Here is a 57,671-nt window from a genome sequence, read left to right as displayed (position 1 = left end):
CTTGCGAATTCGGCAATGGCCTCGCGCTTCTCAACCTGAAATCCAATATCTATTACAGCCTCAACGGTGTCGGGGCCTTCATCTGGGAACTGATCCAGGAATCCAAATCGATCGCCGATATCCGCAGCGCGGTTCTCGCTCGCTACAATGTCGACGCCGAACGCTGCAAGGCCGACGTCGACGCATTGCTGAAAGGCTTGATGGAAAACGGGCTTGCGAGGCTTGAGCATGAGGCCCTCGTCTAGGCAGGTGTCACAAACGGCCATGGTTCCGCGGCAAAGACCTGTGACACAGAGACATCCCCGGCCGATGAAGCAGCGGCCTGGCAGGCGGAGCCTGGCCAGGATTTTGTCCTTGAGCGGCTCGGAAGCGCTTTTCCTGTGCCGCTGCCTGCTGGTGGTCGCGGCCGTCCGGCTGGGGCTGACATTGTTCTCCTACAACCGCGTCCGCGGGATGGTGACACGGCTCAACGCGCGCCAATGTGCCAGCATGGGCGAGTTGCGGCTTGTCGCCTGGGGGGTTGCAGCGGCCGCACGGTTGGTGCCGGGCGCCACATGTCTGACCCAGGCGCTTTCGGGCCAATACCTCCTGGCGCGCCAAGGCAATGCCTCGAATGTCCGCATCGGCATCGAGCGCGGCACCGGCGAGCAATTGAAGGCGCATGCCTGGCTGGTCAGCGACAACCACATCGTGCTTGGCGGATCCGTCGATGGGTTCGCCCATCTGGTCGACCACGGCAGCCGATGAGCGGCGTGGCCGGAATCCTGCTGCGACAGGGCCCCGCGCCGGCTGAAGCGGCGAGCGGCATCCAGCAGATGCTGGCGCGCATGCGCCATCGTGGCCCAGACGGAAGCTCATGGTGGCTGGACAGCGGCATCGCGCTTGGCCACGCCTGGCTGAACACGACCGACGAAGCCGGCCCCGGCCCGCTGACCATGGCCGGCGGCAAGCTGGCCATCACCGCCGACTGCCGGCTCGACAACCGCGACGAGTTGCTCGCCAGGCTCGGTATCAGGGACAGCTCAGTCGCCGATGCGGTATTGCTGATGCGGGCCTATCTGCGCTGGGGTGAAGCCTGCCCGGTGCATCTGCAGGGCGATTTCGCCTTTGCCGTCTGGGATGCCGAGCGGCAACTTTTGTTCTGCGCGAGGGACCATTTCGGGGTCAAGCCATTCTACTACCATGCCGCGGAGCGACGCTTTGCCTTTGCCTCCGAGATCGGGCCAATGCTCGACCTCGACGGGGTCGATGCGCGCCTCAGCGAGCACCGGATTTCTGGATTCCTGGCCGGGCTTGCCGATGACCCGCAATCCACGCCCTACAGTGACATCTTCGCCCTGCCGGCGCGTCACAGCCTCACCGTCAGCGCGCAACGTCTGGTGCTGCGCCGGTATTGGCAGATCGAACCATCGCAGCGAGTGCCGCGGTCTGATGCCGCGGAAGAATTCGCCCATCTGTTCTCGCAAGCGGTCCGAAATCGCATGCGGGGAAGTCCGTCGATCGGCGCGATGCTGAGCGGCGGCCTCGATTCCTCCTCGATCGCCTGCGTGGCCGGGCTGCAAAATGCGGCCGGGCGCAAGCCGAAGCTGCCGACCTTCTCACTGGTTTTCGACAGGGGCTCGTCGATGGACGAGCGCTCCTTCATCGATGCGGTGCTGGATCAGCAGAAGGCCGATCCGACGCTGATCCCTGTCGGCAATTATGCGCCTTTCGCTGAGTTCGAACGGGTACTGGAGGAGCAGGAAGGCACCTTCCTGGCGCCGGGCCTGACGCTGACCCGCGGCATCTACCGGACGGCGGGTGCCAAGGGCATCAAGGTGCTGCTCGACGGCCATGGCGGCGACGAAGTCGTTTCGCAGGGACATGGCCATCTGCACGAGCTTGCCAATGGCGGCAGATGGCTGGACCTCTGGCGCGAGGTCCGCAGCGCCTCCAACACCTATGGCGGCAGCACGCTCGGTCTCTATTTCCAGTTTCTCACCATTTACGGACCGGCCTGGCGCATCGCCAGGCTGAGGCAGCTGGGGAACCGAGCCCTGAACAGGATACGCAGGCCTGCCAAATCGCAGCGTGGCCGGAGCTGGCGCGACCTGATCAATCCGGACCTTGCCCGGCGAACGGAGCTCATCGACCGGTTCCACCGAGCCGGCTATATGCCGCCCAGCATCCAGGCCAGCGACGCGCTCAGCCACCGCTGGATCCTGTCCAACGGATATGTCCCGCATTCTTTCGAGGTTCTGGACAAGGCCGCCGCCAATTTCGGCGTCGAGCCGCGTTATCCGTTCTGGGACAAGCCGCTGGTCGAATTCTGCCTGGGGTTGCCGGGCGAGCGGAAGCTCAGTCACGGCTTTGGCCGCTACGTGTTGCGCCAGGCCATGGAGGGCATCCTGCCGGCGGCGGTCCAATGGCGGCGCGACAAGATCGATTTCACCGCCAATCTCGTCAACGGCATGGTGCGCAATCATCGCGACCTGCTGGAGCAGTTGCTGGTAGGCGATGCGGGTCGCATCGCGCCCTATGTCAACCTGCCGGAAGTAAACGCCGCCTATGCGCGGCTGCTGCGCCAGCCGGACCAGGCGGTACCGCTCGATGTCCAGTATGTCTGGCGCTCGGCGTCACTGTCGCTGTGGCTGCGGCAGGTGCAGCATGGCGGGAGCCCCGCATGATGTCTCGCCATGAGCCGTTCGGCGGCGATCTCGACCATCTTGCCCAGCGCGGCGGGATCGCGGGAGAACGACGTTACTACCGCGCCTACGGCCTGATCATCGCATCCGACGTGTCACTGCCCGAACTGGAGCCGGCGGAACCGGCGGCGGCCGACATCGAGATCGCCATCGGCCCGATCGATATGCCCAAGCCCTCGGCGGAGGCCGCGACCGTCTTCCGCTTCGAGCCCGGCCGGCAGTATCTGGCCTGGGAGGCCGTCGGCGCATTCCTGATCAGCGACGCGCGCCGCATCGATGTCCAGCCGGCGCCCGGCGTCGACGACGCCTTGCTTGCCTTCCCGCTGCTGGGGCCGGTGCTGGCGCTGCTTCTGCACCAGCGCGGCCTGCTGGTTCTGCATGCCAGCGCCATTGCGGTGACCGGCAGGGGCGCCATCTTCATGGGCGACAAGGGCGCCGGCAAATCGACGACGGCAAGCGCGTTGGTCCGGGCCGGACACGATCTGCTTACCGACGACGTCGTGGCGATCGACCTGGCAGACCCGAACCAGCCGATGATCGTTCCGGGGTTTCCGCAGATCAAGCTTGCCGCCGATGCCGCGGCGGCGATCTCGCTTGGGCAGGCGCAAGTGCGGCCGCAAGTGCATCCCGCGATCGAGAAAATGCAGCATCGCCTGCACGGCGCCTTCTCCGGCAACAAGGTGCCGGCGGTCAGGATTTACATCCTCGAGCGCGGCGAAAGGGCTGGGATCACCCCCTTGCCTCACATCGCCGCCTTGCCGGCCATCATCAAATTCTCCTACGTGACGCGGTTTGGCCGCGCCGCACTCTCCGGCGATTTCGCGGCGATGCATCTTCGCCACTGTTCAGCAATCGCTAACCATGTCGGCGTGTGCCGGCTGGACGTTCCGACGGGCATCGACAGGATCGGCGAGGCCGTGGCGCTGATCGAGAAGGAATTGGCTGGAGATGCCTAGGTCATCGGTCTTCAGCCTGTCGCTGTTTCGCGATGTCGCGGCGTTCGGTGCCGTCATTGCCCAGATCGGCGGGCGGCGAACCTGGACGGCGCTGTTGTTCCTGATCCTCGGCAGCCTGACGGAAGGCATCTCCATCCTGCTGCTGGTGCCGCTGCTGCATCTGGTCGGCCGCGCCGACCAGGATTTCGCGGTCAGGCTGCCGAACATTGATTTTGTGCACTGGCTGGTGCCAGGCGGAACGCTGCAGCTGACCACGGTGCTCTGTGCGCTGGTCGGGCTTGTTGCCGTGCAGGCAGCCTTCAACCGCTTCAAGTCGGTCTATATGGCAAGACTGCTCTTCGATTTCATCAACCGCTTGCGCATGAACCTGTTCGAGAGCATCGGCAAGGCGCGGTGGGGCGTGTTCACGCGCATGCGCGGCTCCGATCTCGACCATGCCCTGACCGGTGACATAGACCGCGTCCAGGGGGCGGCCTTTTCCCTGCTGATGCTGGTGCAGATCGCCATGCTGCTGGCGGGCTATCTCGTGATTTCCATGTTCATCTCGCCGGTCATGACGGCGTTTGCCGTTGTCATCGGCATCGTGATGTTCATAGCGCTGCAGCCGTTCCGCTCTCGGGCCACCGCGTTCGGCCGGATCCTGACGACCAATCGCCAGGATCAGTACCGCACGGTCTCGGAATTTCTCGGCGGCATCAAGGTGGCCAAGAGCCTGAATGTCGAGGCCAGCTATTTCGCGCAGCTACAGGCCACGCTCGAAAAGATGAAGGCCGACAACATCGCCTATGTCCGCAATTCTTCGATCGGCACCGCCGTGTTCCAGGTGGCGAGCGTCGTGGGCTTGAGCGTCTTCATCTACGTGGCGCTGGTCCGCTTCCACCTGTCGCTGGCCGAGATCGTCGTGCTGCTCCTGGTCTTCATGCGAATCGCGCCGCGCTTCATGGACATGCAGACGCAGGCCCAGCAGCTGCTGATCAACCTGCCCGCCTACACAGCAATGCGTAGCCTGCAGGCACGCTTCGACGCCGAGCGCGAACCGGGCCATATCGAACCCAGGGACGCCCGCAAGCTGTCGCTCGATACGGGGCTGAACATTCGTGATGTCTCCTTCGCCTATGACGACGGCACCGGCAAGGCGGTGGTGAGCGACATCACTTTCGGCCTCCCGGCCGGCAAGGTCACCGCTCTGATCGGCCCGTCCGGATCAGGCAAGAGCACGATCGCCGACATGCTGCTCGGGCTGCTCGAGCCGACCGCCGGCAAGATCCTCGTCGATGGCGTCGAGATCGATGCCGGCAATCGCCGCCGCTGGCGCGATCGGGTGGCCTATGTGCCGCAGGACGTGTTTCTGCTGCATGACACGATCGCGGCGAACCTGCGGCTTGCCGCCCCGCAGGCCGGCAACGACGAATTGTGGACGGCACTGCGCGCCGCGCACGCCGGCGAATTCGTCGAAAGGCTCGACCGGGGACTGGAGACGGTGGTCGGCGACCGCGGCGTACGCCTCTCGGGCGGCGAGCGTCAGCGCATCGCGCTGGCGCGCGCGCTGCTGCGCAAACCCTCGCTGCTCATCCTGGATGAGGCAACAAGCGCGCTCGACTGGCAGAACCAGTCGCTTATCGCCCGGTCGATCGACGGCCTGCGCGGCGCGATGACGATCCTGACCATCGCGCACCGGCCATCGATGATCGCCTTCGCCGACTGGGTGGTGGCAATGGAAGGGGGCCGTGTCATGGAAGTCGGGCAATATCAGCGGCTGAAGGCGAAGCCGGGGAGCCGGCTGTCCCGGATGCTGTCGGGAGAACAATCGGAGACTGAACCCGCCGATGTGGCCTGAGGACGGTGATGTCCCCGTGGGATCTCCTGAGGACGGTGATATCCCCGTGGGATCTAATGCAGGCCCCGACGGGCGCTGCCAAGCTTCTCGCCCTTGGGCACTTCGGTGGAGTTCTGCTTTCTCTCGGCTTCGCGCAGCCTGTCGGCTGGTGTCGGCGCGCTACTGGCGATCATGGCATAAACAACCGCGAAATAACCGGCCTGGATGACCACGGCGCAGATGATGATGCGCATCAGTGTCGTGCCAAGCGAAGCCCCACCTAGCCAGGACCAGGCAACGACGATCGCGAGCGCGAAGAGCATCCCAACGACGAATTTTGGAAGCGACATACCCAATAGCCCATAAACCGGCTCGGGTCATATCCAACGATAGCCCCACCCGAGCGCCGTCCCTTGTCATGCGGGCTTGTTGAGTCACCCGCTGCCGACCGGTTGCTTCCGGCCTTTCAACCTGTCGTCACTATGACAGGTATAATTTGCAATTCTATTAAGGCGAGCAGAAGGCGGCAAGGGCAACCGCACATATTTTTGATTGAGCTTACGCCTTCGACTCTGCCATGCTGCAACGCACACGATCGCAATTCACTCAACCTGCAGCCGCCATAAGGTGCGAGTACAATCTATAATATTAAGCAGTATTTTAGGTGAATAGTTTCGAATATAGCATCTTCCTAAAGCACTGACATGCTCCACCCCCTCGCTCCGAGAACGCGTCGCCTAGGAATCGCCTCAAAAATGTCCTGATTTTTTTATCCTTGCCCATTTATTGTCACAAATGTGCTAAAGATTTCGAAATTTGTGCAGGGCGAGCTTATTATTTAGTCAATTCATGACGCGACTATTTCAAGAGGGTTGGAAATTGTGTGTTGCGCTGCAGCATTTTTTTGGTATCGTGCGGTAAACCATTCGTTCAACGCATGGAGTTTCCGTATGAGGGATATTGCCAAGTCGGCCACGGCGGACTTTTCGCAGGCTGACACCGACTTTCCGCCGCCGATCGGCGGCCTCATCAAGCGGAGCTTCGACATCGCCGGCTCGCTGGCTGGGCTGATCGCGCTCAGCCCGCTGTTCATCATGATAGCGTTGCTCGTCAAGTTCTCCGATGGCGGGTCGATTTTCTACGGTCACCGCCGAATCGGGCGCGGCGGACGGCTGTTCTCCTGCCTCAAGTTCCGCACCATGGTGCCGAACGGCGACAAGGTGCTGGCTGCCTATCTTGCGACCAATCCAGAGGCCAATTCGGAATGGATAGCGACCCGCAAGCTGAAGAACGACCCACGCGTCACCCGCGTCGGAGCGGTCCTGCGCAAGCTCAGCCTCGATGAGTTGCCGCAGATCATCAACATCCTCCAGGGCGACATGAGCCTGGTCGGGCCTCGCCCGGTGGTCCGTGACGAACTGGAAATCTACGGCAGCGCGGCCGTCTATTATCTGAAGTCCCGGCCCGGCCTGACCGGCCTGTGGCAGGTCAGCGGCCGCAACGACGTTTCCTATGACAGCCGCGTCGCGTTCGATCGCCACTATGTCGAGAACTGGTCGCTGTTCGAGGACGTTCGCATCATCATCAGGACCGTACCGGCCGTCTGGATGTCACGCGGCTCTTATTGACCGGCCGGCCTGACCCAGGCATCTGGCGGCAAGCTCATTGGGCGATGGGGCTAAAACGGATCGGAATGTTCAGTTGAAGATAGACATGTTCGAAGCCTTTGGCAGCGGCCCATTTTCCGGCCGCTCGCGGCTCGTGGCGACGTGCCTTGCGATGTCGCTCGCTTTCCCCCAGCTGGCCGCCGCCGACGATTACCGTCTGGGTTCCCAGGACAAGCTCACCATCCGCATTGCCGAATGGCAGACCGTCGAAAGCGCGTTCCGCGACTGGTCGTCGGTCAATGGCCAATACACGGTCGGTCCGGCCGGCACGCTGTCGGTTCCTTTCGTCGGCGAACTGCCGGCGGCCGGCAAGACCACGGCGGAGATCGCCGCGGCGATCGGCGAGGCGCTGCAGCACAAGCTCGCTTTGTCGGACAAGCCCGAAGCCTCGGTCGAAATGGCACAATTCCGGCCGTTTTACATTTCGGGCGAAGTGCAGAACCCCGGCCAATTTCCCTTTGTGCCCGACCTTACGGTGCTGAAGGCGATCAGCGTCGCCGGCGGCATCAGGCGCAACGCCGACTACGGTCCCCAGCTCGGCAAGGACCTGGTCACAGCCAAGGGCAATTTCGATATCTCCGACGACCTGCGCGTGCGACTGATCGTCAAGCGCGCCCGCATCGACGCCGATATGGCTGGCAAGACGAGCTTCGAAGCGCCGAAGGAGGTCGAGGGCGATCCGCGGCTGCCGACCATCGTCAATGACGAGATGACGATCCTGACCGCCGACCAGAAGGCGCTGAAGCTGAAGCTCGAGGCGCTGGACGATCTCAAGGGTGTGCTGCAGGCCGAAATCGAATCGCTGCAGAAGAAGATCGTCAACCAGCAGAAGCAGGTCGACCTGGCGCAGCAACAGCTGACCAGCATCGGTCCGCTTGCCCAGAAGGGCCTGGTCGCCAATTCGAGACTTCTGGATTCTCAGCAGTCTGTCACCGACCTGCAGGGCAAGATCCTGGATTATGAGACGGCCATCCTCACCGCCAAGCAGGCTATCAGCAAGGCGACGCAGGACGCCATCGACGCCCAGAACACCTTGAGCTCGAAGCTTGCCGTCGACCGGCAGCAGACCGAAGCCGACCTGAACGAGGCTGCGCTGAAGGTGAATATGCAAAAAGGCCTGATAACCCAGGCCACGGATCCGGCGACGACGGCCGCCATCACCAACGACCAGCAGCCTAGCTTGCTCTATTCGCTGGTGCGCAATGTCGACGGCAAGACCAGCGAAATCGCCGCCAAGGAAGACACACCGGTGCTGCCTGGCGATGTGATCAAGATCAAGCTGGCACCGCTGGCCAGCCAGTAGGAAAGCGGAAGTTCGCGCGGCCCGTCGCGTTCGATCCATAACGCAAAGACTTTGAACCTCCGCCTGGCCTGCCGGGCGGAGGTTTTTGCTGGCAGGATTTCCCACATCGGGAAACCAGAACGGCTGTTGACGCGACACCGGGTGGAGAACTGTCTCACGTTCTTTTCCTGGAATGGCTCTGACCCGCTCCAGCTTTACCTAAAGCGCGTCGCGTCGAAACGGATTCATGCGACGCGCTTTAGGCTGTTGCTTGATGCATGCCGTTGTCGCAAAACCGAGGTCACTTTTGCGCGACATGCATTAGCGCCGGACGGAAAGCCGCTACGCACTTTTCCTGGAACGGCTCTAGCGGACCCTCATCGTTACTCGGCCGCCGCGGGACGGTGAGGCCAGGTTGCCTCTCCGCCCTTGGCATTCGCCGGCTCGATGGCCGGGGACCATCGCGTGCGGGTAACAGGCAGCCGCGCCAGCTTGAAGTAGCTGAAATACATCAGGAAGGAGCCCATGATGTAAGGGTTGAGGGTCTCGACCTCGACGAAGGAACGGATGAGCAGCAATACCATCACGCCGAAGAGAACCACCGATTCGGCTTGCCACCTCTTGAAGATCACCGCTGCGACGTGGCCATAGAGCGTGCGCAGCAAGATCAGCGATATCAGCACCGCCCCGGTGAAGCCGAGTTCGACAAGGGCCTCGACATAGGTGTTGTGGAAGTGGAAGCCGGTACGGCTGGCGATGTAGAATTCGTTCCAAAGCCGCTCGGGCTCGGCAAAACCCTGCACCCAATAGGCGGCATAGCCGACGCCGAGAATCGGCGAGCGCTGCGCGGCGTCCCAGCCCTGCTCCCACAGATAGGTCCGCCCTGTGAGCGTCGAATCCTTGCCGAAGATGCCAAGCACGAAATCCATGAGCCCGAGATTGAGGGCGACAATAGCCACCACGACGATCATGCCGGCGCCGATCAGGAAGATCACCCGGCGATAACGCCGCGACAAAAGCTTGCTCATCGCAAGAAGCGCAATAAGCGCCAGGACGGCCGGTATCGAGGCCATCGAGGTGGCGGAATGCGAGACGACCAGCACATAGGCCGACAAAAGCACGACTGGCACGGTCAGCATGAAGCTCAGCCGGCCACGCCGCAGAAAAGCAAGGAACACGACGGAGAAATAGATGCCGAGCGAGCCGACAAAACCGATCTGGTTCTTGGAGGCGAAGGCGCCGACGAAATTATAGGTGCCGTCGAGCACGTCCTCGGAATAGCCACCGACCTTCAGAGAGTAGATCAGGACGAAGAATATGCCGACCAGGGCGCCTATCGTCAGGGTGCGCACGCTGACGGTGCGCGCCGCGACATAGGCGCAGGCGATATGCGAAAAGTACTGGACCGCCGTTCTGGCGGTGACGCCGGGCGCCTGCGACCAGAACACGGAGAAGCAGACATAGGCCACGAAGAGCAGCGGCAGCCAGGCACTGGACAGTTGCCGCAGGAACCGGCGGTGGTCGACCAGGATGAGCGGAAGCCAGACGGCATAATAGGCCAGGATCAGCACCTGACCGAAAATGACGGAATAGGAGAACGCCCAGATCGAGACGGCAACGGCAAAGCTGCCATAGACCGAATTCTTCTCGGGATCGACGATCAGGGATTTGGGAATTTTCATCTAAAGGGTCCCGTCGACACGACCCGGGACCGGCAGGTCGCAAACCAGCCGGCATATCCGCAAACAAGGGCGTGCAAGAAACGGCGTCTCCATTGTGCAGTGCAATATAACCTATCGCACCCCATGCTCAATGGCAAATCCGGTCACCTTGTCTTACAGCGCGGCGATCGCCGAGAGATCACACCCCATAGTCCGGCCGGTGTTGGCCCAGACGATCCGACCGCATACCGACTTGAACTCGGCTGGCGGTACCCTCACAGTCTCGAATGGAGGCCATCACATAGATCGGCTTTCAGCCAGGATAGACAGGGAGGGGATCACATGCCGATGAATTTCGCGGGACGCTTCGCCGGCCGCGCGGCGGTGATTACCGGCGGCGCCTCGGGCATCGGCCTGGCGGTCGCGCAGAGGATCGTCGACGAAGGCGGGCGCGTCAGTGTCTGGGATCGCGATCCAGCACAGATCGAACAGGCGAAAGCCGTTATTCCCGGCCTGCATGGGGTGATGATGGACGTTGCGGATGCGGCAAGTGTGGAGGCCGCCGCACAATCGACTATCGAAGCCCTCGGCGGCGTCGACATACTGGTCACCAGCGCCGCCATCACCGGGCCGAACATGACGACCTGGTCCTATTCGGCCGAGGACTGGCAAAGGGTCATCGACATCAACCTCAACGGCGTCTTCTACTGCAACAAGGCGTTGGTGCCGCACATGCTTGAGCGCAACTATGGCCGCATCGTCAACATTGCCTCGATCGCCGGCAAGGAAGGCAATCCCAACGCTTCCGCCTACAGCACGTCGAAGGCGGCGGTGATCGGCCTGACCAAGTCGCTCGGCAAGGAGCTCGCCAAGACCAAGGTGACGGTCAATTGCGTGACGCCGGCCGCCGTACGCACAGCGATCTTCAAGCAGATGAGCCAGGAGCACATCGACTTCATGCTGTCCAAGATACCGATGGCTCGCTTCGGCGAGGTCGAGGAGGTGGCGGCGCTGATCTCATGGATCGCCTCGGAGGAATGCTCGTTCACCACGGCCGCCGTGTTTGACGTTTCGGGCGGCCGCGCCACTTATTGAGCCGTATCGAGGCAGTTCCGAGTTGGCGCGAGCCAACTACAACTCCGCGTGACGAAGCAACGATTGGAGCTGGACAGGCTTATGGTAGCTGACGTCTCAATGAACGTGCCATAACAGGGAAATGCCATGACACGACGAGAGAGCCCGGCAGGTGCGAGGCCCCCCGGCCACCGTGCCGGTGGCGTGCGATCAACGGGAGCCGCGATCATCATGTTGGAGTTTGCATCGTTTGCTTAGAGCAGATCCCGCCGCGCTGGCCGATGACGAGCTTCTGGACCGCTATCAACGCGCCGCCTTCGGCTATTTCCTGGAGAATGTGAATCCCGACAACGGGCTGGTCGCCGACACGTCGCGGCCCAATTCACCGTGCAGCATCGCCGTCGTCGGTTTCGCCCTGTCCTGCTATCCGATCGGCGTCGAACGTGGCTGGATAGCGCGCGACGCGGCTGCCAGGCTGACCCTTGCGGCGCTACGCTTCTTCCAGACCAGCACGCAAGGCAGCGGCCAGGACGTCACCGGCCACAAGGGTTTTTACTACCACTTCCTCGACATGCGGACTGGTTTGCGCGTCTGGCGCTGCGAGCTGTCGATGGTCGACACCGCCTTGCTGATCGCCGGCATGCTGGTGGCGGGCGCCTATTTTTCCGGGGACAATGACGATGAGGCCGAAATCCGCCAACTGGCCGAGGCGCTCTACAGGCGCGTCGACTGGCGATGGGCGCAAGGCAGCAGCCCGACGCTCCGCCAGGGCTGGAAGGCCAGGAGCGGCTTTCTGCACTATGGCTGGGAAGGCTACAACGAGGCGACGATCCTCTATGTGCTGTCCATGGCCTCACCGGACCGCCCGAGTTCCGACGGCAGCTACGAGGCCTGGACGGCGACCTATCAATGGGAAAACATCTACGGCCACGACGTGCTCTATGGCGGGCCGCTGTTCATGCACCAATTCTCACATGCCTGGATCGATTTCGCCGGCATCCGCGACGCTTTCATGCGCGAGAAGAATTCGGACTATTTCGAAAACAGCCGCCGCTCGACACACCTTCACCGCGATTACGCCCGGCACAATCCTTACGGCTTTGACGGCTATGGCGAGAACCTGTGGGGCCTTTCGGCAGGCGACGGACCAGGCGGCTTCCGCGCCAGCGTGGAGCGACGGCGCCACCGGTTTTCCGGTTATGCGGCGCGCGGCGCGCCTTTCGGTCCGGATGACGGCACGATCGCGCCATGGTCCTATCCGGCGTCGCTGCCTTTCGCGCCGGATATCTGCCTGGCGGCGCTACGCCACCTCGTCGATCGTTACCCGGACGTGATCGACAATTTCCGGCTGCCGAGCGGTTTCAACCCGACATTGGCCAACCGACGAAAATTCGGCCGCAATGGCTGGGTGTCGGAAGGCCATTTCGGACTGGACCAGGGTATTGCGGTGATGATGATCGAAAACCACCGTTCCGGCCTGATCTGGGAGCTCATGCGCTCCAATCCCCATATCCGTCGCGGCTTGGGCAAGGCCGGCTTCACCGGCGGGTGGCTGTCGCGGCCGGCAACCGGGGGGCGCGATGTCAGGTGAACCGACGAGAGCCGCCGCCTTCCCCGTCGACCGCAACGACGTCGAACTGATCAGGGGCGCGCATCCCCCGCACTGGAAGAACCCGATCCCGAACGGCCCCTATAATCTCGTCGTCATCGGCGCCGGGCCGGCAGGGTTGACCGCCGCGCGTGACGCGGCGAGCCTTGGAGCGAAGGTCGCGCTGATCGAGCGTGGGCTGATCGGCGGCGCCTGCGTCAATGCCGGTAGCATTCCGTCGAAGTCGATCATCCGCACGGCCAGGCTTTATGCCGACATGCGCGATGCCGAGAGTTTTGGCGGCGACCCGCCGGACCATCTTCGTGTCGATTTTCAACGGGCAATGACACGGATGCGGCAGATCCGGCAGCGGATCAGCCGTGCCGATTCCGCGGCGAGCCTGGTTTCGGAAGGAATCGATCTGTATTTCGGCGAGGCGCGATTTGCCGGACGCGATACGGTCACGGTCGCGGACAGCACGCTGCATTTCAAGAAGGCGCTGATTGCGACAGGCGCGCATCCGGCCTTCCCTGCCATTCCGGGACTGGTCGAAGCTGGTTATCTCAGCAACGAGACGATGTTCGACCTTACGCAATGCCCGCCGCGGCTCCTCGTCATCGGCGGTGGGCCGCTTGGCTGCGAGACGGCGCAGGCCTTCTGCCTGCTCGGCGCGAAAGTCATCCTGGCGCAGAGCGATCCGATGTTCCTGCCCGGCGAGGAACGCGACGCCGCGCAGATCCTTTCGGATGCGCTGGCGCGCGAGGGGGTGGAGGTGTGCCTGAACACCGAAGTGGTGGCGGTGCGCAGGGAAGGGGCAAACAAGTTCGCCGACCTGATGCGGGATGGCGACACGACGACGATTTCGGTGGACGAGATCATCACCGGCGTCGGCCGTTCACCCAATATCGCGGGTCTCGACCTCGAAGAGGCTGGCGTGGCGTATGACGCCAGCGGCATCGAGGTGGATGACTATCTGCGAACCAGCAACCCGCACATCTACGCGGCGGGCGACGTCTGCCTCGAATACAAGTTCACCCACACCGCCGAGGCAACGGCGCGCATTGTCGTGCGCAATGCCTTGTTTCGCGGCCGCGAAAAGCTCAGCGAACTCGTCGTTCCCTGGTGCACCTATACCGATCCGGAGATCGCCCATGTCGGTCTCTACCCCCTGGAGGCGCGCGGCAACGGCATTCCGGTCAAGACCTACACCGTGCTGATGCACGACGTCGCCCGTGCCGTGATGGACGGCGAGGAAGAAGGGTTCGTCAAGATCCACGTCAGGGAGGGATCCGACCGTATCCTGGGGGCGACGGTCGTCGCCAGCCATGCCGGCGAGATGATCAACACGGTGACCCTCGCCATCCGATCGGGCATGGGATTGCATGCGTTGGCCGATGTCATCCATCCTTTCCCGACACAGACGCAAGGCATCAAGATGGCGGGCGATGCCTACAGGCGGACACGGTTCACCTCCTTGCGCAGGCGGCTGGCGGCGCGCTGGCTGGCATGGTCCAGGCGATAACCCCAAGAACCACTGCGACAAGCTGATCGGTCTTTCGGCACAAGGTGCCGATCGATGTCGCTTAATGGAACTCCCAACGTACTGCCCGCCGAAGCCGCGACCGACAGCCTCTATCCGACGATCCCCGAGGCAACCGTGCGGGCGCTGGCCGGATTGCCTGGTGTGGAGCTCGTCGAAAATGCCGAAAGGAGCGACCGGATGCTGCTCGATTCGTGGCGCCTCCTTGCCAACGACCTCGGCATCCGGCCGGTCGGCCTGCCCAAGCTGGAAATCCTACACGTCCCGTGGTGAGGCGGCGGCCCGCCGAAGCTCCTCGCGCAGAGGCTCCAGATAGTTTGCGGGCGTCAGTCGTGCAGGTCCCGCGCAATCGGTGGGCCGACCGCAAATCCGGAGAACGTGACCTCGAAACCTTCACGCTGCGGCGAACAGCACATCATGCCGACATCGACCATCTTCGAGATCGGGAAATAGGCGAGCCGCACCGGCTTCCAATGACCGTCGGAAGCGTCGAGATACTGGACACGGATCGCTTCGCCGTGGCGGGTCAGGCGGATCCTGACGCCGCCCGGGCCAGCGGCGATGGCCACCAGCGACCAGTCCGAGGTGTCGTTGGTGACAACGACGGAGACATAGGCAAGGCCGTCAGTGTATTCGATGCCGGCCTTGATCCAGTGTGTTTCGCTCAGCCGGACCATCAGCCCGGCCTGGTCGTAAAGCACCTTGTAGTCGCCCTTGACGGTGACCTCGGCGGTGAAGTCGCCCTCGACCCGCCGAGACAGGAAGTGGCCGTTGTCGCGCCAGAAACCATAGAAGGTCTCGCGCCAGAAATCGGTCTCCTTGCCGGTGCGCACACGCACGCCATCACCTTCGATGGCGTGATGCGGCGGCGGGTTGAGCCAGGTCAGGTCCTGCAACGTCATCGCTTGCACCGGTTTCTGGTGAGGTGACGGCTCGCCGGCCGGTCAGCCGGCGCGCCAACTCATCCCGCGAACGTATAAGCGGTCTTTACCGTGGTATAGAACTCCATGGCGTAGCGACCCTGTTCGCGCGGGCCGAAGCTCGAGCCCTTGCGCCCGCCGAAGGGAACATGGAAGTCCACACCCGCCGTCGGCAGGTTGACCATCACCATGCCGGCTTCCGAGTTGCGCTTGAAATGCGTGGCGTGCTTGAGGCTCGTGGTGCAGATGCCCGAGGTCAGGCCGAACGGCGTGTCGTTGGCGACGGCAAGCGCCTCGTCATAGTCCTGGACGCGGATCACGCTGGCGACGGGGCCGAAAATCTCCTCGCGCGAACTGCGCATGGCATTGGTGGCCTCGGTCAGCAGCGCCGGCTTGAGATAGAAACCCGGCGTCTTGCGGTCGAGCCGCTCGCCGCCGAAGGCGAGCGTGGCGCCTTCCCGGACACCGATGGCGATATAGTCCTCGTCCTGCTTGAGCTGGGTCGCGTCGACAACCGGGCCGATCTGGGTCTGCGCGTCGAGCGCATCGCCGATCACCAGCTTTTCCATGCGCTCCTTGAGCGCGTCGACGAAACGGTCGTGGATGCCGTTGGTGACGATCAAACGCGACGAGGCCGTGCAGCGCTGGCCGGTCGAGAAGAAGGCGCCGTTCAGCGCGCAATCGACGGCGACCGCGAGATCGGCATCGTCGAGCACGACCAGCGGGTTCTTGCCGCCCATTTCGAGCTGGAACTTGCGCATGTGCTCGACACTTGCCGCGGCGACGCGCTTGCCGGTTCCCACCGAGCCGGTGAAGGAGATGGCGTTGACGTCGGGGCTGTCGAGCATTGCCTGGCCGACCACCGAGCCCTTGCCCATGACGAGGTTCAGCACGCCCTTGGGCAGGCCGGCGCGATGCAGGATGTCGACGATCGACCAAGCGCTCTCGGGAACGAGTTCGGCCGGCTTGAAGACGATGGTGTTGCCGTGAGCCAGCGCCGGAGCGATCTTCCAGGCGGGGATAGCGATGGGGAAATTCCATGGCGTGATGATGCCGACCACGCCGACCGCTTCGCGCGTGATCTCGACGCCGACGCCCGGCCGCACGCTTGGCACCACCTCTCCCGACAGGCGCAATGTTTCGCCGGCAAAGAAATCGAATATCTGGGCGGCGCGAATGGTCTCGCCAATGCCCTCGGCCAGCGTCTTGCCTTCCTCACGCGCAAGATTGCGGCCGAGTTCGTCCTTGCGCGCCATGATCTCGTCAGCCGCCTTTTTCAGCACCGCATGACGGGCCAGCGGACCGGAGCGGGACCATGCCGGAAACGCCGCCTTGGCCGCCGCTATCGCCTGGCCCGCCTGTTCGACGCCCGCCGAGGCATATTCGCCGACGACGTCGCCGGTATCCGAAGGGTTGATGTTGCGGGACCCGGCATCGCCGACCCATTCGCCATCGATGAGGTTCTTTCGTAACGCTGTCATGTCCTTGCCTTCCTGCTTGCTGGCCGCGCGGCCGCATCTGTCTGAAGTGGTATTTGCCAGACAATTGCGCTGCGGGAAAGCACGCACTGGGCTCGAAAGCCGCGACAAAAGTCCCGGGCCCGCGCTCATGCCTTCGGTGCAGCGGCGACAAGTGCCGCGTCGACAACCAATCCGGCTAACCTCGGTGGATAGCGCTCCGGGTCAAGGTTGAATTGCCCTGTACAGATATGTCCACGACCTTGATTTGCCTGATGCGGCGTGTCAAGCGTCGTGCTGATGGCAGCACCCGAGACGACGATCCAGCGTGCCGGCGCCACCGGCAACATCAAGGCCACTCGGGACGACTGGCTGAAGCTCGCGCTTGAAACCCTGATCTCGGATGGCGTCGAACGCGTCCGTGTGCTGACGCTAGGCCAGCAGCTCGACGTCTCGCGCTCGAGCTTCTATTGGTATTTCAAGAGCCGCCAGGACCTGCTCGACCATTTGCTGGACCACTGGCGACAGACCAATACCCGATTCATCGTCGAGCGCGCCCAACGCCCTTCCGCGACTGTCATTCGCGGGGTGATGAGCATTTTCGAATGCTGGGTAGACGAAAAGCTGTTCGACCCCCGGCTGGATTTCGCGATCCGGGCCTGGGCGCGCCGCTCCCCGACCATCCGGCGTGCGCTCGATGAGGCCGACGAAGGACGCGTCAATGCCATACGCGACATGTTCATGCGTCATGGCTATGAGGAGGAAGACGCGTTCGTGCGCGCTCGCGTGCTCTATTTCATGCAGATCGGCTACTATTCGCTGGAACTCAACGAGCCGATGAGCAGCCGCCTGCCGCATGTTGCCGCCTATCTGCGCAGCTTCACCGGCCGGGAGCCCTCGCCCCAGGATATCGAGGATTTCTCGCGCTACGTCGAGAAGACCGTCCCCCGCACCCGGTAGCCATCCCCTGGAAGCAAGCTGCGCATCCATGTCGGCAACATCGCCGCCGAAAATTAGCCAGCGCTGATCATGCTCAAAGCGTAAACGACCAGAACAGGCAGGCCAGCGTCGCGGCGGCAAAGACCACGAAGAACAGGCTGCGCAGCAGCACATTGCGGCGCAACTCGTTCATGACGAAATGGCAGCCGATGATCGCAGCCGCAAAAAGGAAGCGCCAGTTCAACACCGCCCACAAGACATCCCGCTGACCGAACGCCCACCTGGCGACGAGGCAGCCAAGGATGGCCGCGAACAGCACGACGACGGTCCAGAGGATCGCGTCCGCGGCGTTGGTCAGGACAATGCTGGCTGCCCTGATCGGCAGGATCATCATCAGCAGGGCGCTGAAGAAATAGACCGCTGCAAGTGGAATGAACGTGCCGGCATCGGCGATGCCGTCTAGCCGTCTCACACCGATCGCTCCATAGGGATAACCGTGCCTTGCCACCGCCAGGCCCAGCGCCACAAGCAAGGCGGTCAGCACCGCGACCAGTGCGAAGGATGTGAGGGCTTTGCTCATGATGTTCCTGTCCCGGGCGAATCAGACAGGAACTGATGTAACCGATGGTCGTAAATTGCGGGTAAGCTTTCACCCGGGATAACCGACAGGGGCGAAGCCACTTAGCTCGACGGTGCCGCTCGTCCCGGCCGCCGGTGATAAATCAGCTCCAGGCGTGCAGCGGCGGATTTTCACCGTTGAGGAAATATTTGCCGAGGATCGAATATTTCCAGCGCACCGGATCGTGCAGCGTGTGCGTGCGGGCGCTGCGCCAATGGCGATCGAGATTGTGCTCGGCCAGCGTCGAGCCCGTGCCGGCCAGTTCGCGTAGACCGAGACATCCATCGCTCCAAGGCATAGCTGGGCAACGGTATTGCGGTCGTCCTCGATTGCGCCCGCAGGCGCACGAATTCTCGATGCCGCCCGAAAAGATCGAGCGCGCTTGTCGACAGAGACCACCTCTCATTGGCTGCATTCCGATTTACATTCTAATATAATCCGACCATTTCCGGTGACCGAAGCTATGGATTTGCCATGGACCTGGACCCTTCGACCCTCAATCGGGCGCTGCCGCTCCGCGATCAGATCTACCAGAAGATCCGCAACCTGATCGTCGTCGGACAGATGAAGCCGGGGGAAGTGATCAACGAGGTGGCCATCGCGGAGGCGCTCGGCGTTTCGCGCACGCCGGTGCGGGAAGCGGTCAAGCGCATCAGTGACGAAGGTCTGGTCAAGATCCTGGCGCAGACCGGCACCTATGTCGCGCCGATCGGCCGCGCCGATCTCGAGGAAGCCTATGTCATCCGCCGGGCCCTGGAGATGGAGAGCGCCAGGCGCGCGGCCGTCAAGCTCACGCCGGAGTCCGCCGAACTGCTGGAGGACAATATGGCGGCGCACAGGCTTGCCATATCGCGCGCCAGATACGCGACCGCGATCCAGCTCGACGATGTCTTCCATCGCACTATTGCCGAAATCTGTGGCCTGCCGATGATCTGGCGGGCGGTCGACATCTCGAAGGCGCAGATGGACCGCGGCCGTTACCTCGCCATTCCAAAGCCCGGCTATGGCGAACAGACGATCGAGCAGCACGAAGCCATTCTCGACGCCCTGAAGCGACACGATGCCGAGGGCGCGGCACAGGCGATGGAAAACCACCTCGAGACGTCGTTCCGCAACACGCTCGAAGTCGCCGCCGACCTTCTCGGCTGAAAACCCGCGACCGGAAGCGATCGTCGCAGGAGGAATGGTCTTGGGCTGGCCTCGCCCGACGCGGGCGCAATTATTTGCCAAGCCCGCCCATGGAGCGTAAACTCAACCATCGGCCGCCATTTATCCGGGTGCAGCCGACAGTGAGAGGTACGTGCTCTTGCCCGTCAGGGAGAAGTGCCATGCCTCAATCCACTTTTCGCAACCATGTTTTGAATACCCTCACGCCCGAGGATTTCGCGCTTTTACGGCCATCGATGCATCACGTCGAACTGGCCATCAAAGCCCGGCTGGAGATCGCATATCAGCCGATCGAGCACGTCTATTTCCCCGAGACCGGTATCGCATCGGTGGTCGCCGCCATGACTGGAGGGCGGCAAAGCGAAGTCGGCCTGATCGGCTATGACGGCATGACGGGCATTGCGGTCGTCCTCGGCCAGGACAGGTCTCCCAATGAAACCTATATCCAGGTCGCCAGCAAAGGCTGGTCCCTGCCGGTTGAACCGCTTCGCATTGCGATTGCCGGCAGCCAGACCCTTCGCCCGTCACTGCTTCGCTACGCCCACGAATTCCTTATCCAGTCATCGCGAACGGCGCTGGTCAATGGTCATTCGAAAATCGAGGAACGGCTGGCCCGCTGGCTGCTGATGGTCAACGACCGCGCCGAAGGAAATATCATCTATCTGACGCATGAATTTCTGGCGACCATGCTCGGTTCCCGACGCCCCGGCGTTACCACGGCTCTCCAGATGCTTGAATACCGAGGGCTGGTCCACGCCAAGCGCGGCGAGATCACGATTGTCGACCGCACCGGAATGATAAAACTCACGCACGGCGCATATGGCGAGGAGGAGCAGCGTCACTTCGGCATCGCCTCCGGCTGAATGTCCGGAATCGGACATAGGCTTGAAGACCGCCGCATGTTGGTCGAAAGTCGTATTGGCTTGGATTTCAGGGAGGCATTCTTGATGACCAACACGTTTCACACCATCACGGTGGAAGGAGCGGCCGAAGCCTATGTCCTTTCCAGGGGCAAGGCCCGCTTTCTCTCCATTGCACAAGCAATCCGCGCCATCCGAACTCTTATGCCGGCATGCAAGGCCACCGATCACGAATTGGAGGAAATGCTGGCGGCGGCCTGCATCGCTCACATGGTGCCCGTCGCTTTCGACGCAGCCGAGCCGGACGGCTCGGCACCGCGTCTCCATTCGTAGGCCGGAGATGTCCGCGCTGGCGCAGAGGACTGCTTCCACGGACGTTCGCCAGGCCATTGTCCGCTACCTGATCGACAATGTCGACAGCCCCAGCGTTTCGCTATCCGGGGTTATCCGCGCCGTGAGAAAGATGTTTCCGCTTTGCGAGCTCACGGATTGGGAACTTGGCGACCACATAGCGCGAAGCGCAATCGATGCGGGATTTGCCATCGAATTCGACGCCGACGTTCCGTGACTGTTCGAGCTCGGTCCCTGATTTGTTGAATGGGCATCCGGATGCGCAACCCAAGTCAGACGTCACCGCGAAGCTGGAGACGTCACGCCAGATCAGTACATTTCAAAGTAATGCCTTGAAATCAAAGGGTTGTCCTAAACACCCCGGAGACTGTTTGGTGGAGCCAATCGGGATCGAACCGACGACCTCTTGAATGCCATTCAAGCGCTCTCCCAACTGAGCTATGGCCCCACTCCCGGCAGTCAGCCGGCGCCGTTTCCGGCGAGAGATCGGCGCGGGTTGGAAGACCGCGCCGTTAGTGCAGGCGGCTTCTAACCCCGCCTTTCCCAGATATCAAGCCTTCATCGGCGGCTTTTTCTTCACAGGCGGTGAAAGCCGGCAAAGGCTCGCGTTCGAGACCTTGTCAGACCTCGTCGTCGTCGTCGCCGACGCCGATCATGTCGGAAACGTCGTCTTCTTCTTCCTCTTCGTCGGCGAGAAAGGTGTCATCCTCGTCGTCGCCGAGGTCGACGTCATCCTCGTCGTCGCCGAGATCGGGAAGATCGTCGCTCTTGGCATCGTCTTCCGCCTCTTCGAGCGAGACGACCTCGACGCCCTCTTCGTCCTCGGCGTCCACTTCCTTCTCGGCTACTTCCTCCTCCTCCTCGACGGCGGCGATCTTGCCTTCATCGAAATAGGAACGTGGATAGCTCTTGCCGGTATAGGGCGAGACGATCGGGTCCTTGTTCAGGTCGTAGAATTTCCGGCCCGTTTCAGGGTCGATGCGTTTTGTGCCAAGTTCGGTTTTTACCACGGCCAAGCCTCGTCAATAAAAGAGTGGTCCCCTTAACCACAGTTTGCAGCGCTGTCAAAGCGAAAAGCCGGCGTCACAAACCAAGCATTGAAAGGCTTCGCGCCAAGTGACGACCGTGGGGATGACCATTTCGCCTCGCCGTGATACGAGACCGCCGCAACAAATGAAAAGCGCCGGTCAGCCGGCATCCGTCCAGGGAAATTCCATGTCTCACGCCGCCGCTGCCAAGCCGGCCACCGCCCGCAAGTCACCAGCCCTTTCCGGCACGGCCCGCGTGCCGGGCGACAAGTCGATCTCGCACCGCTCCTTCATGTTCGGAGGGCTCGCCTCCGGCGAAACCCGCATCACCGGCCTGCTCGAGGGCGAGGACGTGATGCGCACGGGGGCGGCCATGAAGGCGATGGGCGCGCATATAGAGAAGCACGGCGCCGAATGGGTGATCCGCGGTACCGGCAACGGCGCGCTGCTGCAGCCGGAAGGACCGCTCGACTTCGGCAATGCCGGCACCGGCTCGCGGCTGACCATGGGCCTTGTCGGCACCTATGACATGGAGACGACCTTCATCGGCGATGCTTCGCTATCCGGTCGGCCGATGGGGCGCGTGCTTGAACCCTTGCGCCAGATGGGCGTGCAGGTGCTCAAAGCCACGCCCGGCGACCGCATGCCGATCACGCTGCATGGCCCAAAACACGCGGCACCGATCACCTACCGCGTGCCGATGGCCTCGGCGCAGGTGAAGTCGGCGGTGCTGCTGGCCGGGCTGAACACGCCAGGCATCACCACGGTGATCGAACCGGTGATGACGCGCGACCATACCGAAAAGATGCTGAAAGGGTTTGGCGCCAACCTGTCGGTCGAGACCGACGAGCGCGGCGTGCGCCACATCTTCATCGAAGGCCAGGGCAAGCTGACCGGCCAGACCATCGCGGTGCCGGGCGACCCTTCATCGGCGGGTTTCCCGCTGGTGGCGGCGCTGATCGTGCCGGGCTCGGACATCACGATCGAAAATGTGCTGATGAACCCGACCCGCACCGGCCTGCTTCTCACGCTGCAGGAGATGGGCGGCCAGATCGACATCTTGAACCCGCGCAATGCCGGCGGCGAGGACGTCGCCGACCTGCGCGTGCGCTACTCCGAACTGAAAGGCGTCACCGTGCCTCCCGAGCGGGCGCCGTCGATGATCGACGAGTATCCGGTGCTGGCCGTTGCCGCCAGCTTCGCCGAGGGCGAGACGCTGATGCAAGGGCTGGAAGAACTGCGGGTGAAGGAGTCCGATCGGCTCTCGGCCGTGGCCACCGGATTGAAGCTCAACGGCGTCGACTGCACCGAGAGCGAAGCTTCGCTTGCCGTGCGCGGCAAGCCGGGCGGCAAGGGTCTGGGCGGTCATCCCAACGGGCGGGACACGACCGTTGAGACCCATCTCGACCACCGCATCGCCATGAGCTTTCTGGTGATGGGACTGGCGACGGAGAAGCCGGTGACGATCGACGACCAGGCGATGATCGCGACGAGCTTTCCGGAGTTCATGGGGTTGATGAAGGGACTTGGCGCGGAGATATCGTAAACCCAGAATTGTCGTCAAATTTGGCTGCCGACTCAATTGTTCTTTAAGGCCGGCCCTTCAAGGTCGAGTGAACATTGGAGAGAGCCATGAGTTTCCTAGTCTCGAGGATAATAGCTGGTGCAGTTTTGACGATTGCGAAGGCGATGTCCGTTGCCAAGGCTGTGAAAGATCGAAACTATTCATGGGTGCGCCTTGGTTTGACCGCAGCCCTATGGATCGGACTGACCATACCAAGCATGGCTTCTTCGTGCGGAGCCATTGGCTGCTCATATGGCCTGCATTGCCAGCCCGAGCTTATCTGGCCTCAAGCGCCATATTGTTGGTGATGGGTGGCTATGCGATCCTCAGCGTGTATTTTTTCGGGCATATACTGGGCTTGGTATTTTCTGTTTTTAGAACAAATTCGCAGCCTGCTCGGCACTAGCGCTAACTCGTTCGAACCGCTGGTGGCATATTGCATTGACGCCGGTTCTCGGCTTGTTGTCGTTCATGACTCAGTTCTTCACCATCGCCATCGACGGACCCGCCGGTGCCGGCAAGGGCACGCTGGCGCGGCGGCTGGCCGATCATTATCGACTCAACCTCCTCGACACCGGCCTCACCTATCGCGCGGTAGCGTATGCACTGCTGCGGCTTGGCTTGCCGCTCGACAACGTCTCGGCGGCCGAGACCGCGGCGCGCCAGGTCGACCTGGCAAAACTCGACCGGGCGGTGCTGTCGGCGCATGCGGTTGGCGAAGCGGCTTCGAAGATCGCGGTTTTCCCGACCGTGCGCCGCATCCTGGTCGAAAAGCAGCGCGACTTCGCCAGGACGCCGCCGGGCGCGGTGCTTGACGGCCGCGACATCGGCACCGTCGTATGCCCCGACGCCGACATAAAGCTCTATGTGACGGCCAGCGCCGAAGTGCGGGCACAACGCAGGCTGGCCGAAATCGAAAGCATCGGCGGCACCGCCAATTTCGCCGAAATCCTTGCCGATATCCAACGCCGCGACGAGCGCGACATGGGCCGAACCGACTCGCCACTGAAGCCGGCCGCCGACGCGCACTTGCTTGATACCAGCGAAATGGCTATAGAAGCCGCGTTTCTCGCGGCCATGTCTGTCATCGACGACGTGCTGGCCAAGAGAAACAAGGCCTGATCCGGGTTTTCATGCTGCTTCCGATTGCCGGAGGCGAAGAAAATACCCATATCGGGGACGAACCAGCCTGCTAGCATTCTTCATGCGCCGGAATTGCCGCCAAAAAAGCGGCCCAGGGCTTTTAGCCCGGAACGCCGGCAGGCCAACGCAACGCAAACCCACGGCGCCCGTCCCGCTTGAGATGCGGGGCACTCCAGGAGAAACAATGTCAACTGCAAATCCCACTCGCGATGATTTCGCGAGCCTGCTCGAAGAATCATTCACCGCCGGCCATTCCGGCGAAGGCCAGGTCGTCAAGGGCACGATCACCGCGATCGAAAAGGACATGGCCATCATCGACGTCGGCCTCAAGGTCGAAGGCCGCGTGCCGCTGAAGGAATTCGGCGTCAAGGGCAAGGACACCACTCTCAAGGTCGGTGACACCGTCGAAGTTTATGTCGAGCGCATCGAGAACGCGCTTGGCGAAGCGATGCTTTCGCGTGAGAAGGCCCGCCGCGAAGAGAGCTGGGTCCGTCTCGAAGAGAAGTTCACCAAGGGTGAGCGCGTCGAAGGCGTCATCTTCAATCAGGTCAAGGGCGGCTTCACCGTCGACCTCGACGGCGCCGTGGCCTTCCTGCCGCGCAGCCAGGTCGATATCCGCCCGATCCGCGACGTTTCCCCGCTGATGCACAACCCGCAGCCCTTCGAGATCCTCAAGATGGATCGCCGCCGCGGCAACATCGTGGTGTCGCGCCGTACCGTGCTCGAGGAGAGCCGCGCCGAACAGCGTTCGGAAATCGTGCAGAACCTCGAAGAAGGCCAGGTTGTCGAGGGTGTCGTCAAGAACATCACCGACTACGGTGCGTTCGTCGACCTCGGCGGCATCGATGGCCTGCTGCACGTCACCGACATGGCCTGGCGCCGCGTCAACCATCCGACCGAAATCCTCAACATCGGTCAGACGGTCAAGGTGCAGATCATCCGCATCAACCAGGAAACCCACCGTATCTCGCTCGGCATGAAGCAGCTCGAGAGCGACCCGTGGTCCGAGATCGGCACCAAGTTCCCGATCGGCAAGAAGATCAAGGGCACCGTCACCAACATCACCGACTACGGCGCGTTCGTCGAGCTGGAGCCGGGCATCGAGGGTCTCATCCACGTTTCGGAAATGTCGTGGACGAAGAAGAACGTGCACCCCGGCAAGATCCTGTCGACGACGCAGGAAGTCGACGTGGTGGTGCTCGAGGTCGATCCGGCCAAGCGCCGCATCTCGCTCGGTCTCAAGCAGACGCTGGAGAATCCGTGGCAGGCTTTCGCCTCCAGCCATCCGGTCGGCAGCCAGGTCGAGGGCGAGGTCAAGAACAAGACCGAGTTCGGCCTGTTCATCGGCCTCGAGGGCGACGTGGACGGCATGGTGCACCTCTCCGATCTCGACTGGACCCGTCCGGGCGAGCAGGTCATCGAAGAGTACAATCGCGGCGACATGGTCAAGGCGCAGGTGCTCGACGTCGACATCGACAAGGAGCGCATCTCGCTCGGCATCAAGCAGCTGGCCAAGGACACGGTCGGCGAAGCGGCGACGAGCGGAGAACTGCGCAAGAACGCGGTCGTCACCTGCGAAGTCATCGGCGTCAAGGATGGCGGTCTGGAAGTGCGGCTGGTCGACAGCGGCATCGAGACCTTCATCAAGCGCTCCGACCTCAGCCGCGATCGCGACGAGCAGCGCCCCGAGCGCTTCACCGTCGGCCAGAAGGTCGACGCCCGCGTCATCGCCTTCGACAAGAAGACCCGCAAGCTGCAGGTCTCGATCAAGGCGCTGGAAATCGCCGAAGAGAAGGAAGCGGTCGCCCAGTACGGCTCGACCGACTCCGGCGCTTCGCTGGGCGATATCCTGGGTGCCGCACTGAAGAAGCAGGGCAGCTAAGCTCTTCTCGCAGCCTTGAAAACAAAACCCCGCCGGATCGCTCCGGCGGGGTTTTCTTTGACGAATGCTGTCGGAGGCCGGCTACAGCATGTCGCGGCGACTAGGATTCGCCCGACCTGCTGCGACATGCATTAAGCGCGTCCGTAAAGCGGCACCAGCGTTCCGCTCATCGCCTGGTTGGTGGGCGAGGCGAGATAGGCGATTGCTTCAGCCGCCGCTTCGAGGCTGACCCATTTGGTGAAATCGGCATCCGGCATGTCGGCGCGATTTGCCGGCGTGTCGAGCGTCGAGGGGGCGACGGCATTAACCAGGATGCCATTGGCCTTGAGCTCTTCCGCCATTGCCACCGTCATGGCCGCGACCGCCGCCTTGCTGGCGGTGTAGGCGACCATCCCGGCGCCGCGCCTGGGGTCGAGCCCGGCGCGCGCGGTGACATTGACGATGCGGCCGGCAGAGCCCGACGCCAGCATCGAGCGGATGGCCGCGCGGCTGCACAGGAAGGTGGTGCGGGCGTTGGTGTCCATCATCTCGGCAAAGGATGCCGATTCGATCTTTTCCACCGGTGCCTTGGCAAAGCCGCCCGCCAGATGGATCGATCCCCACAAGGCAGGGACCTGGGAATAGAAGGCTTCGACCTTGGCGGAGTCCGACAGGTCGACATTGTGCGCCAGCTTCACATTGTCATGCGCGGTGAAGGGGAAATGTGAAGGCGCGGCGGCGTGCGCGTTCGGCACATGGCAGATCGCGCCCTGCTCCAGCAGTCTGCCGACCACCGCCCCACCGAGCGCGCCGGTTCCACCGGTCACAACGATATGCCTGCCTTCAAGTGTTTCCATCATCCTGGACCGCTCCTGTCATTTTTATGACTTTTGTCGTTGGTTTGCCGCGCCGACGCAAAGCGTCGCGCCTTTCAGCCGATCACTCAACCGATATCTCGACATGGCAGCCGTCACGTCTTTGCATGCGTCAGGACATCGTCGAATAGCGAAGCCACCCGGAAGCGGCCCACGCCCTTCAGGACTAAGCCGGCGAATGATCCGCCTCCGGACGAGGGACCAAGGCCAGCCTGGATGGTTCAAACGACCGTGATTTCGATCACGCGCGGCAGTCCTGTTGCCCGGGCGTGCTTCAGCGCCTGAGGCAAGGCGCCGATGTCGGCCAGCCTTTCGGCGCCAATGCCATAGGCTTCGGCCAGCTTGCAGAAATTGGGCGGCGCCGGCGACACGCCGACAGGTTCAACGCCGACATCGAGCATCGAGGTCTCGATCTCGCGATAGCCCCTGTTGTTCCAGACGACGAAGATGACAGGCGCTTCGGAATCCAGCGCTACGGCTATCTCCGGCAAGGTGAACTGGAAGCCGCCGTCGCCGGTCAGGCAGACCACCGGTGCATCGGGCATGGCGAGTGCCGCGCCGATCGCCGCCGGAGGGCCATAGCCCAGCGCGCCGAAGCCGGTCGCGGCATTGAACCAGCCGCCAGGCCGGTCGTGGTCGTAATAGAGATTGGCGGCGTAAATCGGCTGCGTCGAGTCGCCGACAATGATGGCCCCGGGCAAGGCGTCGCGGATCATTTCAACGGCGTGCACCTGCGCCGCATAGGCCGGGCTCAACTCGGCAAAGGCGGCCTTTCGCCCCGTCGCGGCGCGGCCATGACCATCTTCACCGGCTCTGTGGGCCGGATCGATCGCCGCAAGCAGGGCCTCGATCGCCTCGGCGCAGTCAGCCTGGATGGCGACCGTCACCGGGCGCCGCGCAAGCTGGTCGGCACCGATGTCGATACGGATCAGGTTTGAAGGCAGCACAAAGCCGCCGTCGCCATAGCCGTCATAGTCGGTCGCGCCGAATTCGGTGCCGGCGGCGATCACCAGATCGGCCTCGGCCATCAGCGCGCGAACCGCCTTCAGGCTCGGACTTGCCGGCACGCAGAGCGGATGGCGGTGCAGCAGCCCGCGCGCATTGGTCGTCTCGACGACCGGAGCGCCCAGCCTTTCGGCGAGGCGCCGTAGCGGGGCTTCCGCCTTCCTGGCGCCGCCGCCGGCAAGGATCAGCGGACGCCGCGCGGCGGCGATGAGCTTGGCCGCGTTCGCAATTGCCGCACCATTCGGTGCTGGAGGCGCCGCATTGCTGAGCAGGGCGGCGATACCGTCCGCCGGCTTGACCATGACGTCGGTCGGGATCTCGATATGCACAGGGCCGGGGCGCGAGGAGGAAAACAGGGCGAAGGCCCGCGCCAACGCACCGGGCAACTCGCTGGCCCCGGTGACGCGTACCGACATCAACGCCACCTTCTCCATCATGCCGCGCTGATCAGGCAATTCATGCAGAAAGCCGAGCCCCTTGCCGAGCGTATCGGTGGCGTTGACGCCAGAAATCACCAGCATCGGTACCGAATCAGCGCGCGCCTGGCCCATGGCGGTGATGGTGTTGGTCAGCCCCGGCCCGGTGATGACGAAGGCGACGCCCGGCCTGCCGCTGGCGCGGGCATAGCCGTCGGCCATGAAGCCGGCGCCCTGTTCGTGGCGCGGCGTGACATGGCGGATCTTCGACCTCGCCAGCCCCCGATAGAGCTCGACCGTGTGGACGCCGGGGATGCCGAACACGGTGTCGACGCCATGGGCCTCGAGTAGCGAAATCAATGCTTCGCCGATGGTGGTCATTGGTTTTCTCCCGGTTAGAGCGGATTGTTGGTTCCGCTCTGTCTCTTTGTTTTTTACGCAATTCCGAAGGGAAAGCGCTGCGCGCTTTTCCTGGAATTGCTCTAGCGGCGCGAGGCCGAGCTCGGCCTCGACAGCCTTGATGCCAATCGCCGCCAATTCGCCGGGCGAGAACATCTCGCCGGCTAGGCAGCCTTCTATCCAGAGCCCGTCGATGATCGCATTGATCGCGATGGCATGGTGGCGCAGCTCGCTTGCGTCCGGCTTGTGCTGTTCGGCGGCGAGCACTTCAGCCACAACCGCTTCCACCTCATTGCGAAAGCCAAGGTAGCCTTCGCGGTGGGCACGGGCCAGGGCAGGATCCGCACTGGCGCGGCCGATGAAGGTTGCCCAAAGCGAAAACACCCGCGCGTCGATGATCGGCGCATTGAGATTGGCGGTGACGAAGGCCGCAAGGCGCTGGCGCGGCGAGGCGCCGTCCATGACCAACGCCGCCTTCGCCTGCTCGGTCATGCGGCTGACCAGCGCCGTATAGGCTTCCTGCAGCAATTCTTCCTTGCCCGGGAAATAGTGCCCGATCAGCCCGGCGGTGACGCCGGCACGCAATGCGATGGTGCGCAGGCTAGCGCCTTGCAGGCCATGTTCCGCCACGCTGTCCAGAGTCGCTTCGATCAGATCCTGCCGCCGCCGCCCCTCGCCCTCGCGGCGGAACTTGCGGCGCGCATTCATTGGCGCAGGATCGGCCGCGTCAGGCATGTTGGCCCGCCTTCGCAGGCGATGCAGAGCGCATCCGCCTCGAAGATTTCAACCGTGCAGCCGGCGGCTTCCATCGCGGCCTTGGTCCTGGGAAAGCCCGCGACGGCAATGACGTTGAGCGGGCTGGTCGGCAGTACGTTCAGGCTGAGGCCATTGGAAGCGGCGAACTCTTCGGCATCGCCTTCGACCAGCCGGATGCCGCGCGCCTTCAGCGTCTGATAGAACGGGGCCGGTAAAAGCGGCGAATAGACCAGCGCCAGGTCGTCGGCCAGCGGGCTGATCACCGACATCAAGTGCAGGCACGCCTCTTCGCCCTGCCACAGCGGCAGATCGAAGCCGTAGACGGAAATGCCCAGCGGCGTCAGCAGATTGGAAACCTGCTGGATGCCTTCCTGGTTGGAGCGGACACCGCGCCCGATCGCCAGCGTGCGGGCATCGACCCATACACAGTCACCACCTTCGACCTGGCCAGGAGCCTCGACGCGGCCGAGGATCGGAATGCCCAGTCTTCTGTAGGTTTCCTCATGCAGCGAAGGCTCGCCGGCGCGCAACGGCTTACCCATGGACAGGATCAGCGCGCCGCGGTCGGTCATCAGCGAGGGATCGTGCGTGAACACCGAATCCGAAAGTCCATCGGCCTTGTCCTCGATCCATTCGATCTCGGCGCCTGAAGCGGCCACCAGTTCAGCAAGGACCGCGTGCTGCGAGGCTGCTTTCGCCGGGTTGAATCCCGGGCCATAGTGCCAGGCGGCCCTGTCGGCGTCGCGCATGGCGTTGGCCGCCGACCGCATCAGCACGCGCCGCAGCGGCGCCGCCATGGACTGTGATCCGAAAGCGCTCATCGATGCCCTTTTTAAGCTGAAAAAAATCGAGAAAATTTCATGAGAGGTTATTTATACACTTGCACAACAAGGCCGCAAGTGCCGTAATGAGCGGGATTGACGGGCTCGCTCTGTTGAGTCCATGCTTGAAATCTGGAGCAGGGCAGTACAGCGTATGTTGATTAGCCGGATAGACGTTCGACGAACCGCCGGCGGCCATATGGAGGTCATTTGGTGAGCGCTCTGGCAGCTGCCAAGATCTCATCCGGCGAGGCGCAGGACTGCGCCGCAGAAGCCATCCATGTCGAGAACCTGCACAAGAAATTCGGTCAACTGCATGTGCTGAAGGGCGTATCGCTGTCGGCACGCGACGGCGAGGTCATCGCCATCATCGGCGGCTCGGGCTCGGGCAAATCGACGCTGCTGCGCTGCATCAACTGCCTGGAAAATCCGACCAGCGGCATCATCCGGGTCAATGGCGAGGAGATCAAGCTCAAGGCGGACAGCCATGGCCACACCATTCCGGCCGACCGCAGGCAGATCGAACGCATCCGCTCCAAGCTCGGCATGGTGTTCCAGAACTTCAACCTGTGGAGCCACATGACGCTGATCGAAAACGTCATCGAGGTTCCCGTGCATGTACTGGGCGTCAAGCGCGACGAGGCTGTCGCCCAGGCCGAAAAGCTGCTGGCGCGCGTCGGGCTCGCTGAGAAGCGCGATGTCTATCCGGCCTATCTCTCCGGTGGCCAGCAGCAGCGCGCCGCTATCGCTCGCGCCTTGGCCATCAATCCGCGCGTCATGCTGTTCGACGAACCGACCTCGGCCCTCGATCCTGAACTGGTCGGCGAAGTGCTGAAGGTGATCGGCGATCTGGCGCGCGAAGGCCGCACCATGGTGCTGGTCACCCACGAAATGAAATTCGCCCGCGAGGTCGCGACCCACGTCGTCTACCTCTACAACGGGCTGGTCGAGGAGGAAGGACCACCGGAGCAGATCTTCGGCGCGCCCAAATCCGAAAGGCTCAAGCAGTTCATCCGCAACATCGGCTAGGGAACGGCCGGGACGGAAGAAAACCGGGAACCAACAACAAACTGGGAGTTCTGAAAATGAAGACTGTTCTGAAGACATTTGCCGCGGCGCTGCTGCTCGGCGTCGCCGCCATGAGCGTGGCCAAGGCCGATCCGGTCAAGATCGGCGTTGCCGCCGAACCCTACGCGCCCTTCACCTCGCCCGATGCCTCGGGCAAATGGGTCGGCTGGGAGATCGACTTCATCGACGCCGTTTGCGCCGAGGAAAAGCTCGATTGCGTCATCACCCCTGTCGCCTGGGACGGCATCATCCCGGCGCTGACCACCAAGAAGATCGACCTCATCGTCTCGTCGATGTCGATCACCGACGAACGCAAGAAGACCATCGACTTCTCGGACAAGTACTACAACACGCCGACCGCGATCATTGGCCCGAAGGACCAGAAGTTCGGCGCCACGCCTGACGATCTCAAGGGCAAGGTCCTCGGCGTCCAGGTGTCGACGGTGCATGCCGTCTACGCCAAGAAGCATTTCGGCCCCACGGCATCCGAGATCAAGGAATACCAGACGCAGGACGAAGCCAACAACGACCTTGCCGCCGGCCGCCTCGACGCGGTGCAGGCCGATTCCATCGCGCTCAAGGAGTTTCTCAAGACAGACCAGGGCAAGGCCTGCTGCGATCTCAAGGGCATGGTGGCCCCTGACGACGAAGTGCTCGGACCGGGCGTCGGCGCCGGCGTGCGCAAGGAAGACACCGATCTGAAAGAGAAGATCAACGCCGGCATCAAGGCGATCCGCGCCAACGGCAAATATGACGAGATCTCGAAGAAATACTTCGATTTCGACATTTACGGCGGCGCCACCCAGTCGAACTGACGACCCTCGCATGGGCTGGGAGGACGGGGCGCTGACGTCCCCGTCCCCCAGCTAGCCAGTCCACGCATGCTTGCCGCCGGCCGCTGGTGCCGGCGGATCGAGCCAGCAATCCGGGGGCGACGCTGATCGAATCCTTTCTTCCGGCCTCCGCGGCCGGCATCGTCGAACTCCTCTCGCCGGCGCCCGTCGGCTGGGGTGGGACGCTTTTGCTCGGGCTCATGCATTCGCTCGAGATCGCCGTCGGCGCCACAATCGTCGGCCTGCTGATTGGAACCTGGGGTGCCTATGGCAAGCTCTACGGCGGGCCCGTGGTGCGCGACCTGTTCGCGGTCTACACCACGGTGGTGCGCGCCGTGCCGGAACTGGTGCTGATACTGCTGCTCTATTATGCCGGCACCGACCTGATAAACCAGGTGCTGACCGCGATGGGTTACCAGCGTGTCGATATAAGCGGGCTGGTGGCCGGCATTGCCGTGCTCGGCTTCGTCCAGGGCGCCTATTCGACGGAAGTCATCCGCGGCGCGATCCTCGCCATCCCACAGGGCCAGATCGAAGCCGCTCGCGCCTTCGGCATGTCTCCCGGCCTTCTGTTGCGGCGCATCACGCTGCCGGCGATGCTGCCTTTCGCCATTCCGGGCCTCGCAAATCTGTGGCTGATCGCCACCAAGGACACCGCTCTGCTGGCCGTCGTCGGCTTCTTCGAACTGACGCTGGCGACACGACAGGCGGCGGGCGTCACCAAGGCCTATCTGGTTTTCTTCCTCGCCGCGGGCGTGCTCTATCTCTGCGTGACGCTGGTTTCGAACTTCCTGCTTGGCCGCGCCGAGAAATGGGCGCGGCGCGGCATGCCTTCCATCAAGGAGGCACGCTGATGACCAGCGAAACAGCCGTCATCGACACGGCGGCGCGCGCTTCGCTCTGGCTGCAGCCACATCGCATCGTGCTGATCCTCATCGCGTTGGGGCTCGTGGCGTCGGCCGCCTATTTCATGCGCTGGGACTGGCTGCCGCAATATTGGGAAATGGGCCTGATGGGCATCTGGCGTGCCCTGTGGATCCTGGCCGTCACCTGTACGCTCGGCTTCATGATCGCGTTGCCCGTCGGGCTGGCGCAGGCGGCCGGTTCGATCTGGGTCGCGGCACCGGCGAAAGTGTTCTGCACCATCATTCGCGGCACGCCGCTGCTTCTGCAGCTATGGCTGCTCTATTACGGGCTGGGCTCGCTGTTCCCGCAATATCCATGGATCCGCGAATCCTGGATGTGGCCTTATCTCAGGCAGGCCTGGCCGTACGGCGTGCTGGCGCTGACCTTGTCCTTTGCCGGCTATGAAGGCGAAGTGATGCGCGGCGCCTTTGCCGGCGTGCCCAAGGGGCAGCTGGAAGCCGCGCGCGCCTTCGGCATGAGCCGCTGGAAGATCTTCTGCCGCATCTGGCTGCCTCAAGCCTTCTACCGGGCGCTGCCGACGCTGACCGGCGAGACCGTGCTGCAGCTGAAATCGACGCCGCTGGTGGCGACCATCAGCGTGATCGACATCTTCGCCGTCTCGTCCAAGGTGCGGCAGGACACCTATCTCACCTACGAGCCCTTGCTGCTCCTGGCGTTGATCTATATGGCGATCACCGGCATTCTGGTCTTCGCCTTCAGCCGGATCGAGGCGCGGATTCCGGTCAAGATCGGGTAAGCGAGTAGTGAACAGGAAATAGTGGGCTGCTTGCCGGTTTTATCCTACTGACTACTCCCTATTTCCTACTCACTCAGGAGCAGCCCTGATGCAACTCAGTCTCGACCAGGCAAAAGGACTTTGCCGGATGGCGGCACTTGGCGCCGGCGCCAATGAGGAAGCGGCGCAATCGCTCACCGCCTCGATCATCGCGGCCGAGGCGGAAGGACTTGCCACCGTCGGGCTGTCGCATTTCATCGATTACCTCGAGGCGTTCGAGGCCGGGCGCATCGACGGCAATGCCGATCCGGTGATCACGCGGCCGGCGCTGGCCATCTATCTCTCGGACGCACGCCGCGGGCTGGCGCATACCGGATTCGACCGCACCATCGACGACCTCGCCAAGGCGGCAAGACTGTTCGGCGTGGCCATCTTCTCGCAGAAAAACGCCTATACGTGCGGGGCGCTCGGCTACTTCACCGGCCGGCTGGCGGCGCAGGGACTGGTGTCCTTCGCCGCCACCAACGGCCCGGCCGTCCTGGCCGGCTCGGGGTCGGTCAAGCCGGTCTATTGCACCAACCCGATGTCGTTCGCCGCGCCCGCCGCCGACGGCGCGCCGCTGGTCATCGACCAGTCGTCGAGCGCCACCGCCTTCGTCAACATCCGCAAGGCGGCGGAAGACGGCAAGAAGATACCCGAAGGCTGGGCGCTGGACGCAAGCGGCAATTCGACGACCGACCCGGCCGCCGCCATGAAGGGCGCCATGCTTGCCTTTGGCGGCCAGCGTGGCGCCAACATCGCGCTGATGGTCGAAGTGCTGGCGGCGGGCCTGTCGGGCGCCAACTGGTCGCTCGACGCACCGTGGTTCAGCGGCGGTCCCGACAGTCCGGGAACCGGCCTGTTCGTGCTTGCGGTCGAGCCGAAGCTACTCGATCCGGATTTCGAGCAGCGCATGAAAGACCAGCTCGACCGGCTGCGCCGACGCTATGGCGTGCATGTGCCCGGCCGCGCCCGGGCCGAAGCGGTCGAGAAGGCGCAGGCGCGCGGCATCACCGCGCCCAAGGCGGTGATCCAGCGCATCTCCGAATTCGCCGAGCGCTATTCGGCCTGAAGAAACTGACGAAATTTCCCGCGCGTCGGTGAACCTTCCCACGCGTCCCGACGACCAATGGCTGTCCGGGTCGGGTTTGCCCGGTCGGTGTCTTCTGTCGGATGCGTTCAGGGCTGGGGCGGGCGTACTTGCTTCACGCCACGCTGATACCGTCTCAGGTCAGGCCGCCTCGTTGGACCCTGCTTTCGGCGCGAACGTCACCCGGAAAACCCCGCTTCGGCGGGGTTTTCTGCGTCTGTCGTTCGCGGCGCCAAACATGATGAAAGTGCCATGCGCTTTCGCGGAAACCGCTTCACACTTTTTCTGGAATTGCCCAAGAGACAACGATGACGCGACGACGCGTCACCCTTTGCCTTTAGCGCAAAACGGACTATGAAACGGCTCAGCCAAGCCATCTGGAACGCGCGCCGGAGCCCGCCATGACCGAAATCCTGCAGACCCCAAAGCTCGTCGTCGTCTTTGGCGGGTCAGGCTTTGTCGGCCGTCATGTCGTGCGGGCGCTGGCCAAGCGTGGTTATCGCATCCGGGTCGCCTGCCGGCGGCCCGATCTTGCCGGCCATTTGCAGCCACTCGGCAATGTCGGTCAAATCCAGCCGGTGCAGGCCAATGTGCGCGTACGCTGGTCCGTCGACCGCGCCGTGCAAGGCGCCGATCACGTCGTCAATCTCGTCGCCGTCCTGCATGAGAGCGGCCGTCAGAAATTCTCCGCCGTGCACGAATTCGGTGCTCGCGCTGTCGCCGAGGCCGCGCGCGCCGTCGGCGCCGGGCTCACCCATATTTCGGCGCTCGGCGCCAATCTGGAGTCCGAATCGGTCTACGCACGCACCAAGGCGCTGGGTGAAAAGGCCGTTCTGGAGGCGATCGCGGACGCCGTCATTTTCCGGCCGTCGATCAATTTCGGGCCGGAGGATGCGTTCTTCAACCGCTTCGCCAACATGGCGCGTTATTCGCCGGTGCTGCCGCTGATCGGCGGCGGCCAGACCAAATTCCAGCCGGTCTATGTCGGCGATGTTGCTGAAGCTGTTGCGCGCTCGGTCGACGGCAAGATCGATGGCGGCCAGGTCTACGAGCTTGGCGGCCCCAACGTGCTCACCTTCAAGGAGTGCATGCAGGAAATGCTCACCGTGATCGAGCGCAAGCGCCTGCTGGTGCCCGTGCCGTGGTGGGTGGCCAACATCCAGGCCTCGATCCTCGGCCTGCTGCCCAACCCGATGCTGACCAAGGACCAGGTGACGCAGCTGCGTGAGCACAACATCGTTTCGGACGTAGCCGCCAAGGCCAACCGGACACTGGCGGGGCTCGGCATCCAGCCGCAATCGATCGCGACGATCCTGCCCAGCTACCTCTGGCGCTTCCGCGCCGCCGGCCAGTTCCAGCAGCGCAAGCCCGCGGTATAATCTCCAAGCGTCAGCCCTTAACGATGATGACGAGGCGTGATCCGCATCGGCAACCCGCCTTGCGGCTGCGTGGTCAGTTTCTGCACCGGCCAGGGTTTTGTTTCAGCGGTCGCGTCGAAGCGGAAGCGTGACAAAAGGATGGCGAGCGCGATGATCGCCTCCTGCATGGCGAAACTGGCACCTATGCAGACGCGCGGTCCCGCACCGAAGGGCAGATACTGGAAGCGGTCGATCTTTTCACGGTTTCCCGGGTGGAAGCGTTCGGGCAGGAAGGCGTCGGGCCGGTCCCACAACTTCCTGTGGCGGTGGACGACCCAGGGCATCACCAGCACGGCGGCGTGCTTGGGAATATAAAGATCCCTCCACATTTCCGGCACGATCGGCTCGCGGTTGATCGATGGCGCCGGTGGGTAGAGCCGAAGCGCCTCGTCGAAGGCGGCGCGTGTCAGCGGCATGACGTCGAGCCACTTCGTCGGATCGGGCTCGCGCGCCAGCACCTGGTCGATCTCCTGTTCGACGCGGTCGCGCTCCCAGGGCGATTCGGCCAGGCAATAAAGCGTCCATCCGAGCGCGCGCGCCGTGGTCTCGTGTCCGGCACCGATGAAGGTGATGATGTTGTCCTCGACTTCCGGGCGTGTCAGTCCGTCGGGGCCTTCGGCCTTGAGCAGCAGCGTCAGGAAATCCTGGGGCACGGCATCGGGGTCGCGCCTGAACCTCTCTTCGCGCATCTTGACCGTGTCGGTCACGATCTTGCGGAAATAGGCCATCGTCTTGCGGCCGCGGATGCGGGTCAGCCGTGGCAGCCAGTCGGGCGCACGCAAGAGGTCGAGCGGGTCGACCCGGCCCATGGTCTCGAACAGGCGGTCGATCTCGTTTTCGAAACTGCCCGGCTCGCCTGCGATCTCGCCGGAAAACAGCGTCTCGGCCAGGATGTCGTAGGTAAGCAGCGTCATGTCATGGGCGATATCGGACGTGCCGCCCGCCTCGTAACGGGTGACGAACTCCAGCGTGCGTTTCAGCATCGGCTGGGCAAAGCCGAAAATGTGGCGCGGTGTGAACACCGGCGCCATCGCCTTGCGCGACCGCTTCCACACCTCGCCCTCGGCGGTCAGCAGGCCATCGCGCAGGATCGGCCTCAGGATCTTCTGGCGCACCGTCGCCATCTTGTAGTTTTTGGCGTTGTCGACCAGCACATGGCGGATCAGGGCGGGATCATTGGCGATGACCAGCGGCCCGCCGGCGCCCTTGGCCGAAATCCAGGGTTCGTTGTAGGTCGGCTCGCCCCAGAGTTCGAGCGGGTTGCGATAGACGATGCGGATCATCTCCAGCGTCGAAGGCGGCGACGTGCGCGGCTTCGGGGCGGGAGGAACGAAAGGGGCGGGCTGACTATCCATGGAGTGCTCCGCTGTTCCCATCAATGTAGTGGCTGGCACACCGGGCGTCCATGTGGCCAAACGGCAGAGCGGACCATGACTTCAGGAACGCAGGGCAGACAGTCTGTTCATCCGATCGTGACCGTTCCGTCAGGGCTCCGGCCTTGTCCGCTGGAACGCTCTGCCGTAGTGACGGTCACCAACGGATACCGCCCGACAAAGGAGCCTGCCTTGAAGCACCTGTTGAACATCATCATCGGCAGCACGCGGCCCGGCCGCGCCGGCTCGGTATTTGCCGAGTGGCTGGAGACGTTCGCGCGCGAGCACGGAAAATTCGAGCCGGTGCTGACCGACATCGCCGCGTTCGGTCTGCCGGTGCTGGACGAACCCTATCATCCAAGGCTCGGCAATTATCAAAACGACCACACCAAGGTCTGGTCGAAGGCGATCGACGCCGCAGACGCCTTAGTCTTCGTGGCGCCGGAATACAATTATTTCGTGGCGCCCGCGATCGTCAACGCGATCGACTATCTCGCCCGCGAATGGAAATACAAGCCAGCCGCCATCTTCAGCTATGGCGGTGTTTCCGGCGGCCTGCGCGCGGCGCAGGCGCTGAAACCGCTGCTGACCGCGGTCGGGATCATGCCGATCCCGGAAGGTGTCGCGCTGCCGCTGTACCAGAAACTGCTCGACGAGAATGGCGCCTTCGATGCCAGCGAGCAGGTGCGGGGCGGAACCAAGACCATGCTGGACGAACTGTTGCGCTGGAGCGAGGCGTTGAAACCGATGCGCGCTGCCTGAGAGAGCCGCTCTCAGCGCGGCTTGCTCGCGCCATAAAGAGGTGGAATGGTCGGCAGATGACTGAGCCGGGGGCGGTTCGACTTGCGTTTGCTGTTTGCCTTGCTGCTTATGCTTGCGACCACCGCCGCGGCGGTGGCGGAGCGGCGCGTGGCATTGGTCATGGCCGATGACGACTACCGGCTGGTCCGGCCGCTTGCCAACGCCGTCCATGACGGCGAGGCGATGGAGACGGCGCTGAAGAAACTTGGTTTCGAGGTGGTGCTCGAAACCAACCGCGACCTCAGGCGCATGCGCCGCGCGCTCGACGATTTCCGCGAAGACGCCAAGGGCGCGGACGTAGCGCTGGTGTATTTCTCAGGCCATGGCGTCGAAATATCGGGCGACAACCGGCTGCTGCCGGTTGATGCCGACGCGTCTTCGCTCGATGCGCTGGACAAGACCAGCCTGCCGCTGGAAGAGGTGCGCGACGCGGTCGCCGCCACCGCGAAAGTCGGGCTGATCGTGCTCGATGCCTGCCGCAGCGATCCGTTCTCGGGGAGCAGCGGCACCGGTCGTGGCGCGACCTCGCTGGCCAAGGATGTCGCCGACAGCGTAAAACCGGGTCTTGGCCGCATCGGGCGGGCGGAAAACATCCTGTTCGCGTTCTCGGCCGCACCCGGCGAGACGGCCGCCGATGGCGCCGGCCAGAACTCACCCTTCACCACGGCGTTGACCAAATATCTCGGCACCGACGGGCTCGAGATTCGCTCGGTGCTGACGCTGGTGCAGCAGGAGGTCTACGACCTGTCGCGCGGCAAGCAACTACCCTATGTCGAGAGCGGCCTGCCTAAGCTGTTTTTCGCCGCTGCCGCCAAGGAACAATTGCCGGAGCGCGAAAGGCTGCTGCTGGCCATGGCCGACGTGACGCCGGAGATGCGGGGCGAGGTCGAGCGGATCGCCAGCGACGCCGACATGCCGCTGGCGCCGCTCTATGGGGCGTTGATCAGCGCCGACACCAGCCATCTGTCAGCGGAGAGCCTGAATGCCCGGCTGCGCGAAGCGGCGGACGCCTTCGTCAAGGTGCGCGCCGAGATGAAGACGCTGGCTGCCGACGATCCGCGTGTGACGGACCTGCGCCGTCAGGCCGAGGAGCAGCTGGCCCTGGGTGCCTTCGGCACCGCGCAGGCGAAGTTGGCCGAGGCGGTCGGCATCGACGAAGTGTCGCGCAAGGCGCTGAAGGTGAATTTCGTCGATCGAACGCTGTCGCAGGCCGCGACGCTGTTCCTGTCGGCGGGCACGGCGCGCGCCGACCTCGATTATGCGGCGGCCATCAAGGGTTATGAAACGGTGCTGTCGCTGTATGGCGAGGCCGGGCAGACCCCGCTCAGCCTGGAACAAGCCGACCGCCAGAGCAGCACGCTGGACGAGCTCGGTCTGCTCTATACGACGGTCGGCAATGTCGAGGCGGCCGGCCGGGCCTTCACCGCCCTGTTGGCCAACCTCGAGCAGCGGTCGCTTCGGGAAACCGATCCCAGCGTCAAACGCGATCTCGCCATCAGCCACATCAAGCTCGCCAACATAGAGATGGCGCAAGGCGACCTGCCAAACTCGCTCGAAAACTATGAGGCGGCCAGGGGCATGCTGCAGGAGCTGACCGCAAGAGTGCCGGACAAGAAAGACTGGCTCGGTGATCTTGCCACGGCCAGTGACAAGATCGGCAACGTGCTGGCGACGCAAGGCGATGTGGGTGCGGCGGCCCAGGCCTATCAACAAAGCTTGTCGATCAAGCAGAAATTGGCCGACGCCGAGCCGAACAGCGCTTATCTGCTGCGCGACCTGACCATAACCTATGACGAAATCGGCGACCTTGCCCGTACCGCCGGCCAGTTGAACAGCGCCCAGACCGCCTTTGAAGAGAGCCTGAGAATCCGGCTGGCGCTGGCCGAGAACAAACCCGACGACCTTGAGCGCCAGCGGGCTGTCTCTGTCAGCCACGAGAGGATCGGCGACGTGCTGCGTGAGCGAGGCGACGCCGCCGGTGCGCTTGTGGCCTACAACAAGAGCCAGGCGATCGCCGGGAGCCTGGTGCGCCGCGACCCTAACGATACCGACTTGAAGCGCGACCTGTCGATCAGTTACGCCAAGATCGGCAACGCGCTCAACGACCAGGAGAACTGGCCGGCAGCACTGGTCTTCTATCAGAAAGCGCTGGCCGTAGCGCGTGACCTTGCCCGGAGCGACCCCGGCAACACCGGCTGGCAGCGCGACCTGTCGGTCTGTCTGGAAAAGGTTGCCGTTGTGCTTGATGCGCAGGGCAATGTCAGCGAGGCGCTGCAAAACTACCAGGACAGTCTTGCCATTGCCGACCGGCTGGCCCAGCTCGACCCAGGCAATTCCGACTGGCAACGCGACCTGTCGATCACTCTGTCGGAAATCGGCATGCTGGAGACCAAGCAGCGCCACTTCGAGGGCTCCAAGAGGGCCTTCGAAGCCAGCCTCGGCATCCGCCAGCAACTGGCTCAGTCCGATCCGAACAATGCGGTTTGGCAATTTGATCTGGTGCAGGCTTACATCAACTATGCGTATGTGGCCAAGGATCCGAAGGCGGTGCTGACCAAGGCGCTGAACCTGACGCTGGAGCTCGACCGCACCGGCAGGCTGGCACCCAGGGACAAATCCACGATCAAATATTTGCGCGGCCTTCTCGCCAAAATCAACGCCCGAAAAGAATAGCCGGCTGCCGGCTTGGGATTTGCGCCGGAAATGCCTGCAAACCTTGGAAAAACCGCCTTTAGCGCCTATATCTAATCGATCTCAGAGGCGCGATTCGGGGCCAATTTTTCGCGCTGCAAAAACGGCATCTAGACAATAGGTTTTCATGAGCGACCAGACCGAGAACACCAACGGCGCTGAAGCCGAATACGGCGCCGATTCCATCAAGGTTTTGAAGGGGTTGGATGCTGTCCGCAAGCGGCCGGGCATGTATATCGGCGACACCGATGACGGCTCGGGCCTGCATCACATGGTCTACGAGGTGGTCGACAACGCCATCGACGAGGCGCTGGCGGGCCATGCCGACCTGGTTTCGGTGACGCTCAATCCCGATGGCTCGGTGACGGTTATCGACAATGGCCGTGGCATTCCGACCGACATTCACCCCAGCGAGGGCATTTCGGCGGCCGAAGTGATCATGACGCAGCTGCATGCCGGCGGAAAATTCGACCAGAACTCCTATAAGGTGTCTGGCGGCCTGCATGGCGTCGGCGTCTCGGTGGTCAACGCGCTATCGGCCTGGCTGAAGCTCAAGATCCGCCGCAACGGCCAGATCTTCGAAATGAGCTTCACCCATGGCGATGCCGACGCGCCGCTGAAGGCCACCGGCAGCTACGAGCAGAACAAGCGCCCGGGCACCAATGAGGGCCGCAGCGGTAGTGAGATCACCTTCTTTCCGTCCGCCGAGACCTTCACCATGGTCGAGTTCGATTTCGGCACTCTGGAGCACCGGCTGCGCGAGCTCGCCTTCCTGAACTCCGGCGTGCGCATCGTGCTGACAGACGCCCGTCATGCCGACGTCGTGAGGCATGAACTGCACTATGACGGGGGCCTCGAAGAGTTCGTCAAATATCTCGACCGGGTCAAGAAACCGCTGATCGAGAAGCCGATTTCCATCAGGGCCGAGCGTGACGGCATCACCGTCGAAGTGGCGATGTGGTGGAACGACAGCTACCACGAGAATGTGCTGGCCTTCACCAACAACATTCCGCAGCGCGATGGCGGCACACATCTGGCCGGTTTTCGCGGCGCTCTGACCCGTCAGATCACCGGTTATGGCGAATCCTCGGGCCTCACCAAGAAGGAAAAGGTCTCGCTGATCGGCGACGATTGCCGCGAAGGCCTGACGGCTGTGCTGTCGGTCAAGGTTCCCGATCCGAAATTCTCGTCGCAGACCAAGGACAAGCTGGTCTCGTCGGAAGTCCGTCCCGTGGTCGAGGGGCTGGTCAACGAAGCGCTCGGCACGTGGCTCGAAGAGCATCCGAGCGAGGGCAAGGTTGTCGTCGACAAGGTGATCCAGGCCGCGGCGGCGCGCGAAGCCGCACGCAAGGCGCGCGACATCACCCGCAAGACCTCGCTCGGCGTCACCTCGCTGCCGGGCAAGCTGGCCGACTGCCAGGAACGCGACCCGGCGAAGTCCGAAATCTTCATCGTCGAGGGCGACTCGGCCGGCGGCTCCGCCAAGGGCGGCCGCTCGCGCCAGAACCAGGCGATCCTTCCCCTGCGCGGCAAGATCCTCAATGTCGAGCGGGCCCGCTTCGACCGAATGCTCTCGTCCGACATGATCGGCACACTGATCACCGCGCTCGGCACCTCGATCGGCAAGGACGAATTCAACGCCGACAAGCTGCGTTATCACAAGATCATCCTGATGACCGACGCCGACGTCGACGGCGCCCATATCAGGACCCTGCTGCTCACCTTCTTCTTCCGGCAGATGCCGGAGCTGATCGAGCGCGGCCATCTCTACATCGCCCAGCCGCCGCTCTATAAGGTGACGCGCGGCAAGAGCTCGCAATACATCAAGAATGAGAGCGCCTTCGAAGAATTCCTGATCGTTTCAGGGTTGGAGGAAGCTTCCCTTACGCTTGGCTCTGGGGAAGTGCGGACCGGACAGGATCTGCACGGCGCCGTTGCCGATGCGCTGGCTGTGCGCCAGCTCATCAACGGCTTGCACACGCGCTACAACCGCAATGTCGTCGAGCAGGCGGCGATCGCCGGCGGGCTCAATCCCGATGTCTTCGCCGATCTCGGTCGCGCCAACGCGATGGCGGAGCGGATCGCGCAACGCCTTGACATCATTGCCGAAGACACCGAGCGCGGCTGGACCGGCCGCATGTCCACCTCGAACGAGGGCATCGGCGGCTATGTCTTCGAACGCACCGTGCGCAGCGTCAAGGAATATGCCCATCTCGACATGGCACTGATCAATTCCGCCGACGCACGCCAGCTCGACCGCTACGCCCAGCGCCTCAGCGAGGTCTACGGGGCGCCGCCAGTGCTGCGCCGCAAGGAGGTGTCCGAAACCGTGTCGGGACCGCTGGCGCTGCTCAACGCGGTCTTCGCGACCGGCCGCAAGGGACTGACCATGCAGCGCTACAAGGGTCTCGGCGAGATGAATGCCGAGCAGCTCTGGGAGACCACGCTCGACCCGAATGTGCGCTCGCTGCTGCAGGTCAAGGTCAACGACGCGACCGATGCCGACAGCCTGTTCTCGCGGCTGATGGGCGACGAGGTGGAGCCACGACGCGAATTCATCCAGGACAACGCACTGTCGGTCGCCAATCTGGACATTTGAGGTTTCGCCCAGCCTTTTCGGTACATTGGCGTAGCTCGGGCGCGCGCCAATAATGAGGACCTGCCGGAACAGAAGGCCTTCAGAGACATTGTGACAGTGTCGATCACAATTTCTTGCAGGAGGCTTTCATGGGACGCGGCATTCTACTCTGGTTGCTCGGAGTTCCGATTCCGATCATCATTCTTCTCATGCTTTTCATGCGATAGGGGGCCGCTATGCAGTCCGCCACTCTATCGGCTGTAGACGTATCAGCTTCAACGGAATCGTCCTCCACCGCCGTCAGCTGGGGACCGATCATTGCCGGCGCCTTCGCGGCCTCGACGCTGACGTTCATCCTCATGCTGCTCGGCTCGGGCCTTGGATTGAGCATGGTGTCGCCATGGTCGGGTTCCGGTGCATCGGCCACCACTTTCGCGGTATCGACCGCCATCTGGCTTATCATCGTGCAATGGCTGTCGTCGGGCGTCGGCGGCTACCTCGCGGGCCGGTTGCGCACCAAATGGGTCGGCATCCACACCGACGAGGTCTATTTCCGCGACACCGCGCACGGCTTCCTCGCCTGGGCATTGGCCACCTTGCTGGTCGTCGGCGTGCTCGGCTCGGCGCTTTCCGCCGCGATTGGTTCAGGCGTCCAGGCCGTGTCCACCGTGGCCTCGGGAGCCGCCATGGGTGCGTCGGCCGGTGCCTCGGCCAATGCCAGCGCCACCTCGGCCGACAATGCGACGTCCTATCTGGTGGATTCGCTGTTCCGCCCGGCCGATCCGGCCAAGCTCGCGACCGCCAATCCAGGCGACGAAGCGGCCGCGGCCGGGCAGGCCTCGCGCATCCTGATCGCCGGTGCTGTCGCGGGCGAGGTCCCCGCGGAAGACAAGACCTACCTTGCCCAATTGGTCGCCGCGCGCACCGGTCTTTCCGAGGCAGACGCCAAGACGCGTGTCGACACGGTGCTGGCGAAGGCGCAGGACGCGAAGGTCAAGGCAAAACAGGCGGCCGACACGGCAAGGAAGGCAAGCGCCACCTTTGCGCTCCTCGGCGCCTTGTCGCTGGTCATCGGCGCCTTCATCGCCAGTGCGGCCGCCGCGCTCGGCGGCCGGCAGCGCGATGAAGAGGAAGCGGTCTTCCTGACCAACGGTTGAAGGCAGCATCACGCCAGAATCACAGAGCCCGGCATCGACCGGGCTCTTCCTATTCGACGGTCAAGGCCGCCCGGTCAGTGATCCATGGCCTTGACGATTTCCTCGGTCATCTTCTTGGCGTCGCCGAGTAGCATCATGGTGCCGTCCTTGTAGAACAGCGTGTTGTCGATGCCGGCATAGCCGGAACCGAGCGAGCGCTTGACGAACAGGCAGGTGCGCGCCTTGTCGACGTCGAGGATCGGCATGCCGTAGATCGGACTGCTCTTGTCATCACGCGCGGACGGGTTGGTGACGTCGTTGGCGCCGATGACATAGGCGACGTCGGCCTGGGCAAACTCCGAGTTGATGTCCTCGAGCTCGAACACTTCGTCGTAAGGCACGTTGGCTTCGGCGAGCAGCACGTTCATATGGCCAGGCATACGGCCGGCGACCGGGTGGATGGCGTATTTGACGTCGACGCCGTTGGCCTTGAGCTTGTCGGCCATTTCACGCAGCGCGTGCTGCGCCTGGGCGACCGCCATGCCGTAACCGGGCACGATGATGACCTTCTGCGCGTTCATCATCAGATAGGCGGCATCGTCGGCCGAACCCTGCTTGACGGTGCGCTCAATGCCGTCGGCGGCGGCAGCCGCCGTTTCGCCGCCGAAACCGCCGAGAATGACCGAGATGAAGCTTCGGTTCATGCCCTTGCACATGATGTAGGACAGGATCGCGCCCGACGAGCCGACCAGCGCGCCGGTGATGATCAGCGCCAGATTGCCGAGCGTGAAGCCGAGTGCGGCCGCTGCCCAGCCCGAATAGGAATTCAGCATCGAGACGACGACCGGCATGTCGGCGCCGCCGATCGGGATGATCAGGAGGATGCCGAGCACCAGCGAGGCGGCGACGATAAGCCAAAAGACCAGCTTCGATTCGGTGGTGACCAAAAGCACGATCAGCACGATCAGGGCGACGCCAAGTGCGGCATTGATGAAATGACGGCCGCCGATCATGATCGGCTTGCCCGACATGCGGCCGTCGAGCTTCAGGAAGGCGATGACCGAGCCGGTGAAGGTGACGGCGCCGATGGCGACGCCCAGGCTCATCTCGATCAGGGCCTGGGCATGGATGTCGCCCATAGTGCCGATGCCGAAGCTTTCGGGCGCGTAGATGGCCGCGGCCGCGACCATGACGGCGGCGAGACCGACGAGGCTGTGGAAAGCGGCGACCAGCTGCGGCATCGAGGTCATGGCGATGCGGCGCGCGGTCACGGCGCCGACGCCGCCGCCGATGGCGAGACCGAGCACGATCAGACCGTAGCGGCCGGCCGACGGGACCAACGGGACTGCCAGCGCCAGTGTGGTGGCAATGGCGATGCCCATGCCGATCATGCCGTAGAGATTGCCCTGGCGGCTGGTGGTCGGGTGTGACAGGCCGCGCAACGCCATGATGAACAGGACGCCGGAAACCAGATAGAGGAAGGACGCGAAGTTGGCGTTCATGGCGCTCTACTTGTCCTTCTTCTTGTACATGGCCAGCATGCGCTGGGTGACGAGAAAGCCGCCGAAGATGTTGACCGAGACCAGCATCAGCGCGACGAAGCCAAAGCCGGCGGCGACGCCGGAGGCCGCTATGCCGACCGCGAGCAGCGCGCCGACGACGATGACCGAGGAAATGGCGTTGGTGACCGCCATCAGCGGCGTGTGCAGTGCGGGGGTCACCGACCAGACGACGTAGTAGCCGACGAAGATCGCCAGGATGAAGATGGCGAAACGGAAGACGAAGGGATCGATGGCACCGCCCGACAGCGCGTGCGCGGCGTCACCGGCGGCCTCAGTGCCACCCGGGGCATTGGCCAGGTTCTGCACCGCGAGCCTGACGGCGGCACTCGCCTGGTCGAGCTGGTCCAGGGCTTTCTGCAAGGTCTGATCCATCACGCGGTCCCTTTCGGCTTCGGCGAGGGTGACTTGGATGCGGCGGTCTTCCGGGTCGCGGACTTCTTCGGCGCAGCCGAAGCATCGGCGACCATGGTCGTGGCCGGGATCGCGGGCGGCTCGATATAAGGCTGCTGGTCGGCCTTGGCGAAGGCCGGATGGACGACCTTGCCGCCGTCGGTCAGCATCGTCGCCTTGACCAGATCGTCTTCGCGGTTGATGGCCAGCGTCTTGGTGTTCTTGTCGACCAGCGTCTCGAGGAATGCGAACAGGTTCCTGGCATAGAGCAGCGAGGCGGATGCCGCGATGCGACCCGGCACGTTGAGATGGCCGACGATCTTCACATTGTTGGCGGTGGTGACGATCTTGCCCGGCTCGGCACCCTCGACATTGCCGCCACGCTCGACGGCGAGGTCGACGATTACCGAGCCCGGTTTCATCGAGGCAACCATGGCGGCAGAGACAAGCTTCGGCGCCGGCCGGCCTGGGATCAGCGCCGTGGTGATGACGATGTCCTGCTTGGCGATATGCTCGGCGGTGAGCGCCGCCTGCTTGGCCTGATACTCCTTCGACATTTCCTTCGCGTAGCCGCCCGCGGTCTCCGCGGCCTTGAACTCCTCGTCCTCGACGGCCAGGAATTTTGCGCCGAGCGAGGCGACCTGTTCCTTGGCGGCGGGCCGAACGTCGGTGGCGGTGACGACCGCGCCGAGACGGCGCGCCGTGGCGATCGCCTGCAGGCCGGCGACGCCGACGCCCATGATGAAGACCTTCGCCGCCGGCACCGTGCCCGCGGCCGTCATCATCATCGGCAGCGCCCGGTCATATTCGGCGGCTCCGTCGATCACCGCCTGGTAGCCGGCAAGATTGGCCTGGCTGGACAGCACGTCCATCGATTGCGCGCGGGTGATGCGCGGCATGAACTCCATCGAGAAGGCGGTGACGCCGGCTTTGGCAAGGGCCGCGACTTCAGCATCATTGCCGTAGGGATCCATGATGGCGATCACCGCGGCGCCGGCTTTGTAGCCCTTCAGCTCGGCATGCGTTGGCCGGCGAACCTTCAGCACGACATCGGCCTTGGCGACATCCGCCGCCTTGCCGATGGCAGCGCCTGCCTTGGCAAACTCCTCGTCGGGGATGCGCGAGCGGGTGCCGGCACCGGCTTCGACGATGATGTCGAAGCCCAGCCCAGCCAGCCGCTTCACCGTATCGGGCGAAGCGGCAACGCGCGGCTCGTTCGCATCGAGCTCACGAGGGATGAAAACCGTCTGTCCCACCGCATGATCCTTTCGGCTGGAACCTGTCTGCGCGAAGTGTCGGCCGGGATATCCGGCTACTTCAACCGCAAGAGGGTTTTTGGAAGGTCTATCGCAGAATGAAGGCGCCGACGGCCAGAATAAGCACGAACAGGATCAGCGCAGAGAAGAAGCCGCCCGCGAAGAAGCCGAAAGCCATCGCCAGAAGAAGCGCACCGCAGAAGAGCGAACCATATTTGGCCAGCGCCAGGAAGCCCGCATAGGTGCGGTCATGCTCGGCATAGTCCATCTTCGCGCCCAGTTCTGCAGGACCGCTCGGCGTATGCTCAGCCATAGGAATACCCCTTCGAAGACATCTTTCAGGCACATACCGAAAAGCCGCGCGGAGAGCAATGGCGCTATTGCCGCATCGCAGCCGACAACTGCCTCAAGGGAAAATTGAAACTGCGGGCCGATGCCCGCAGGGATGGGTTTTGCGCGAGGCCTGCCCAGCGTCTCAGCCAGCAAGGTGAGGAAAAAGCCCGAGCAGCCCAACGATGATCAGATAGAGCGCGACGATATAGTTCAGCAGCCGCGGCATGATCAGGATCAGCACGCCGGCGATCAGCGAGATCAGCGGCGTGAGCGCGAGCTGGGATAGATGCATGTCGTTGTCCTTTCAAGAAGCGATAAGCATCAACTCGTATCGATGCCGCTACTCACAACGCGGTCAGGCCTGGAAAGCTCCATCGACCCGCAGGAGGCGTAACGCCCGGAAATGGTGTGGGATCAGGCCGCCTCGAAATACTTGGCCGTGGGCAGAATGGTCAGCGGCGCCAACTCGCCCCGCCTGGGGCGTTGGAAAAGCATGCGCTGCTCGAACGCCGTGGAATTGAAGAAAGGGAAACGATCCAGCGTCGCCTGCATGTTCTCGGAGCATTTCGACTGGAACAGATGCACGGGAACGGTAAGTCCGGGATAATTCCGCGGCGGCACCGCCTGCTCGGAACGGAAGATGCGATGATAGAAAGCGGAATGCTCTTCCTTGATCGCCGTCAGGCAATAGGTTGGCTTGAAATGGCTGCAGGCGACCACCGCCAGCCTCAACGTGATGTAGGGCAGCACCCGCAGACTGCTCGACCACTCGAGATCGGCGGCGAACCGGCTCGGGTCGACGAACGTCTCGCCAGAAGCCAGACGCCGTGACAGCACGTCGCCGAAAACATCGGTGCTGGGTGAAACAGGATACCTCGCGCTGGCGTAATGAATTCTGATGGTGCTGACGAGCGTGCCGTCGAAGAAGACGCCAAAGCGGTAAGAATTGGGCAGATCGTCGAAGCTGTCCTTCACCATGTGGGAAGCATCTGATTTGACCATACCGGCGTGAAGGTAGGAATTGTAGCGAAGCTTATAGATCGCTTCCAAATCCTCGGCGCCATCGCAAAGGCGATACTCCACGTGCTCCAGAACATCCATGATGTGATCTGTAAACACCGAAGGACGATTCTTGTCCCTGCCCGCAGCCGCCGCCAGCGGCCTACTCACCAACTTATTGTCCATTTGATCCTCGTATCGCCGCACAAACGACCATAGCGAAGCGCTGGAGGAACAAGAAGCAAAATTGCGAGCTTTCGCGTTTACCCTAAATTAACGTTAACAGATCGTAAATAACGAGCGCGGGAGCATCATGCCCCTCGACGAATGACTTCAGGACGATGTCAGGTGGTGGCGCGCTTCTTGAGCGGCCGCAATTCGGCAGCGAAGGGCCAGGTCACGTTGGACATGGTTTCGATGCCCGACGCGCTGAGCGCGGCGCCGAAAAGGAAGCCCTGGACAAGATCCGGCTTCACCGATTGCATGAGGATCTTGAGCTGCTCGAATGTCTCCACGCCTTCGATGGTGACGGAGAGTCCGAGGATGCGGATCAGGTCGACGACGCCCTTCAGCAGCTCGAGCGAGCGCGGATTGTGGGTGATGTCCATCACGAACGACCGGTCGATCTTGATCTTGTCGAGTGGAAGCTTGTGCAGATAGCTCAGGCTTGAATAGCCGGTGCCGAAATCGTCGAGGGCGATGCGGACGCCGAGCTGCTTCAGTTCCTCGATATATTGGCGGGTCAAGGACTTGTCGTCGAGCAGCGCGGTTTCCGTGACTTCGATTTCCAGGCGGCTAGCGGGGAGCCCGGAGTTCGCCAAGGCATCGCGCACCTTCTGGATGACGTCGCGGCTGCGGAAATCCCTGGCCGAGAGATTGACCGAGACGCTGGTCTGGTCAGGCCATTTGGCGCATTCGGTGCAAGCCGCATGCAGCACGAAGGTGCTGATCTCGGAAATGATGCCCATCTCCTCGGCAAGCGGAATGAAAATGCCGGGCGAAATCGGCCCGAGATCGGGATGATCCCAGCGGCAAAGCGCCTCGCAGCTGGCGATGCGCATGGTGTTCATCGCCACGATCGGCTGATAGACGACCCGCAGGTCCCTGCTTTCCACGGCGGTGCGCAGGTCCGCCTTCATCAGCTGGCGGTTGCGGAACGCGGCGTCCATCGCCGCCTCGAACAGCCGCCAACCGTTCTTGCCCAGTTCCTTGGCCTTGTAGAGCGCCAGGTCCGCCTTGACGATCATGGCGTCGACATCGATTTCGTCGACCTTGGACAGCACCGCGCCGGCGCTGGCCTGAATCCGCAACCCATGGCCCGCGACGTCGACCTCCCCCTGCAGCTCGGCGAAAATCTCGTCGAGCAGGCTCGCCAGATGGCTCTCATCATCAATGCGATCGAAGAACAGCATGAACTCGTCGCCGCCGAAGCGGCTGACGGTAAGGCCTTGTCCGGCAATGGCCGCCAGCCGCTCGGCGACGGCGTAGATCAGGCCATCGCCCACAGGATGGCCGAGCGTGTCGTTGACGCTCTTGAAATCGTCGAGGTCGACCACGGCCAGGCCGCACATGCGATCGCGGTCGCCCGAGGCCATCAATTCGCCGACCAGTTCGTGGAAATAGGCGCGGTTCGGAAGGCCGGTGAGGTTGTCGTAGCGCGCCATGAACCGGATCTTTTCCTCCGCTTCGACACGCGCAGTGACGTCCTCGAAGGTGATGACGCCCAATTCCTGGTTGCCCTCGCGCGCCGAAAATTCGAAGTGCTGCCCGTTGGAAAAGGAAACCAGCACCTTGCGGTCGCGCCCTTCGCGCAACGCGCGCGTCAGCTGCGCCTCGACATAGCGGCAGTCCTTTGGTGCGAGCATGCCGCCGGCGACGCCGCGCAAGAGCAGCGAATGGATCGACCGTCCGAGCAACTGGTCCGGCGATTTGAGCGACATCAGATGGGCGGCTTCCGCATTGCCGACGACCACCTTGCCATCGGGGCCGAGCATGACGAGGCCATGCGACATGGTGTTGAGGGCGCGATTGAAGCGCTGCGCGATCTGCCTCGCCTGCTTGTGTCCGACAACGGCCGAAAACAGCACGTTGCGGACATGGTCGGCGCTGCCCTTGATGATGAACATGAACGGAATGATCAGCAGGCCAAGCACGACGTAGGGGATGTCGAACCTGAGAATGAGGGCGGCGGCGATCGGCCCGACGAAGGTGACCGCGAAGATCATGACCATGCGCGGCGAGCCGTAATTTCGGCCCACGACAGTCACCAGCGAGGACAGCGTTACCGACAGCGCGCCGATCTCGGCATAGGAATCCGAGTAGACATAGATGGAAATGAAGCAAAAGAACCCCAGCAATAACCCCTGAAGGCTTCCCTTCAGGATGTATTCGCGCTCCCACCTAGTCGCATCGGCGGCGTCGCGCATCACGCCGCCCGAGCGGTGGAACCGCCGCAGGCTGAAGTAGCGCCAGACGCCGATGGCAAGCAGCGCGCCTGCGAGAACCAGGAAGATGGGTTGGCCGTTGCGCCAGTAGACCATGAGGCTGATGACGGCATGGCAAAGCGCGCCGATAACCAGCATATGCGCGTTGTCGAACAACGAGCGCACAAACTGGATATAAACATCCACCGGGATGTTATCGGTTTTTGTTCTGCCCATTACTGGCGCCCAATGAGCCCCAGCCTTGGCATAGTCCCATTAAAAAACCTTTAGCTTGGGCTCAAACGCCTGATTTTCGGGCGCTTTTGGCTCACTCGGCGGCCTGGAGTTCAGGCCTTGCCGGTGCCGCCGCAAAACGGTCGAGCAACCTGCGGCGCTCGCCCGCCGCCTTTTCGGCGCTTGCCCGCCGGACATGGCCATAGCCGCGGATCAGCGCCGGGACCGAGGCCAGGGCTACCGCGGCCTCGATTTTGCCCGGCGCCAGCGAGCTGGCCACGAGCTGCAGATCGGCTTCGTATTGCGCCAGCAATTGCCGTTCCATGCGCCGCTCGGCGGTGTAGCCGAACAGGTCGAAAGCCGTGCCGCGCAGGCCCTTCATCGCCGCCAGCAGGCGAAAGCCCTTCATCATCCAAGGCCCGAAGCTCGATTTCCTCGGCTTGCCGTCATTGCCGCGACGCCCCATGATCGGCGGCGCGAGATGGAATTCGAGCTTCTCGTAGCTCTGGAACTGCTTGCCAAGCTCGGCGGCGAAGGAGCCGTCGGTGTAGAGCCGCGCCACCTCGTATTCATCCTTGATCGCCATCAGCTTGAATAGGCTTTTGGCGGCGGCCTCGGTCACGGTCGTCGAACCCGGCATGGCCTTGGTTTCCGCCGCTCGCAGCGTCGAGATCCTGTCGGCGTAGCGCTTGCCGTAAGCAGCGTTCTGATAGGCCGTGAGGAAAGTGCCTCGGCGGGCGATGATCTCGTCGAGCGTCTCAGCGACCGGCGCGGCCTGCCCGGTCTTGTCGGCGAAGGTTGAGCCCGGCTGGGCGACGAGGCCGCGCACAAAATCCGGCTGATGTGCGGCGCGGCGGCCCCACCGGAAAGCGGCGATGTTCATCGCCACCGCTTCGCCGTTCAATTCAATGGCCTTTTCAACGGCTTCGGCCGAGAGCGGCAGACCACCGTGCTGGAAGGCAAAGCCAAGCATGAACATATTGGCGCCGAGCGAATTGCCGAACAGTGCGGTGGCGGTACGGGTGGCGTCGAAGAAATGGGCCTTGTCGTCGCCGGCGGCGGACCGGATCGCCTTCTTCAGGCGCTCGACCGGCAGCGAGAAATCGGCCGATCGGGCAAATTCGCCCGGCATGATCTCGGCGGTGTTGGCGAGGAAGATCGTATGGCCCTCGCGCACCGCCGTCAGCACCTTCTTGGCCCCCGATACGACGAGATCGCAGCCGAGCACGAGGTCGGCCTTGCCCGCCGAAACGCGGATGGCATTGATCTCTTCAGGTGTGCGGGCAATGCGGACATGGGTGAACACAGAGCCGCCCTTCTGGGCGAGGCCGGCCATGTCGATCATGCCGCAACCCTTGTCCTCCAGATGCGCCGCCATGCCGAGCACGGCGCCGACGGTGACGACGCCGGTGCCCCCGACGCCGTCGATGATCGCCGCCCAGCCCTCGACGCCGAGCGGGAATTCCACTGGTGTCGGTACGCCTTCGAGCGGGTCGGTCTTGCCGGCCAGGCCTTCTGCCTTGCGGATCTTGGCACCGTGCACGGTGACGAAGGACGGGCAGAAGCCGTTGACGCAGGAGAAGTCCTTGTTGCAGCTCGACTGGTCGATCTTGCGCTTGCGGCCAAATTCGGTCTCGACCGGCTGGATCGAGACGCAGTTCGACTGCACACCGCAATCGCCGCAGCCTTCGCAGACCAGTTCGTTGATGAAGACGCGCTTGTCAGGATCGGGAAAGGTGCCGCGCTTGCGGCGACGGCGCTTTTCGGCGGCGCAGGTCTGGTCGTAGAGCAGGATCGATACGCCCTCGACGTCGCGCAGCTCGCGCTGGACGAGATCGAGGTCGTCGCGATGGTGAATGGTAGCGCCGGCCGGAAACTCGGCCTTCCCAGCATATTTGTCGGGCTCGTCGGTGACGATGGCGATGCGGTCGACGCCCTCCGCCCGCACCTGCCTGGCGATCATGTCCACGGTCAGCCCGCCTTCATGCGGCTGGCCGCCGGTCATGGCGACGGCGTCGTTGTAGAGGATCTTGTAGGTGATGTTGGCTTCGCTCGACAGGGCGAAGCGGATCGCCAGCGTGCCCGAATGGTTGTAGGTGCCGTCGCCGAGATTCTGGAAGATGTGGCCGCGCTTCGAGAACGGCGCCTGGCCGACCCATTGCGCGCCCTCGCCGCCCATGGCGGTGAAGCCGAGCGTGTTGCGGTCCATCCAGAGCGCCATGAAGTGGCAGCCGATGCCGGCGGCGGCGATCGAGCCGTCCGGCACCTTGGTCGAGGAATTGTGCGGACAGCCCGAACAGAAGAAGGGCGTGCGCGATCCGATGTCGGTAGCGTCCTTCAGCATCGCCTGGAACTGGCGCAACTTCGCGACCCTTGCCGAAATCTCTTCGGACGGGCCGATGGTCTTCACGATCCTCTCGCCCAGTGCAATGGCGATCTCGTTGGGGTCCAGCGCCCCCTTGGCCGGGAACAGCCAGTCGCCGCGCTCGTCCTTCTTGCCGACGATGACCGGCTGCGTGGCGGTGCCATAAAGGCTTTCGCGCAGTTGCACCTCGATCAGCGAGCGTTTCTCCTCGACGACGACGATGGTGTCGAGACCGCGCGCGAACTCGGCGATGTGCTGCAGGTCGAGCGGCCAGGGGCAGCCGACCTTGAACAGCCGCACGCCGATGCGGTTGGCTTCCGCCTCGTCGATGCCGATATCCTCCAGCGCCTGGCGGACGTCGAGATAGCTCTTGCCCAGCGTGATGATGCCGAGCTTCGGGTTGCGGCCGCCCGAATAGACGATCCTGTTCAGCCCATTGGCATGGATGAAGGCGGAGGCCGCGGCACGCTTGTGCTCATGCAGCCGCTCTTCCTGGCCGAGCATGTCGATCTCGTGGCGGATGTTGAGGCCGCCCGGCGGCATGTCGAAATCCGGGACGACGATGTTCAACCGTTCGAGCGAGGCATCGACCGAAGCTGTCGATTCGATATTGTCCTTGACGCATTTGATCGCCGCCCAGGTGCCGGCGAAGCGCGACATGGCAAAGCCATACAGGCCGTAGTCGATGATCTCCTGGACTCCGGCCGGGTTCAGGATCGGCACCATGGTGTCGACGAAGAGGAATTCGGTGGCGTGCGCATTGGTCGAGGATTCGGCCATGTGGTCGTCGCCCATGAGCGCAAGGACGCCGCCATATCTTGACGAGCCGGCGAGATTGGCGTGGCGGAACACATCGCCCGAACGATCGACGCCCGGACCCTTGCCGTACCAGACCGAAAAGACGCCGTCATGGGTGCCCTCACCCAACAGTTCCGTCTGCTGCGAGCCCCAGCAGGCGGTGGCGGCAAGCTCCTCGTTAAGGCCAGGCTGGAAAACGATATCGGCCTCGCCGAGCTGCTTTTTCGCCTTCCAAAGCTGCATATCCAGGCCGCCGAGCGGCGAGCCGCGATAGCCCGAGACAAGGCCTGCCGTGTTCAGGCCAGCACGGCGGTCGCGCTCGCGCTGCATCAGGAGCATGCGGATGACCGCCTGCGCGCCGGACAGGAAGATGCGCTTCTTGCCAAGATCGAATTTGTCGTCGAGCGCGACATCATGCAGCGTCATCAGGCATTTCCTCTGCGAAGGCCGCGCCGGGCAGCGGCCAACGTCGGGATCGGATGACGCATCCTTTCTTCCCTTGCAAGACAGGTCAAACAAAATCGAAAGGACCAGCCAACGCGCAACAAACAGTCCGGCGGGTGCTGGGCCGCGCATGAAAGCGTGGGCCGACAGCGCGACGGCGCACAGAAATTCCGGGCGAAATCGATGCCGTCGGCAGGCGTCAGCCGGCTTTCGAGCAGTCCGGCTTCGGCTCGCCCGGCAGCTTGCCGTCGGGATGGCCGGCGAGATCGGGATTGGCCGTGTAGAGCTGGTCGATGACCAATGGCCGGTCAGGCAGGATGGACTGGTCTTCCGTCGACATCAGCGTGGTGTCGATGGTCTGCAGGACGGCACCGTCGGCGCCCTTGATGCTGATGGCGATGGCATAGGGCTTGTTCTTGACGACGCAGGTGAGCGCCGGGCTTTCCAGGCTCACCTTGTCGAGCTTCGGCCAGATCTTCTGTTCGATCACGAAGGGCGCGCCGCCGGCTGGATTCTGGAAAATGGCGACCGCCACCTGACCCTCGCCCATCGGCCGCAAGGGCCGCAGCGTCACGACGTAGGTCGCCCTGGCAAGACGGTAGTTGAAGACGAATATCTTGCCGGAAACCTCGAACAGCTTGCCCTCGCCGCCAGTATCGCGACAGGCGCCGAGCGCCATCGCCGCAACCAGCGCCACGCCAACAACGATCAAGCGGGAAAGAATTCTAGCCATTCCTGACCTCGTTGGCCGCGATGCGGCGGCGATAATGGCGGCTTGCCTTCTGCCTATTGCCGCACACCGCCATGTCGCACCAAAGGCGGCTGGAATTGCGGCTTCTGTCGACGAACAGCCAGGTGCAGTTGGGGCAAATCCTGAGCCTCGCGACCGTGTCGCCGCGCAGCAGTGAAAGGGCTGAAACCGCCAGCGCCGCCTCGAAGGCGATCGGCGTCGCCGGATCGCCGAACGGCCGTCCCGGCGCCCCGATCTCGGTCCGGCCGGCGGCCAGGCCGTCGGCGCAGGCCCGCAGGAATTCAGGCAGGTCGGCGGTGGCGACCGCGCCCTTCGAGACCGCGCCTCGAAACAGCCGGTCGGTCGTCTCGCGGATCGACAGCACGACGGGCGCGATTGCAGCCGGCGAGGACACCGCCAGCCGCCTGTCGCCAAGCTCGACGGCGCGAAAGCCGCTGGCCGCGTCGGCGAAGCGGGCGATTTCGGCCGGATCATCGAAGCGGTCGAACGTGCGCGCCGGATCGCCACGCAGCACGACGGTGTTTGTCGTGTCGAGCGCAAGCAGGCCGCCGGTGAAGCGGTGTGGGGTCCAGGCGACTGTCATTCCGAAAATCTAACCGATAAATCGCATTTGACAAGTTAGATTTGGCGATGCAAACCTCAGATGCGCACGGTATGATCGCCTCTATCCGATCCGCTCCTGTCCGATCCGCTCTTGGGCGGGATGCTTGTGGTGTTGTCGAGCATGCTCTATTTCTTCCAGCAGGTGCTGAACGGGCTGCATTCGGGCGCGCTTTATGCCCTGCTCGCCTTCGGCTACGTGCTGACCAACGGCATCCTGCACCGCACCAACCTCGCCTATGGGGCGCTGTTTGCCTTCTGCGGCCAGGCAATGATCCTGAGCGTCGCCTTCGGCTACCAGGTGCTGTGGCTGACGCTGCTGGCTTCGGTGCTGTTCGGCGTCGTCGCGGCGTTCCTCTATGCCGCGCTCATCAGCCATGTCCTGTCACGCAGCGTCT

50 protein-coding genes, 1 tRNA gene and 2 pseudogenes (2 of these 53 cut by a window edge) are annotated in these 57,671 nt (G+C 63.2%); 30 read left to right on the top strand and 23 right to left on the bottom strand.

Annotated features, from left to right (window positions below; genetic code table 11):
* The 5 genes from M653_RS0107935 to M653_RS0107915 all read left to right on the top strand — a co-directional run.
* Positions 1–245, top strand: the 3' portion of a protein-coding gene (locus M653_RS0107935) for a PqqD family protein (RefSeq protein ID WP_027142859.1). Its footprint begins 55 nt before the window's first position; only the last 245 of its 300 coding nucleotides appear in the window; its start codon lies beyond the left edge, outside the window; it ends in the stop codon at positions 243–245.
* Between the two features lie 109 nt (positions 246–354).
* The gene (locus tag M653_RS0107930) at positions 355–747 is read left to right on the top strand and encodes a lasso peptide biosynthesis B2 protein (RefSeq protein ID WP_245262077.1); all 393 of its coding nucleotides are present in this window, start codon (positions 355–357) and stop codon (positions 745–747) included.
* On the top strand, positions 744–2,666 hold the full coding sequence (locus M653_RS0107925; RefSeq protein WP_027142857.1) for a lasso peptide isopeptide bond-forming cyclase: 1,923 nt from the start codon (positions 744–746) through the stop codon (positions 2,664–2,666). Before M653_RS0107930 ends, M653_RS0107925 begins: the two co-directional genes overlap by 4 nt.
* Positions 2,663–3,640 (top strand): serine kinase, encoded by a 978-nt coding sequence (locus M653_RS0107920; protein ID WP_027142856.1) that lies wholly within the window; start codon positions 2,663–2,665, stop codon positions 3,638–3,640. Before M653_RS0107925 ends, M653_RS0107920 begins: the two co-directional genes overlap by 4 nt.
* Positions 3,633–5,477: an ABC transporter ATP-binding protein gene (locus M653_RS0107915; protein WP_027142855.1), complete on the top strand. Its 1,845-nt coding sequence runs from the start codon at positions 3,633–3,635 to the stop codon at positions 5,475–5,477. The genes M653_RS0107920 and M653_RS0107915 overlap by 8 nt, the downstream gene beginning before the upstream one ends.
* A gap of 53 nt (positions 5,478–5,530) precedes the next feature.
* Here the strand turns inward: M653_RS0107915 and M653_RS0107910 are convergent, their stop codons facing one another.
* Positions 5,531–5,806 carry a hypothetical protein gene (locus M653_RS0107910; protein ID WP_027142854.1) on the bottom strand — a complete coding sequence of 92 codons (276 nt, stop codon included), beginning with the start codon at positions 5,804–5,806 and terminating at the stop codon, positions 5,531–5,533.
* A gap of 600 nt (positions 5,807–6,406) precedes the next feature.
* Here M653_RS0107910 and M653_RS0107905 point away from each other — a divergent pair.
* Both M653_RS0107905 and M653_RS0107900 read left to right on the top strand, forming a co-directional pair.
* Complete coding sequence (locus tag M653_RS0107905; protein ID WP_027142853.1) at positions 6,407–7,084, top strand: sugar transferase; 678 nt, start codon at positions 6,407–6,409, stop codon at positions 7,082–7,084.
* An 85-nt stretch (positions 7,085–7,169) separates the two neighbouring features.
* Entirely contained in the window at positions 7,170–8,426 is a 1,257-nt protein-coding gene (locus M653_RS0107900) for a polysaccharide biosynthesis/export family protein (protein WP_027142852.1), read from the top strand.
* A gap of 362 nt (positions 8,427–8,788) precedes the next feature.
* Here M653_RS0107900 and M653_RS0107895 read toward each other — a convergent pair whose 3' ends face one another.
* On the bottom strand, positions 8,789–10,087 hold the full coding sequence (locus M653_RS0107895; RefSeq protein WP_027142851.1) for an O-antigen ligase: 1,299 nt from the start codon (positions 10,085–10,087) through the stop codon (positions 8,789–8,791).
* A gap of 321 nt (positions 10,088–10,408) precedes the next feature.
* On the opposite strand from M653_RS0107895, the gene M653_RS0107890 reads away from it, so the two are divergent.
* The 4 genes from M653_RS0107890 to M653_RS0107875 all read left to right on the top strand — a co-directional run bounded on the left by M653_RS0107890 (position 10,409) and on the right by M653_RS0107875 (position 14,541).
* Positions 10,409–11,161, top strand: coding sequence for an SDR family NAD(P)-dependent oxidoreductase (locus M653_RS0107890; protein ID WP_027142850.1), 753 nt, complete (start codon positions 10,409–10,411; stop codon positions 11,159–11,161).
* Positions 11,162–11,390: 229 nt separating this feature from the next.
* Positions 11,391–12,731, top strand: a complete 1,341-nt coding sequence (locus M653_RS0107885; protein WP_027142849.1) for a glucoamylase family protein — start codon at positions 11,391–11,393, stop codon at positions 12,729–12,731.
* Positions 12,721–14,250 carry a mercuric reductase gene (locus tag M653_RS0107880; protein ID WP_027142848.1) on the top strand — a complete coding sequence of 510 codons (1,530 nt, stop codon included), beginning with the start codon at positions 12,721–12,723 and terminating at the stop codon, positions 14,248–14,250. The genes M653_RS0107885 and M653_RS0107880 overlap by 11 nt, the downstream gene beginning before the upstream one ends.
* A 54-nt stretch (positions 14,251–14,304) precedes the next feature.
* A complete protein-coding gene (locus M653_RS0107875; protein ID WP_027142847.1) occupies positions 14,305–14,541 on the top strand; it encodes a hypothetical protein in 237 nt (78 codons plus the stop codon).
* Between the two features lie 53 nt (positions 14,542–14,594).
* Here M653_RS0107875 and M653_RS0107870 read toward each other — a convergent pair whose 3' ends face one another.
* Both M653_RS0107870 and M653_RS0107865 read right to left on the bottom strand, forming a co-directional pair.
* Positions 14,595–15,170 (bottom strand): DUF1349 domain-containing protein, encoded by a 576-nt coding sequence (locus M653_RS0107870; protein ID WP_027142846.1) that lies wholly within the window; start codon positions 15,168–15,170, stop codon positions 14,595–14,597.
* A gap of 59 nt (positions 15,171–15,229) precedes the next feature.
* Entirely contained in the window at positions 15,230–16,669 is a 1,440-nt protein-coding gene (locus M653_RS0107865) for an aldehyde dehydrogenase family protein (protein ID WP_027142845.1), read from the bottom strand.
* Positions 16,670–16,945: 276 nt separating this feature from the next.
* Between M653_RS0107865 and M653_RS0107860 the strand changes: the two genes are divergently transcribed.
* Positions 16,946–17,605 (top strand): TetR/AcrR family transcriptional regulator, encoded by a 660-nt coding sequence (locus M653_RS0107860; RefSeq protein WP_032935098.1) that lies wholly within the window; start codon positions 16,946–16,948, stop codon positions 17,603–17,605.
* A 73-nt stretch (positions 17,606–17,678) separates the two neighbouring features.
* Here the strand turns inward: M653_RS0107860 and M653_RS0107855 are convergent, their stop codons facing one another.
* On the bottom strand, positions 17,679–18,164 hold the full coding sequence (locus M653_RS0107855) for a hypothetical protein (protein WP_027142843.1): 486 nt from the start codon (positions 18,162–18,164) through the stop codon (positions 17,679–17,681).
* Positions 18,165–18,306: 142 nt separating this feature from the next.
* Positions 18,307–18,468 (bottom strand): annotated as a pseudogene (locus tag M653_RS0107850) (SfnB family sulfur acquisition oxidoreductase); the annotation flags it as partial.
* Positions 18,469–18,677: 209 nt separating this feature from the next.
* Between M653_RS0107850 and M653_RS0107845 the strand changes: the two are divergent.
* The 4 genes from M653_RS0107845 (at position 18,678) to M653_RS0107830 (ending at position 20,798) form a co-directional block, all read left to right on the top strand.
* Positions 18,678–19,352 carry a GntR family transcriptional regulator gene (locus M653_RS0107845; RefSeq protein ID WP_027142841.1) on the top strand — a complete coding sequence of 225 codons (675 nt, stop codon included), beginning with the start codon at positions 18,678–18,680 and terminating at the stop codon, positions 19,350–19,352.
* 89 nt (positions 19,353–19,441) lie between these two features.
* Positions 19,442–20,233: a Crp/Fnr family transcriptional regulator gene (locus M653_RS0107840; protein WP_348626232.1), complete on the top strand. Its 792-nt coding sequence runs from the start codon at positions 19,442–19,444 to the stop codon at positions 20,231–20,233.
* Between the two features lie 36 nt (positions 20,234–20,269).
* Positions 20,270–20,563 carry a hypothetical protein gene (locus M653_RS0107835; RefSeq protein ID WP_245262076.1) on the top strand — a complete coding sequence of 98 codons (294 nt, stop codon included), beginning with the start codon at positions 20,270–20,272 and terminating at the stop codon, positions 20,561–20,563.
* 7 nt (positions 20,564–20,570) lie between these two features.
* Complete coding sequence (locus tag M653_RS0107830) at positions 20,571–20,798, top strand: hypothetical protein (RefSeq protein ID WP_027142838.1); 228 nt, start codon at positions 20,571–20,573, stop codon at positions 20,796–20,798.
* A gap of 155 nt (positions 20,799–20,953) precedes the next feature.
* Here the strand turns inward: M653_RS0107830 and M653_RS0107825 are convergent.
* Positions 20,954–21,029, bottom strand: a tRNA-Ala gene (locus tag M653_RS0107825).
* Between the two features lie 172 nt (positions 21,030–21,201).
* Positions 21,202–21,591, bottom strand: coding sequence for a TIGR02300 family protein (locus M653_RS0107820; RefSeq protein WP_027142837.1), 390 nt, complete (start codon positions 21,589–21,591; stop codon positions 21,202–21,204).
* Positions 21,592–21,796: 205 nt separating this feature from the next.
* Between M653_RS0107820 and aroA the strand changes: the two genes are divergently transcribed.
* The 3 genes from aroA to rpsA all read left to right on the top strand — a co-directional run bounded on the left by aroA (position 21,797) and on the right by rpsA (position 26,198).
* Entirely contained in the window at positions 21,797–23,155 is a 1,359-nt protein-coding gene (gene aroA / locus M653_RS0107815) for a 3-phosphoshikimate 1-carboxyvinyltransferase (protein WP_027142836.1), read from the top strand.
* A 489-nt stretch (positions 23,156–23,644) separates the two neighbouring features.
* Positions 23,645–24,295 carry a (d)CMP kinase gene (gene cmk, locus M653_RS0107810; protein ID WP_027142835.1) on the top strand — a complete coding sequence of 217 codons (651 nt, stop codon included), beginning with the start codon at positions 23,645–23,647 and terminating at the stop codon, positions 24,293–24,295.
* Positions 24,296–24,500: 205 nt separating this feature from the next.
* Positions 24,501–26,198, top strand: coding sequence for a 30S ribosomal protein S1 (rpsA, locus tag M653_RS0107805; protein WP_027142834.1), 1,698 nt, complete (start codon positions 24,501–24,503; stop codon positions 26,196–26,198).
* Between the two features lie 131 nt (positions 26,199–26,329).
* Here the strand turns inward: rpsA and M653_RS0107800 are convergent, their stop codons facing one another.
* The 4 genes and pseudogenes from M653_RS0107800 to M653_RS0107790 form a co-directional block, all read right to left on the bottom strand.
* Positions 26,330–27,037 (bottom strand): SDR family NAD(P)-dependent oxidoreductase, encoded by a 708-nt coding sequence (locus M653_RS0107800; RefSeq protein ID WP_027142833.1) that lies wholly within the window; start codon positions 27,035–27,037, stop codon positions 26,330–26,332.
* A gap of 236 nt (positions 27,038–27,273) precedes the next feature.
* Complete coding sequence (locus tag M653_RS0107795) at positions 27,274–28,854, bottom strand: 5-guanidino-2-oxopentanoate decarboxylase (protein ID WP_027142832.1); 1,581 nt, start codon at positions 28,852–28,854, stop codon at positions 27,274–27,276.
* 105 nt (positions 28,855–28,959) lie between these two features.
* A pseudogene (locus M653_RS1000000135385) lies at positions 28,960–29,607 on the bottom strand (TetR family transcriptional regulator C-terminal domain-containing protein); the annotation flags it as partial.
* Positions 29,577–30,449 carry a dimethylarginine dimethylaminohydrolase family protein gene (locus tag M653_RS0107790; RefSeq protein WP_027142831.1) on the bottom strand — a complete coding sequence of 291 codons (873 nt, stop codon included), beginning with the start codon at positions 30,447–30,449 and terminating at the stop codon, positions 29,577–29,579. The gene M653_RS0107790 and the pseudogene M653_RS1000000135385, both read right to left, overlap by 31 nt.
* Positions 30,450–30,662: 213 nt before the next feature.
* On the opposite strand from M653_RS0107790, the gene M653_RS0107785 reads away from it, so the two are divergent.
* The 6 genes from M653_RS0107785 (at position 30,663) to M653_RS0107760 (ending at position 36,500) form a co-directional block, all read left to right on the top strand.
* Positions 30,663–31,478, top strand: coding sequence for an ABC transporter ATP-binding protein (locus M653_RS0107785; protein WP_051442619.1), 816 nt, complete (start codon positions 30,663–30,665; stop codon positions 31,476–31,478).
* 56 nt (positions 31,479–31,534) lie between these two features.
* On the top strand, positions 31,535–32,332 hold the full coding sequence (locus tag M653_RS0107780; protein WP_027142829.1) for a transporter substrate-binding domain-containing protein: 798 nt from the start codon (positions 31,535–31,537) through the stop codon (positions 32,330–32,332).
* 206 nt (positions 32,333–32,538) lie between these two features.
* The gene (locus tag M653_RS0107775) at positions 32,539–33,204 is read left to right on the top strand and encodes an ABC transporter permease (protein WP_027142828.1); all 666 of its coding nucleotides are present in this window, start codon (positions 32,539–32,541) and stop codon (positions 33,202–33,204) included.
* The gene (locus tag M653_RS0107770; protein WP_027142827.1) at positions 33,204–34,013 is read left to right on the top strand and encodes an ABC transporter permease; all 810 of its coding nucleotides are present in this window, start codon (positions 33,204–33,206) and stop codon (positions 34,011–34,013) included. The genes M653_RS0107775 and M653_RS0107770 overlap by 1 nt, the downstream gene beginning before the upstream one ends.
* An 88-nt stretch (positions 34,014–34,101) precedes the next feature.
* Complete coding sequence (locus tag M653_RS0107765; RefSeq protein ID WP_027142826.1) at positions 34,102–35,103, top strand: Ldh family oxidoreductase; 1,002 nt, start codon at positions 34,102–34,104, stop codon at positions 35,101–35,103.
* Between the two features lie 419 nt (positions 35,104–35,522).
* A complete protein-coding gene (locus M653_RS0107760; protein ID WP_027142825.1) occupies positions 35,523–36,500 on the top strand; it encodes a complex I NDUFA9 subunit family protein in 978 nt (325 codons plus the stop codon).
* A 17-nt stretch (positions 36,501–36,517) separates the two neighbouring features.
* Here the strand turns inward: M653_RS0107760 and M653_RS0107755 are convergent, their stop codons facing one another.
* Positions 36,518–37,894 carry a cytochrome P450 gene (locus M653_RS0107755; protein WP_027142824.1) on the bottom strand — a complete coding sequence of 459 codons (1,377 nt, stop codon included), beginning with the start codon at positions 37,892–37,894 and terminating at the stop codon, positions 36,518–36,520.
* 210 nt (positions 37,895–38,104) lie between these two features.
* Here M653_RS0107755 and M653_RS0107750 point away from each other — a divergent pair, with 210 nt between their 5' ends.
* The 4 genes from M653_RS0107750 (at position 38,105) to M653_RS0107730 (ending at position 45,139) form a co-directional block, all read left to right on the top strand.
* Positions 38,105–38,674: an NADPH-dependent FMN reductase gene (locus M653_RS0107750; RefSeq protein ID WP_027142823.1), complete on the top strand. Its 570-nt coding sequence runs from the start codon at positions 38,105–38,107 to the stop codon at positions 38,672–38,674.
* 81 nt (positions 38,675–38,755) lie between these two features.
* On the top strand, positions 38,756–41,386 hold the full coding sequence (locus tag M653_RS0107745) for a caspase family protein (protein WP_027142822.1): 2,631 nt from the start codon (positions 38,756–38,758) through the stop codon (positions 41,384–41,386).
* A gap of 145 nt (positions 41,387–41,531) precedes the next feature.
* Complete coding sequence (gene gyrB / locus M653_RS0107740) at positions 41,532–44,003, top strand: DNA topoisomerase (ATP-hydrolyzing) subunit B (protein WP_027142821.1); 2,472 nt, start codon at positions 41,532–41,534, stop codon at positions 44,001–44,003.
* Between the two features lie 215 nt (positions 44,004–44,218).
* The gene (locus tag M653_RS0107730; RefSeq protein ID WP_027142820.1) at positions 44,219–45,139 is read left to right on the top strand and encodes a membrane protein; all 921 of its coding nucleotides are present in this window, start codon (positions 44,219–44,221) and stop codon (positions 45,137–45,139) included.
* Positions 45,140–45,213: 74 nt separating this feature from the next.
* Here M653_RS0107730 and M653_RS0107725 read toward each other — a convergent pair whose 3' ends face one another.
* From M653_RS0107725 to M653_RS0107680, 10 genes are all read right to left on the bottom strand, one after another.
* Entirely contained in the window at positions 45,214–46,620 is a 1,407-nt protein-coding gene (locus M653_RS0107725; protein ID WP_027142819.1) for an NAD(P)(+) transhydrogenase (Re/Si-specific) subunit beta, read from the bottom strand.
* Between the two features lie 6 nt (positions 46,621–46,626).
* Complete coding sequence (locus tag M653_RS0107720) at positions 46,627–47,055, bottom strand: NAD(P) transhydrogenase subunit alpha (RefSeq protein WP_027142818.1); 429 nt, start codon at positions 47,053–47,055, stop codon at positions 46,627–46,629.
* Positions 47,052–48,326 carry a Re/Si-specific NAD(P)(+) transhydrogenase subunit alpha gene (locus M653_RS0107715; protein ID WP_027142817.1) on the bottom strand — a complete coding sequence of 425 codons (1,275 nt, stop codon included), beginning with the start codon at positions 48,324–48,326 and terminating at the stop codon, positions 47,052–47,054. The genes M653_RS0107720 and M653_RS0107715 overlap by 4 nt, the downstream gene beginning before the upstream one ends.
* 88 nt (positions 48,327–48,414) lie before the next feature.
* On the bottom strand, positions 48,415–48,639 hold the full coding sequence (locus M653_RS0107710; RefSeq protein WP_027142816.1) for an aa3-type cytochrome c oxidase subunit IV: 225 nt from the start codon (positions 48,637–48,639) through the stop codon (positions 48,415–48,417).
* A gap of 162 nt (positions 48,640–48,801) precedes the next feature.
* Entirely contained in the window at positions 48,802–48,951 is a 150-nt protein-coding gene (locus tag M653_RS1000000135380; protein ID WP_084636514.1) for a DUF3096 domain-containing protein, read from the bottom strand.
* A gap of 122 nt (positions 48,952–49,073) precedes the next feature.
* A complete protein-coding gene (locus tag M653_RS0107700) occupies positions 49,074–49,865 on the bottom strand; it encodes a hypothetical protein (protein ID WP_245262075.1) in 792 nt (263 codons plus the stop codon).
* A 137-nt stretch (positions 49,866–50,002) separates the two neighbouring features.
* A complete protein-coding gene (locus tag M653_RS0107695) occupies positions 50,003–52,318 on the bottom strand; it encodes an EAL domain-containing protein (protein WP_027142814.1) in 2,316 nt (771 codons plus the stop codon).
* A gap of 91 nt (positions 52,319–52,409) precedes the next feature.
* Positions 52,410–55,904: an indolepyruvate ferredoxin oxidoreductase family protein gene (locus M653_RS0107690; protein WP_027142813.1), complete on the bottom strand. Its 3,495-nt coding sequence runs from the start codon at positions 55,902–55,904 to the stop codon at positions 52,410–52,412.
* A 217-nt stretch (positions 55,905–56,121) separates the two neighbouring features.
* Positions 56,122–56,655 carry a hypothetical protein gene (locus tag M653_RS0107685; RefSeq protein ID WP_027142812.1) on the bottom strand — a complete coding sequence of 178 codons (534 nt, stop codon included), beginning with the start codon at positions 56,653–56,655 and terminating at the stop codon, positions 56,122–56,124.
* Positions 56,648–57,256, bottom strand: coding sequence for a CGNR zinc finger domain-containing protein (locus M653_RS0107680; protein ID WP_027142811.1), 609 nt, complete (start codon positions 57,254–57,256; stop codon positions 56,648–56,650). The genes M653_RS0107685 and M653_RS0107680 overlap by 8 nt, the downstream gene beginning before the upstream one ends.
* Before the next feature lie 141 nt (positions 57,257–57,397).
* Between M653_RS0107680 and M653_RS0107675 the strand changes: the two genes are divergently transcribed.
* Positions 57,398–57,671, top strand: the beginning of a protein-coding gene (locus M653_RS0107675; protein WP_027142810.1) for a branched-chain amino acid ABC transporter permease. It continues 632 nt past the right edge of the window; 274 of the gene's 906 nt are visible here — the first part of the coding sequence; its start codon is at positions 57,398–57,400; its stop codon lies beyond the right edge, outside the window.

Origin of the sequence: Mesorhizobium sp. WSM3626 (assembly GCF_000513935.1) — a bacterium.
Taxonomy (GTDB): Bacteria; Pseudomonadota; Alphaproteobacteria; order Rhizobiales; family Rhizobiaceae; genus Mesorhizobium; species Mesorhizobium salmacidum.
Note: the sequence above shows the minus strand (reverse complement) of the source record. Positions and strands in the feature narration are given on the sequence as shown.

Excerpts from the sequence above, each read along its gene's own strand:
- M653_RS0107925 (WP_027142857.1), top strand. The coding sequence starts at position 744 with ATGAGCGGCGTGGCCGGAATCCTGCTGCGACAGGGCCCCGCGCCGGCT.
- M653_RS0107920 (WP_027142856.1), top strand. The coding sequence starts at position 2,663 with ATGATGTCTCGCCATGAGCCGTTCGGCGGCGATCTCGACCATCTTGCC.
- M653_RS0107915 (WP_027142855.1), top strand. The coding sequence starts at position 3,633 with ATGCCTAGGTCATCGGTCTTCAGCCTGTCGCTGTTTCGCGATGTCGCG.
- M653_RS0107910 (WP_027142854.1), bottom strand. The coding sequence starts at position 5,806 with ATGTCGCTTCCAAAATTCGTCGTTGGGATGCTCTTCGCGCTCGCGATC.
- M653_RS0107905 (WP_027142853.1), top strand. The coding sequence starts at position 6,407 with ATGAGGGATATTGCCAAGTCGGCCACGGCGGACTTTTCGCAGGCTGAC.
- M653_RS0107900 (WP_027142852.1), top strand. The coding sequence starts at position 7,170 with ATGTTCGAAGCCTTTGGCAGCGGCCCATTTTCCGGCCGCTCGCGGCTC.
- M653_RS0107895 (WP_027142851.1), bottom strand. The coding sequence starts at position 10,087 with ATGAAAATTCCCAAATCCCTGATCGTCGATCCCGAGAAGAATTCGGTC.
- M653_RS0107890 (WP_027142850.1), top strand. The coding sequence starts at position 10,409 with ATGCCGATGAATTTCGCGGGACGCTTCGCCGGCCGCGCGGCGGTGATT.
- M653_RS0107880 (WP_027142848.1), top strand. The coding sequence starts at position 12,721 with ATGTCAGGTGAACCGACGAGAGCCGCCGCCTTCCCCGTCGACCGCAAC.
- M653_RS0107875 (WP_027142847.1), top strand. The coding sequence starts at position 14,305 with ATGTCGCTTAATGGAACTCCCAACGTACTGCCCGCCGAAGCCGCGACC.
- M653_RS0107870 (WP_027142846.1), bottom strand. The coding sequence starts at position 15,170 with ATGACGTTGCAGGACCTGACCTGGCTCAACCCGCCGCCGCATCACGCC.
- M653_RS0107865 (WP_027142845.1), bottom strand. The coding sequence starts at position 16,669 with ATGACAGCGTTACGAAAGAACCTCATCGATGGCGAATGGGTCGGCGAT.
- M653_RS0107860 (WP_032935098.1), top strand. The coding sequence starts at position 16,946 with ATGGCAGCACCCGAGACGACGATCCAGCGTGCCGGCGCCACCGGCAAC.
- M653_RS0107855 (WP_027142843.1), bottom strand. The coding sequence starts at position 18,164 with ATGAGCAAAGCCCTCACATCCTTCGCACTGGTCGCGGTGCTGACCGCC.
- M653_RS0107845 (WP_027142841.1), top strand. The coding sequence starts at position 18,678 with ATGGACCTGGACCCTTCGACCCTCAATCGGGCGCTGCCGCTCCGCGAT.
- M653_RS0107840 (WP_348626232.1), top strand. The coding sequence starts at position 19,442 with ATGGAGCGTAAACTCAACCATCGGCCGCCATTTATCCGGGTGCAGCCG.
- M653_RS0107835 (WP_245262076.1), top strand. The coding sequence starts at position 20,270 with ATGTTGGTCGAAAGTCGTATTGGCTTGGATTTCAGGGAGGCATTCTTG.
- M653_RS0107830 (WP_027142838.1), top strand. The coding sequence starts at position 20,571 with ATGTCCGCGCTGGCGCAGAGGACTGCTTCCACGGACGTTCGCCAGGCC.
- aroA (WP_027142836.1), top strand. The coding sequence starts at position 21,797 with ATGTCTCACGCCGCCGCTGCCAAGCCGGCCACCGCCCGCAAGTCACCA.
- cmk (WP_027142835.1), top strand. The coding sequence starts at position 23,645 with ATGACTCAGTTCTTCACCATCGCCATCGACGGACCCGCCGGTGCCGGC.
- rpsA (WP_027142834.1), top strand. The coding sequence starts at position 24,501 with ATGTCAACTGCAAATCCCACTCGCGATGATTTCGCGAGCCTGCTCGAA.
- M653_RS0107800 (WP_027142833.1), bottom strand. The coding sequence starts at position 27,037 with ATGATGGAAACACTTGAAGGCAGGCATATCGTTGTGACCGGTGGAACC.
- M653_RS0107795 (WP_027142832.1), bottom strand. The coding sequence starts at position 28,854 with ATGACCACCATCGGCGAAGCATTGATTTCGCTACTCGAGGCCCATGGC.
- M653_RS0107790 (WP_027142831.1), bottom strand. The coding sequence starts at position 30,449 with ATGAGCGCTTTCGGATCACAGTCCATGGCGGCGCCGCTGCGGCGCGTG.
- M653_RS0107780 (WP_027142829.1), top strand. The coding sequence starts at position 31,535 with ATGAAGACTGTTCTGAAGACATTTGCCGCGGCGCTGCTGCTCGGCGTC.
- M653_RS0107770 (WP_027142827.1), top strand. The coding sequence starts at position 33,204 with ATGACCAGCGAAACAGCCGTCATCGACACGGCGGCGCGCGCTTCGCTC.
- M653_RS0107765 (WP_027142826.1), top strand. The coding sequence starts at position 34,102 with ATGCAACTCAGTCTCGACCAGGCAAAAGGACTTTGCCGGATGGCGGCA.
- M653_RS0107760 (WP_027142825.1), top strand. The coding sequence starts at position 35,523 with ATGACCGAAATCCTGCAGACCCCAAAGCTCGTCGTCGTCTTTGGCGGG.
- M653_RS0107755 (WP_027142824.1), bottom strand. The coding sequence starts at position 37,894 with ATGGATAGTCAGCCCGCCCCTTTCGTTCCTCCCGCCCCGAAGCCGCGC.
- gyrB (WP_027142821.1), top strand. The coding sequence starts at position 41,532 with ATGAGCGACCAGACCGAGAACACCAACGGCGCTGAAGCCGAATACGGC.
- M653_RS0107730 (WP_027142820.1), top strand. The coding sequence starts at position 44,219 with ATGCAGTCCGCCACTCTATCGGCTGTAGACGTATCAGCTTCAACGGAA.
- M653_RS0107725 (WP_027142819.1), bottom strand. The coding sequence starts at position 46,620 with ATGAACGCCAACTTCGCGTCCTTCCTCTATCTGGTTTCCGGCGTCCTG.
- M653_RS0107710 (WP_027142816.1), bottom strand. The coding sequence starts at position 48,639 with ATGGCTGAGCATACGCCGAGCGGTCCTGCAGAACTGGGCGCGAAGATG.
- M653_RS1000000135380 (WP_084636514.1), bottom strand. The coding sequence starts at position 48,951 with ATGCATCTATCCCAGCTCGCGCTCACGCCGCTGATCTCGCTGATCGCC.
- M653_RS0107695 (WP_027142814.1), bottom strand. The coding sequence starts at position 52,318 with ATGGGCAGAACAAAAACCGATAACATCCCGGTGGATGTTTATATCCAG.
- M653_RS0107690 (WP_027142813.1), bottom strand. The coding sequence starts at position 55,904 with ATGACGCTGCATGATGTCGCGCTCGACGACAAATTCGATCTTGGCAAG.
- M653_RS0107685 (WP_027142812.1), bottom strand. The coding sequence starts at position 56,655 with ATGGCTAGAATTCTTTCCCGCTTGATCGTTGTTGGCGTGGCGCTGGTT.
- M653_RS0107680 (WP_027142811.1), bottom strand. The coding sequence starts at position 57,256 with ATGACAGTCGCCTGGACCCCACACCGCTTCACCGGCGGCCTGCTTGCG.